The sequence below is a fragment of the Pseudarthrobacter sp. TAF60_1 genome (assembly GCF_052113505.1).
Classification (GTDB): Bacteria; Actinomycetota; Actinomycetes; order Actinomycetales; family Micrococcaceae; genus Arthrobacter.
The window spans coordinates 1-57671 of sequence record NZ_JBFRDI010000014.1; the positions used below are offsets into that span (position 1 = coordinate 1).

Annotated in this window: 45 protein-coding genes, 1 rRNA gene and 1 pseudogene (1 of these 47 running past the window's edge); 21 read left to right on the forward strand and 26 right to left on the reverse strand. The window is 66.0% G+C overall.

Translation table 11 applies throughout. The features are described 5' to 3' along the window. The 4 genes from rrf to AB4Y73_RS15490 all read left to right on the forward strand — a co-directional run. Positions 1-72 (forward strand): 5S ribosomal RNA (gene rrf / locus AB4Y73_RS15475); the annotation flags it as partial. 386 nt (positions 73-458) lie between these two features. Continuing rightward, complete coding sequence (locus AB4Y73_RS15480; protein WP_214961838.1) at positions 459-746, forward strand: HU family DNA-binding protein; 288 nt, start codon at positions 459-461, stop codon at positions 744-746. A gap of 108 nt (positions 747-854) precedes the next feature. Further along, entirely contained in the window at positions 855-3002 is a 2148-nt protein-coding gene (locus AB4Y73_RS15485; RefSeq protein WP_441872778.1) for a cytochrome c oxidase assembly protein, read from the forward strand. After that, a complete protein-coding gene (locus AB4Y73_RS15490; protein ID WP_441872779.1) occupies positions 3002-5005 on the forward strand; it encodes an NHL domain-containing thioredoxin family protein in 2004 nt (667 codons plus the stop codon). The genes AB4Y73_RS15485 and AB4Y73_RS15490 overlap by 1 nt, the downstream gene beginning before the upstream one ends. Positions 5006-5117: 112 nt before the next feature. Here the strand turns inward: AB4Y73_RS15490 and AB4Y73_RS15495 are convergent, their stop codons facing one another. From AB4Y73_RS15495 to catA, 4 genes are all read right to left on the reverse strand, one after another. Further along, complete coding sequence (locus AB4Y73_RS15495; protein WP_441872780.1) at positions 5118-6110, reverse strand: hypothetical protein; 993 nt, start codon at positions 6108-6110, stop codon at positions 5118-5120. A gap of 127 nt (positions 6111-6237) precedes the next feature. Continuing rightward, positions 6238-7944, reverse strand: coding sequence for a helicase HerA-like domain-containing protein (locus AB4Y73_RS15500; protein ID WP_441872781.1), 1707 nt, complete (start codon positions 7942-7944; stop codon positions 6238-6240). A 9-nt stretch (positions 7945-7953) separates the two neighbouring features. Continuing rightward, positions 7954-9270 carry a benzoate/H(+) symporter BenE family transporter gene (locus AB4Y73_RS15505; protein WP_441872782.1) on the reverse strand — a complete coding sequence of 439 codons (1317 nt, stop codon included), beginning with the start codon at positions 9268-9270 and terminating at the stop codon, positions 7954-7956. A gap of 108 nt (positions 9271-9378) precedes the next feature. Next, positions 9379-10275 (reverse strand): catechol 1,2-dioxygenase, encoded by an 897-nt coding sequence (gene catA, locus AB4Y73_RS15510; RefSeq protein WP_441872783.1) that lies wholly within the window; start codon positions 10273-10275, stop codon positions 9379-9381. A 322-nt stretch (positions 10276-10597) separates the two neighbouring features. On the opposite strand from catA, the gene benA reads away from it, so the two are divergent. The 5 genes from benA to AB4Y73_RS15535 all read left to right on the forward strand — a co-directional run bounded on the left by benA (position 10598) and on the right by AB4Y73_RS15535 (position 17966). Continuing rightward, a complete protein-coding gene (gene benA / locus AB4Y73_RS15515) occupies positions 10598-11980 on the forward strand; it encodes a benzoate 1,2-dioxygenase large subunit (protein WP_441872784.1) in 1383 nt (460 codons plus the stop codon). A 37-nt stretch (positions 11981-12017) separates the two neighbouring features. Further along, on the forward strand, positions 12018-12551 hold the full coding sequence (gene benB / locus AB4Y73_RS15520; RefSeq protein ID WP_441872785.1) for a benzoate 1,2-dioxygenase small subunit: 534 nt from the start codon (positions 12018-12020) through the stop codon (positions 12549-12551). Positions 12552-12674: 123 nt separating this feature from the next. Next, positions 12675-14249 carry a benzoate 1,2-dioxygenase electron transfer component BenC gene (benC, locus tag AB4Y73_RS15525; RefSeq protein ID WP_441872786.1) on the forward strand — a complete coding sequence of 525 codons (1575 nt, stop codon included), beginning with the start codon at positions 12675-12677 and terminating at the stop codon, positions 14247-14249. Beyond that, positions 14246-15073 carry a 1,6-dihydroxycyclohexa-2,4-diene-1-carboxylate dehydrogenase gene (locus AB4Y73_RS15530; protein ID WP_441872787.1) on the forward strand — a complete coding sequence of 276 codons (828 nt, stop codon included), beginning with the start codon at positions 14246-14248 and terminating at the stop codon, positions 15071-15073. Before benC ends, AB4Y73_RS15530 begins: the two co-directional genes overlap by 4 nt. A 61-nt stretch (positions 15074-15134) precedes the next feature. Next, positions 15135-17966, forward strand: a complete 2832-nt coding sequence (locus AB4Y73_RS15535) for an AAA family ATPase (protein ID WP_441872788.1) — start codon at positions 15135-15137, stop codon at positions 17964-17966. A 40-nt stretch (positions 17967-18006) separates the two neighbouring features. Here AB4Y73_RS15535 and catC read toward each other — a convergent pair whose 3' ends face one another. The 4 genes from catC to AB4Y73_RS15555 all read right to left on the reverse strand — a co-directional run bounded on the left by catC (position 18007) and on the right by AB4Y73_RS15555 (position 21879). Beyond that, on the reverse strand, positions 18007-18285 hold the full coding sequence (gene catC, locus AB4Y73_RS15540) for a muconolactone Delta-isomerase (RefSeq protein WP_441872789.1): 279 nt from the start codon (positions 18283-18285) through the stop codon (positions 18007-18009). Positions 18286-18311: 26 nt separating this feature from the next. Further along, positions 18312-19415 carry a mandelate racemase/muconate lactonizing enzyme family protein gene (locus tag AB4Y73_RS15545; RefSeq protein ID WP_441872790.1) on the reverse strand — a complete coding sequence of 368 codons (1104 nt, stop codon included), beginning with the start codon at positions 19413-19415 and terminating at the stop codon, positions 18312-18314. Further along, positions 19412-20350 (reverse strand): LysR substrate-binding domain-containing protein, encoded by a 939-nt coding sequence (locus tag AB4Y73_RS15550; protein ID WP_441872791.1) that lies wholly within the window; start codon positions 20348-20350, stop codon positions 19412-19414. The genes AB4Y73_RS15545 and AB4Y73_RS15550 overlap by 4 nt, the downstream gene beginning before the upstream one ends. Before the next feature lie 143 nt (positions 20351-20493). Beyond that, entirely contained in the window at positions 20494-21879 is a 1386-nt protein-coding gene (locus tag AB4Y73_RS15555) for an MFS transporter (RefSeq protein ID WP_441872792.1), read from the reverse strand. A 282-nt stretch (positions 21880-22161) separates the two neighbouring features. Here AB4Y73_RS15555 and AB4Y73_RS15560 point away from each other — a divergent pair, with 282 nt between their 5' ends. Then, positions 22162-22860, forward strand: coding sequence for a maleylpyruvate isomerase family mycothiol-dependent enzyme (locus AB4Y73_RS15560; RefSeq protein ID WP_441872793.1), 699 nt, complete (start codon positions 22162-22164; stop codon positions 22858-22860). Here AB4Y73_RS15560 and AB4Y73_RS15565 read toward each other — a convergent pair. Both AB4Y73_RS15565 and AB4Y73_RS15570 read right to left on the reverse strand, forming a co-directional pair. Then, entirely contained in the window at positions 22846-23322 is a 477-nt protein-coding gene (locus AB4Y73_RS15565) for a GNAT family N-acetyltransferase (RefSeq protein ID WP_441872889.1), read from the reverse strand. The genes AB4Y73_RS15560 and AB4Y73_RS15565 overlap by 15 nt on opposite strands. A 27-nt stretch (positions 23323-23349) precedes the next feature. Further along, positions 23350-25302 (reverse strand): annotated as a pseudogene (locus tag AB4Y73_RS15570) (FAD/NAD(P)-binding protein); the annotation flags it as partial. Positions 25303-25610: 308 nt separating this feature from the next. Here AB4Y73_RS15570 and AB4Y73_RS15575 point away from each other — a divergent pair. From AB4Y73_RS15575 to AB4Y73_RS15600, 6 genes are read left to right on the forward strand one after another with little or no spacing between them, the layout of a single operon-like run. Continuing rightward, positions 25611-26732 carry an ABC transporter permease subunit gene (locus AB4Y73_RS15575; protein ID WP_441872794.1) on the forward strand — a complete coding sequence of 374 codons (1122 nt, stop codon included), beginning with the start codon at positions 25611-25613 and terminating at the stop codon, positions 26730-26732. Next, complete coding sequence (locus AB4Y73_RS15580; protein ID WP_441872795.1) at positions 26729-27586, forward strand: amino acid ABC transporter ATP-binding protein; 858 nt, start codon at positions 26729-26731, stop codon at positions 27584-27586. Before AB4Y73_RS15575 ends, AB4Y73_RS15580 begins: the two co-directional genes overlap by 4 nt. 10 nt (positions 27587-27596) lie before the next feature. After that, positions 27597-28646, forward strand: coding sequence for a transporter substrate-binding domain-containing protein (locus tag AB4Y73_RS15585; protein WP_441872796.1), 1050 nt, complete (start codon positions 27597-27599; stop codon positions 28644-28646). Then, on the forward strand, positions 28643-29479 hold the full coding sequence (locus AB4Y73_RS15590; protein ID WP_441872797.1) for a DUF1684 domain-containing protein: 837 nt from the start codon (positions 28643-28645) through the stop codon (positions 29477-29479). The genes AB4Y73_RS15585 and AB4Y73_RS15590 overlap by 4 nt, the downstream gene beginning before the upstream one ends. Further along, positions 29476-30558 carry an LLM class flavin-dependent oxidoreductase gene (locus AB4Y73_RS15595; RefSeq protein ID WP_441872798.1) on the forward strand — a complete coding sequence of 361 codons (1083 nt, stop codon included), beginning with the start codon at positions 29476-29478 and terminating at the stop codon, positions 30556-30558. Before AB4Y73_RS15590 ends, AB4Y73_RS15595 begins: the two co-directional genes overlap by 4 nt. A gap of 10 nt (positions 30559-30568) precedes the next feature. Then, positions 30569-31942 (forward strand): NtaA/DmoA family FMN-dependent monooxygenase, encoded by a 1374-nt coding sequence (locus tag AB4Y73_RS15600; protein ID WP_441872799.1) that lies wholly within the window; start codon positions 30569-30571, stop codon positions 31940-31942. A 146-nt stretch (positions 31943-32088) separates the two neighbouring features. On the opposite strand, the gene AB4Y73_RS15605 is transcribed toward AB4Y73_RS15600, so the two are convergent. Further along, positions 32089-33330, reverse strand: a complete 1242-nt coding sequence (locus AB4Y73_RS15605; protein WP_441872800.1) for a multidrug effflux MFS transporter — start codon at positions 33328-33330, stop codon at positions 32089-32091. Between the two features lie 75 nt (positions 33331-33405). On the opposite strand from AB4Y73_RS15605, the gene AB4Y73_RS15610 reads away from it, so the two are divergent. After that, complete coding sequence (locus AB4Y73_RS15610) at positions 33406-33846, forward strand: MarR family winged helix-turn-helix transcriptional regulator (protein WP_441872801.1); 441 nt, start codon at positions 33406-33408, stop codon at positions 33844-33846. Positions 33847-33902: 56 nt separating this feature from the next. Here AB4Y73_RS15610 and AB4Y73_RS15615 read toward each other — a convergent pair whose 3' ends face one another. The 3 genes from AB4Y73_RS15615 to AB4Y73_RS15625 all read right to left on the reverse strand — a co-directional run bounded on the left by AB4Y73_RS15615 (position 33903) and on the right by AB4Y73_RS15625 (position 36706). Next, a complete protein-coding gene (locus tag AB4Y73_RS15615) occupies positions 33903-34886 on the reverse strand; it encodes an ABC transporter substrate-binding protein (RefSeq protein WP_441872802.1) in 984 nt (327 codons plus the stop codon). A gap of 174 nt (positions 34887-35060) precedes the next feature. Then, a complete protein-coding gene (locus AB4Y73_RS15620) occupies positions 35061-35762 on the reverse strand; it encodes a type 1 glutamine amidotransferase domain-containing protein (RefSeq protein ID WP_441872803.1) in 702 nt (233 codons plus the stop codon). Between the two features lie 59 nt (positions 35763-35821). After that, positions 35822-36706: an aldo/keto reductase gene (locus AB4Y73_RS15625; RefSeq protein ID WP_441872804.1), complete on the reverse strand. Its 885-nt coding sequence runs from the start codon at positions 36704-36706 to the stop codon at positions 35822-35824. Between the two features lie 141 nt (positions 36707-36847). Between AB4Y73_RS15625 and AB4Y73_RS15630 the strand changes: the two genes are divergently transcribed. Next, positions 36848-37837 (forward strand): LLM class flavin-dependent oxidoreductase, encoded by a 990-nt coding sequence (locus AB4Y73_RS15630; RefSeq protein WP_441872805.1) that lies wholly within the window; start codon positions 36848-36850, stop codon positions 37835-37837. 6 nt (positions 37838-37843) lie between these two features. Here AB4Y73_RS15630 and AB4Y73_RS15635 read toward each other — a convergent pair whose 3' ends face one another. From AB4Y73_RS15635 to AB4Y73_RS15670, 8 genes are all read right to left on the reverse strand, one after another. Further along, entirely contained in the window at positions 37844-38842 is a 999-nt protein-coding gene (locus AB4Y73_RS15635; protein ID WP_441872806.1) for a DUF808 domain-containing protein, read from the reverse strand. Between the two features lie 192 nt (positions 38843-39034). Continuing rightward, on the reverse strand, positions 39035-40168 hold the full coding sequence (gene galT / locus AB4Y73_RS15640; RefSeq protein WP_441872807.1) for a galactose-1-phosphate uridylyltransferase: 1134 nt from the start codon (positions 40166-40168) through the stop codon (positions 39035-39037). 1 nt (position 40169) lies between these two features. Further along, complete coding sequence (locus AB4Y73_RS15645) at positions 40170-42398, reverse strand: alpha-galactosidase (RefSeq protein WP_441872890.1); 2229 nt, start codon at positions 42396-42398, stop codon at positions 40170-40172. 103 nt (positions 42399-42501) lie between these two features. After that, entirely contained in the window at positions 42502-43299 is a 798-nt protein-coding gene (locus AB4Y73_RS15650; protein WP_441872808.1) for a DeoR/GlpR family DNA-binding transcription regulator, read from the reverse strand. Between the two features lie 9 nt (positions 43300-43308). Next, positions 43309-45414 carry a beta-galactosidase gene (locus tag AB4Y73_RS15655; protein ID WP_441872809.1) on the reverse strand — a complete coding sequence of 702 codons (2106 nt, stop codon included), beginning with the start codon at positions 45412-45414 and terminating at the stop codon, positions 43309-43311. 2 nt (positions 45415-45416) lie between these two features. Beyond that, on the reverse strand, positions 45417-46364 hold the full coding sequence (locus AB4Y73_RS15660; RefSeq protein WP_441872810.1) for a carbohydrate ABC transporter permease: 948 nt from the start codon (positions 46362-46364) through the stop codon (positions 45417-45419). After that, on the reverse strand, positions 46361-47314 hold the full coding sequence (locus AB4Y73_RS15665; protein ID WP_441872811.1) for a carbohydrate ABC transporter permease: 954 nt from the start codon (positions 47312-47314) through the stop codon (positions 46361-46363). The genes AB4Y73_RS15660 and AB4Y73_RS15665 overlap by 4 nt, the downstream gene beginning before the upstream one ends. Before the next feature lie 45 nt (positions 47315-47359). Next, the gene (locus AB4Y73_RS15670; protein ID WP_441872813.1) at positions 47360-48688 is read right to left on the reverse strand and encodes an ABC transporter substrate-binding protein; all 1329 of its coding nucleotides are present in this window, start codon (positions 48686-48688) and stop codon (positions 47360-47362) included. 238 nt (positions 48689-48926) lie between these two features. Between AB4Y73_RS15670 and AB4Y73_RS15675 the strand changes: the two genes are divergently transcribed. Beyond that, positions 48927-51566 carry a trehalase-like domain-containing protein gene (locus AB4Y73_RS15675; RefSeq protein ID WP_441872814.1) on the forward strand — a complete coding sequence of 880 codons (2640 nt, stop codon included), beginning with the start codon at positions 48927-48929 and terminating at the stop codon, positions 51564-51566. On the opposite strand, the gene AB4Y73_RS15680 is transcribed toward AB4Y73_RS15675, so the two are convergent. The 4 genes from AB4Y73_RS15680 to AB4Y73_RS15695 all read right to left on the reverse strand — a co-directional run bounded on the left by AB4Y73_RS15680 (position 51567) and on the right by AB4Y73_RS15695 (position 55255). Beyond that, on the reverse strand, positions 51567-52793 hold the full coding sequence (locus tag AB4Y73_RS15680) for an FAD-dependent oxidoreductase (RefSeq protein WP_441872816.1): 1227 nt from the start codon (positions 52791-52793) through the stop codon (positions 51567-51569). A gap of 52 nt (positions 52794-52845) precedes the next feature. After that, positions 52846-53772, reverse strand: a complete 927-nt coding sequence (locus AB4Y73_RS15685; RefSeq protein WP_441872817.1) for an AEC family transporter — start codon at positions 53770-53772, stop codon at positions 52846-52848. A 51-nt stretch (positions 53773-53823) separates the two neighbouring features. Then, complete coding sequence (gene panD, locus AB4Y73_RS15690; RefSeq protein ID WP_441872818.1) at positions 53824-54249, reverse strand: aspartate 1-decarboxylase; 426 nt, start codon at positions 54247-54249, stop codon at positions 53824-53826. Between the two features lie 91 nt (positions 54250-54340). Then, complete coding sequence (locus AB4Y73_RS15695; protein WP_441872819.1) at positions 54341-55255, reverse strand: LysR substrate-binding domain-containing protein; 915 nt, start codon at positions 55253-55255, stop codon at positions 54341-54343. Positions 55256-55410: 155 nt separating this feature from the next. Between AB4Y73_RS15695 and AB4Y73_RS15700 the strand changes: the two genes are divergently transcribed. Both AB4Y73_RS15700 and AB4Y73_RS15705 read left to right on the forward strand, forming a co-directional pair. Further along, a complete protein-coding gene (locus AB4Y73_RS15700) occupies positions 55411-56874 on the forward strand; it encodes an amino acid permease (protein WP_441872820.1) in 1464 nt (487 codons plus the stop codon). 281 nt (positions 56875-57155) lie between these two features. Continuing rightward, positions 57156-57671 carry the start of a bifunctional proline dehydrogenase/L-glutamate gamma-semialdehyde dehydrogenase gene (locus AB4Y73_RS15705; RefSeq protein ID WP_441872821.1) on the forward strand. The gene runs 2988 nt beyond the window's last position, so the window shows 516 of its 3504 coding nt (coding positions 1-516); it begins with the start codon at positions 57156-57158; its stop codon lies off the right edge, out of view.

The window sequence follows — 57671 nt, forward strand, 5'->3', positions numbered from 1 at the left end:
CCGGAAGCTAAGACCCACAGCGCCGATGGTACTGCACCCGGGAGGGTGTGGGAGAGTAGGTCACCGCCGGAACAACTATTAAATGGTTGAGAGCCTCCAAACACCGTTTGGAGGCTCTCCCACTTTAACCACCCCTTCAATAACCACCCACCCGCCGGCACACGGCACCCACCCCCGACCGGCCGCCGTCGAACCCTGCCCGCACCGCGGGAGCCTCCCGCCGGAAACCCACACCAACTGCGAGAGCGTTCACCGGAAACCACATCAAGTGAGAGACCGTCCGCTGTGGGCGCAATTCCCCGGGAAAAGTCCGGAAATCCGGTGATTTAAGTCAAAAAGTGGCGGAAACACGCGGAATTTGCGGACCTCGCGGTCCCAAGCTGGTAAGTTTTCGAACAGTGGCTTGCACGCATGCCGCGTTCAGGCTCCAGAAATCGTGACCGTCCAGGAGGACATCAATGGCTAAGAACCGTAGCGAACTTGTTTCAGAGGTAGCAGGCAAGGCCGGCACCAGCCAGGCAGCCGTCAACTCCGTCCTCGATGCACTGTTCGAAGTTTTCGAGACGTCCGTCGCCTCCGGCGAGAAGATCACCATCCCGGGCTGGCTCGCAGTCGAGCGCACCGACCGTGCAGCACGCACCGGCCGTAACCCGCAGACCGGCGAGACCATCCAGATCGCAGCAGGCCACAGCGTGAAGCTGACGGCCGGCTCCAAGCTGAAGGCTGCGGTCGCCAAGAAGAAGTAGTCTTCTTCAGCACCAGCCTAGGGGCGGCAACCTTCGGGTTGCCGCCCCTTGCTCTTTCCCCTCGAAGGCCGATTCGCCGCCACGGCGCGGGTAGCGGACAATGAATAGGTGCCTTCTGCTGCAAAGTCCCGTCCCACAGCACCCCAGCCGGCCCCCGGTGCGGGCGCTACAACGCTGAGTTCCGGTGCTGTGGGGGTTTCCCGGCCCTGGCAGCTTCTGGGGCTTGCAGCCCTGCTTCTGGGACTGGTTGCAGCGCTCCTTTTCTCCGGCGCTGCAGCAGCCCGTGTGGTATCTGACCCCGGGGCACTGGCCCGCTGGGGACTGCCGGTCAGCAAGGCCATCCATAACGTGTCTCTGGCGACGGTGATCGGCGGGCTGATCTTCGCCGTCGGCATCCTGCCCAGGACCTCCGGCCCACGTTCCCGGACCAACGATGGGGACGCCCCCGAACACCCGGCGTTTTCAAGGGCCTTGGCCATAGCCGCTGCGGCCGGCGCGGTCTGGACGCTGTCAGCTATCGCCGTGCTTGTCCTCACCTATTCGGACGTCGCAGGCCAGGGGCTTTCCGGGGACGCAGAGTTCACCCGCGCCCTGGTGTACTTCATGACGGACATTGACACCGGCCGGGCATGGCTGTCCGTCACCATCATCGGGGCCGTGGTGACCACCGCCCTGTTCGGTGTCAGATCCCTGGGCGGCCTCGCGCTCACGCTGGTCCTGGCACTGATCGGGCTGGTCCCTGCCGCCCTGATCGGACACTCGTCGAGTTCATCGGACCACTCTGCGGCCGTCAACTCCCTGGGCCTGCACCTTGTGGGTGTCAGCGTCTGGGTGGGCGGCATCATCCTGCTGGCGCTCCTGTCCGGCGTCTTGGCGGGACCGAAGCCGGGCGCCGGCACGGACATCACCGAACCGACCCTGCGGCGGTTTTCGGCCCTGGCCGGCTTCGCCTTTGTGCTGGTATTCGCCTCGGGCGTCATCAACGCAAGCATCCGGGTCACCAACTGGGCCGACCTCTTTGGATCGCCCTACGGCCAGCTCATCCTGGCAAAGGCTGCGGCCACAGTGGTCCTCGGCGGCATTGGCTTTATGCACCGGCAGTGGGTGATCCCGCAGCTGGGCCGAAAGGGCTCGGCGCTGTCCTCGCGCCGCGTGCTGTGGCAGCTGATCACCGTGGAACTCCTGATCATGGGAGCCACCTCGGGTGTCGCCGTCGCCTTGAGCCGGTCGGCGCCGCCCGAGCCCACCACCTTCGCCCCTGACGCGTCGCCGGCATTCATCCTCTCCGGCTACGAGCTGCCGCCGGAACTGACCCCGGAGCGCTGGCTGACGGAATGGCGCCTCGACTGGCTCTGGGTGGCGGTGGTGCTGTTCGCCTTGACCGCCTACTTCCTGGGCGTGGCCAAGGTCATGCGGCGCGGGGACGGATGGCCGTGGTTCCGCTCCGTCAACTGGGTGATCGGCCTCCTGTTCCTGACCTACATCACCTCCGGGCCGCCGACGGTCTACGGCATGGTGCTGTTCTCCACTCACATGGTGGGCCATATGGCACTGACCATGGTGGCGCCGCTGTTCCTGGTGCTGGGCGCCCCGGTGACCCTGGCCCTGCGTGCCCTGCCTGCCCGTGCTGACGGCTCCAGGGGACTGCGCGAGTGGGTGCTGGTTTTTGTCCACTCCAAGTTCTCGCAGCTGGTCACTCATCCCCTGTTTGCCGCGGCAAACTTCGCGGGGTCCATTGTGCTGTTCTACTTCTCGGACGCCTTCGGCTTCGCGATGCGGGAGCACGTGGGCCACGAGCTGATGAACCTGCACTTCCTGCTCACCGGCTACATTTTCGTGCTGAGCATGATCGGCACGGACCCGTTGCCCCGCCGCGCGCCCTACCCCATGCGCCTGCTCCTCCTGCTGGCCACCATGGCCTTCCACGCCTTCTTCGGCGTCACGATCATGGGCGGCACCAGCCTGTTGGCGGCCGACTACTTCGGCAACCTCGGCCGCCCCTGGGGGCCGTCCGCCCTCCTGGACCAGCAACTGGGTGGTGCGGCGACCTGGGGCATCGGCGAGGTCCCCACCCTGCTGGTGGCTATCGGCGTCGCCATCATGTGGTCCCGCTCCGACGAACGGGAGACGCGCCGCACCGATCGGGCGGCGGACAGGAATAACGACGCCGATCTCACCGCTTACAACGATATGTTTGCCAAATTGGCCGAACGCGACGCCAGATTGGCTGAACGCAACAAGCTGGAAGGACGCTGATGAGCGAAACCGTACGCACCCAACTCCGGGTCCGCGCCTCCGAACTGGTGGGCCGTAACTGGCTCAACACCGGCGGGAAGTCGCTGGACCTCGAAGCACTGCGCGGCAAGATCGTGCTCCTCGACTTCTGGACTTTCTGCTGCATTAACTGCCTGCACGTGCTCGATGAGCTGCGCCCGCTCGAAGAGAAGTACTCCGATGTCCTGGTCACCGTGGGTGTGCACTCGCCCAAGTTCGAGCACGAGGCAGACCCTGTAGCCCTCGCCGCTGCGGTTGAGCGCTACGAGATCCACCACCCCGTCCTGGACGACCCTGAGCTGGACACCTGGAAGGCCTATACCGCCCGTGCGTGGCCTACCCTGGTGGTCATCGATCCCGAAGGCTACATCGTGGCCCACCTGTCCGGCGAAGGCCACGCAGACGGCCTGGCCGTGCTCATCCCGGAACTGATCGCCGAGCACGAGGCCAAGGGCACCCTGCACCGGGGCTCAGGCCCCTACGTGGCGCCGGAAGCCACCTCCGGCACCCTGCGCTTCCCGGGCAAGGCGCTCTTCCTCCCTGCCGGCCGCGGCAGCTCCGAGGCAGGCGCCCCCGACGCCGAAACGTCCGACGACGGCACCTGGCTTGTGACGGATACCGGCCACCACCGTCTCGTGGAGCTGGGCACCGACTTCCAGACGGTGCTCCGCACTTACGGTTCGGGCACCAAGGGATACGCCGACGGCCCCGCCGCGGACGTCGACTCCATCACGCCGACCGCCTGGTTCAACGAACCCCAGGGCCTTGTGCTGCTTCCGGAAGACGTGGCAGCGAAGGCGGGCTACGACGTCGTCATTGCCGATTCCGTCAACCACCGCCTGCGCGGGCTGTCCCTCACGGACGGAACAGCAACCACGCTCGCTGGCAACGGCGTTCAGCGGCTGCTGGAGACGGGCCCGGCCCGCGTGGATGAGGACGCCGCCGGGTTCACGGGCCAGCTCAGCGGGCACCCGCTGGAGGTCTCGCTCAGCTCGCCTTGGGATGTTGTCTGGTCCACCAAGCTCAATGCCGTGGTGGTGGCCATGGCCGGTACCCACCAGATCTTCAGCTTCGACCCGCTGACGGGCGCTGTGGCCATCGTGGCCGGCAACGGACTGGAAGGGCTGCTTGACGGGAAAGCCCACGAAGCATGGTTCGCCCAGCCGTCCGGCCTTGCCGAAGACACCGACGGAAACATCTGGGTGGCGGACTCGGAAACGTCCGCCCTGCGTAAGCTGGCGATAGCCGACGACGGCACGGTCACCGTGGAAACCGCCGTCGGAAAGGGCTTGTTTGACTTCGGCTTCCGTGACGGCGCGGCGGGCGAGGCACGGCTGCAGCATCCGCTGGGCGTGACCGTCCTGCCGGACGGCTCCGTGGCCATCGCGGACACGTACAACGGTGCCGTGCGCCGCTACGACCCCGCGGCAGGAAAAGTGTCCACCCTCGCGCGGGGCCTCTCCGAGCCCTCCGACGTGATTGTGGACCACACGCAGGCGGCCGGGTCTGAACCGCTTCTGGTGGTGGTTGAGGCCAACAAGCACCAGCTGGTGTACGTGCCGATCCCCAAGGAGGCGCAGCAGGTGGACGAGGGCGCATCACAGACGCACCGGCCCAAGAGCCCGGTGGCGCCTGGCCTGATGGAGCTGACGGTCCGTTTCACCGCGCCCACCGGCCAGAAGCTCGACGACCGTTGGGGCGACCCCACCCAGTTGAAGATCTCCTCCACGCCGCCGGAGTTGCTCGTGGCCGGCGGGGGCACGTCCGTCGGTCTGCTCCGGACGCTGGAGCTGGCCTCGGGCATCCCGGAAGGCGTCCTGCACATCACCGCCCGTGCCGCGGCCTGCGACGGCCCGGAGAACGAGGACGGCGAGATTCCGGACCACGCCGCCTGCCACCTGTACCAGCAGGACTGGGGCATTCCCGTCCTGCTGACGGACGACGGCGACACCGAGCTGGTCCTGGACCTGCGCGGCATGGACTGACCACCGCCGTCGTACTGACCGGAAGGCTGCCTCACGGGACATTGCGTCACGGGAGGCAGCCTTTTGCGTCTCCGGACCTGCGGCGCCCGCGGAAATCCGAGGCTTGCTCCGGCTAGTAGGTCAGGAGCGGGGTGACCTTGATGGTGTCGCCCTCGACGTCCAGGCGGGTGGTGAAGCTGAAGTCCACCTCTTCGTTCAACGGGAACCAGGCGCCGGTAAAGGAGCTCTGCTGGACAGCCTCCACCTTGGCTTTGCCGTCCAGGGGAGCAACCATCCAGCGGCCGCCGAAGGGCTCGATGGAGATTTCCGGGTACTTCGTGATGGTCCATTTGATGGTGCCATCGTCCACATTGTTGGTGCTGGAGAAGTAGAAGGGGCAGTCGGGCTGCAGCCGCTGCTGTTTCACGGCTTCGGCGGCGCAGCCGTCCAGGAACTCCTTCACCCTTTGGCCCACATCGTTCCGGAGCTGGTCTGTGGCCTCGGTCAGGAGGTTCAGCGGGGCTGCGGGAGCATCGCGGGAGGTGATGGTGGCGCGGGTGGCCGGGGCGGCGAAGTACGCACCGTTGAGGGAAGCCTCGTATTCGCCGGGGTATAGGACGGCAAAGGAGTTCCGTCCGGCCGGCATGTTCACCGGGACACCGTTGAGGTTGGCTTCGCTGGAGTTCACCACCGTGACGCCCAAAGTGGGCAGCCGCGACGGCACAAAGGCCCAGGTCCTGAAGAACAGCCATTCCGTGCCCGTCTCCTCCAGCAGGAACTCGGTGCGCAGGCGGCTGCCATCGATCGTGTACTGCACCGGAACCATGACCTGGCGCCCCGCGCGGTTCTCAGGCTCGCCGATGGTGATGTTCGCGAGGCGCGAGGCAGCCGTCTTCAGGGCCGTCCCGTCAAGCATTGCGGCGTTGCTGGGGGGCACGCTGGCCCGCAGGAGCCCCAGAGCCTTGCCGCCGTTGCCTTGCTGCAGCGCGTCCAGGTATTCGCGGACCGGCTGCTGCGGGCTTGCCACGGTATTGTTCACCACGTTGACGGCAACGATGGAAGCAGCCACGGCAAGCATGAGGCCCAGCAGCCACCCGGCCGCGATCCTCACCAACGCTTGACTCATCTGCACGCCCCTTACGTTACCTGCAAGCCCGCTGAACACTGGAGCAGGGCGGCCGGCGCTGGGGAGGGCAGGGGCTTTGTTAACGTCCGACGGCGGGAGTACGGCGCGCGGCATCGTCCGGTTTTGCCTACCGGCGGCGCCGGGACGAGGTGCCGAACACTCCTCGGAGCAGCTCGCGGCCGAGCTGGGTTCCCATGGACCGGACCATGCTCTTGAGGCCGCCGCCCAAAGCGCCACCGAGGGCGCCGGCGAGCTCGCCTGCGATCCCGCCGCCTGCCGGTGCCGGTTCGGGGGCTTGACGTGTCCGGGATGGTGCGGGCTCCGAAGCACGTTCCGGAGCCGGGCGGCTGCTGGGCCGGCCCAGGATTTCCTCTTCGATCCGGCGGGCCTCGGCGTCGACGTCGGCCTGGCTGGTACCTGCCTGGCCGGCAGCACTCGGAGCCGGCGGCTCACCCGGCGCGGCGTCGCCGGTGGACGCGGCACCCTTACCCGTGAGTTTTTCGTAGGCGGAGATGTTGTCCACGGCGGTCCCGTACTTGGCGAGCAGCGCCGATCCGGCCACGGTGCTCTTGACGAGGTCGTCGGCGCTGGGGCCCATGACCGATTCCGGGGCGCGCAGCCGGGTGAGGGCAACCGGCGTCGGGGCGCCCTTTTCGTTCATGACGGTGATGACCGCTTCGCCGATCCCCGCGGACGTGAGGGTCTCCTCGAGGTCGTAGTCGCTGACCGGGAACGTGGAGACGGTGGCTTTCAGGGCCTTGGCATCTTCCGGGGTGAACGCGCGGAGGGCGTGCTGGATCCGGTTGGCCAACTGGCCCAGGACGTCCGCGGGCACGTCCTTGGGGGTCTGGGTGACGAAGAAGATCCCCACGCCCTTGGACCGGATCAGCCGGATGGTGGTGGTGATGGCGCTCAGGAAGGCCTTGGACGCGCCGTTGAAGAGCAGGTGGGCCTCGTCCAGGAAGAACACCAGCTTGGGCTTATCCAAGTCGCCGGCTTCAGGCAGGTCCTCGAACAGGTCCGCCAGCAGCCACATCAGGAAGGTGGAGAACAGCATCGGCTTGGTCTGCAGCGTGGGAAGTTCCAGGCAGGTAACCACGCCGCGGCCGTCCGGGGCGGTCCGGAGCAGCTCGGCGGTATCGAACTCCGGCTCGCCGAAGAACTTCTCCAGGCCCTGCGCCTCAAGGTTCACCAGTTCACGCAGGATGACGCCCGCTGTGGCCTTGGACAGGCCGCCCAGCTCCTCCAGCTCGTCCTTGCCTTCGTCCGAGGTGAGGAACTGGATGACCGCCCGGAGGTCCTTCAGGTCGACCAGTTCAAGGTTTTTCTGGTCCGCAAAGTGGAAGACCAGCTGCAGGCTGGACTCCTGGGTGTCGTTGAGTTCCATGACGCGGGAAAGCAGGATGGGGCCAAAGGACGTGACAGTGGCGCGCACCGGAATGCCGTTGCCGTCGCCTCCGAGGGCCAGGAACTCCACCGGATACGTTTTTCCGGCCCAGGGCTGGCCGATGCTGTCCGTGCGTGCCTTCAGTTTGTCGCTGCCGGCCGCCGCCGTCGCCAGCCCGGAGAGGTCGCCCTTAATGTCGGCGAGGACGACGGGAACGCCGGCCGCGGACAGCTGCTCTGCCATCATGTGCAGCGTGACGGTCTTGCCGGTGCCGGTGGCGCCGGCCACCAGGCCGTGCCTGTTCATCATGGACAGCGGCAGCCGGACCTGGGCTTCCTTGTGAAGTTCGCCGTCGACAATGGCGGCACCCAGCTCGATGGTGGCACCTTCCAGGGTGTAGCCCTTCTGGATGGTGGCAAGCTTTTCTGCAGTGGTTTTGTTGGCCATGCCGCTAGCTTAGTTGGCCGATGCCTTCAGATGTGGTGCAGACGTGCCGCTTTTCAGCTTGGCCTCAGGGCCGGCATGGTCCGCGTGCTCAAGCACCCGGGACACCGCGTAGCCGATGACCAGGCCCCAGAACGCCGGATGGATGTTGAAAAGGCTTATGCCGGACATGGTCACCACGAACGTCACCAGGGACCCCAGCGTGAACGTCGTGGCGAACGCGGTCACAAAGGCCTGCTGGAGGGCCCGCAGCATGGCAATGCCGCCGAGGGCGAGGATGAATTCCGTGGGCGTGGCCAGCATGAGCCGGGTGAGTGCGGGAGCCAGGAGGGCGCAGGCGATGGCCAGGGTGCCAAACACCACGGCAGCAGTGTACTGACGCTGCCTGGTTCCCGAGGACGTCATGAGGGCGTTGGTAGGGCCGGTCACGCACGCTGAGACAGCGCCGCAGCCGGCATTGAGCAACGAAAACGCGCCTGAAACGATGGCGAAGACGTTGACCGGCGGATTGTGGCCGGCGGCGCGGAGAACGGCGATGCCTTGGCCATTTTGCACAAACAACACGGTGAGGGCCAGGGGAACAACGAGCTCGAGCTGGGCAGCCCACGTGAACTCAGGGAGGGTGAAGACCGGGGTTGCCAGAATCGGTCCGCGCGCATGAAGGGAGAATTGATGGCTTGCCGCCACGGCGAGGCACCCTACGGCAAGGGTGCCGAGCACCGGTGGAAGAAACCGGCCCAGGGCAGGCACCGCCGTGAGGACCAGGTACGCGACCACCATGGGGGCAGCCACGACGGGGTTCGCCTGTGTTGAGGACACGATGTCCGTGCCGAATTTGAGGAATACGGCCGCCACCATGGACATCACAATGGGCATCGGAACCGCTGCCATGATCCGCCGTACCACTCCGGTGGCGCCCAGCGCGAGGACGAGCACACCGGACGTGAAGAAGGCCCCCACCACTTCCGCAAAGGACAGATGCTGAAGGGAGGGACCCAGGAGCACCGTCCCGGGAATGGACCAGGCGAAGCCCAGAGGCTGCCGATAGAGGAGAGACATGACCAACGTGGCCGCCCCGCCCGAAAAAAGGATGCCAAACACCCACGACGCGAGTTGGGCCTCGGTGAGTCCTCCCGCCGCTCCCACGGCCAGGGTCACGGCGATGGGGCCGGAGGCGGAGAAGATGAGGCCAATCACCCCGTTGGAAACATAGGGCAGCCCCATGTCACGGAAGAGCTGGCGCATGCCTGCGGGACGGACGCCCGGGCGCTCCAGCAGGGGCTGGCGTGCGTGCGGGTTGGCGGGTTGGTCCTGACGGGATGGCAGCATTCGGGCTCCTGGCAACGACGGCAAAAAATACAGGCGCCCCTGAGTTTGCACTCCGGGGCGCCTTTGGTGCCGGGCCGAGGCGCCGGCACCGATTCTGGGCGGTGGTTCTTACTTGTGCTGGCCTTCCTTGGCGAGGACGTAGTCATAGACCACTTCTTCGCCGGTGCCGCCATCCGTGCGCGGCCTGGGGTCGAGCATCAGTTCAGGCTTGACTGCCGAGGCGATGTCGTCAGCGTTGTGCGGGTCGCCGGGGAAGTACAGCTGCTGGGTTACGGGCTGGAAGCCGGGCGCGGAAACCTTGATGTGGATGTGTGCCGGGCGCCAGGCGTGCCAGCCTGCCGCGCTGATCAGCTGCCCGCAGGCTCCGTCCGTGGGAATCTGGTAGGGCGCCGGGCGCATCGTGTTGATTTCGAAGCGGCCGTCTTCGCCTGCCTTGACCGTGGCCCGGAAGAGCCAGTCGGGCAGGCCCGGTGCGTACTGGGAGTAAAACCCGGCGCTGTCGGCATGCCAAATTTCCACCTGGGCGTTCTGGATCGGGTTGCCGTCCGTGTCGGTGAACTGGCCGCTGAAGTGCAGTGGGGTGCCCTCCTCGTCCTCACGCATTTCGACGGTGCCGGGGGTCTGGAGCGCCGGGGAGCCCGGCACGTAGTAGGGTCCCTCGATGGTTCCCACGGTGCCCGGGCGGTCCTGGGCGTTGACGTCCTCCACGCTGTGCTCCAGCCACACGTCCAGGAAGAGGGGCCACTCTCCGTCAGTGCCTACCTTGATGAGCCAGGCTTTGAGTGCGTTGTACTCCTCATAAGTGACCTGGTGTTCTACGACGATGTCGTTGGCGGCCTTGATGAGTGCCCCGGCCAGCAGGCTCACTCTTTCCTTCGGCACATCCAGGTGGGAGAGCTTGCCTGAGGCGGTGAAGCGTTCGGTGGCTTTGGAGCCGGCTTCAACTGCAGTGCCCTCGTCCTCTTTGCGGGTGTCTGCCTGGGTCTCGGTCATGGTGATGTCCATACTCCTCTTTGAATAGGGGGCGGCAGGCTCTGGTCCTGAACCCGGTGCGAACCGGTGCTGCAGGATCCAAACCTGTCACGACGCAGATCGCGTGATGTCCGTCTCATCGTAGGCCCGAAATAATGACGCTACAAATATCGATTTGGCCTGTTTTCTGTCATGAAGCAGACATAAAGACACCCTTGGCCGAACCTAGGTGTTTGCCTGATGTGAGGGCGGTCACGACAGGCAAGACTTACGTGACAACGTTCCCACTGGGCACCGCGGGATGGCCCGGACCTCCCGCTCATCCGTCCAGCACCCTCCAATGAAGGAGCACGCCATGACCGAGAACCTGGCCCATGTCCGCGAGGTCCTTGCCGACGCCGTGATCGACGACCGTGAGAACGGCGTCATCCGTGCCAAGCGCGAAATTTTCACCGATGAAGAGATCTTCGAGCTGGAGATGAAGCACATCTTCGAAGGCAACTGGGTTTATCTCGCCCATGAATCCCAGATCCCCAACGTAGGGGACTACTTCACCACCAACATCGGCCGCACTCCCGTGATGATCACCCGCGACAAGGACGAAAACCTTAACTGCATCGTCAACGCCTGTTCGCACCGAGGCGCCATGCTGTGCCGCCGCAAGACGGATAACCGCACCACGTTCACCTGCCCGTTCCACGGCTGGACGTTCAAGAACTCCGGTGAGCTGCTGAAGGTCAAGGACTCCCGTAACGCGGGCTACCCGGAGACTTTCAACAAAGAGGGCTCCCACGACCTCACCAAGGTGGCCCGCTTCGAGTCCTACCGCGGCTTCCTCTTTGGTTCCCTGAAGGCAGACGTGCTCCCCCTCGAAGAACACCTCGGTGATGCCACCAAGGTGATCGACTCAATCGTGGACCAGTCCCCGGAGGGACTCGAAGTGCTGCGCGGCTCGTCCACCTATACCTACGACGGCAACTGGAAAGTGCAGGCCGAGAACGGTGCAGACGGCTACCACGTCACTGCCGTGCACTGGAACTATGCGGCCACCACGGCCCGCCGCAGCGCCGGCGACTCCGCCAACACCACCAAGGCCATGGACGCCGGCAAGTGGGGCAAGGTCAAGGGCGGTTTCTATTCCTACGACCACGGACATCTGCTGCTGTGGCAGGAATGGACCAACCCCGAGGACCGCCCGCTGTGGGACCGCCGCGAAGAGCTCGTTGCCAAGTATGGCGAGGAGATGGCCAACTTCATGATCAACATCTCGCGGAACCTCTGCCTGTACCCGAATGTCTACATCATGGACCAGTTCTCCTCGCAGATCCGCCACTTCCGGCCCATCTCCGCGGACCAGACCGAGGTGACCATCTACTGCATCGCACCCAAGGGCGAGTCACAGGAGAACCGGTCCAAGCGGATCCGCCAGTACGAGGACTTCTTCAACGCCACCGGCATGGCCACTCCGGATGACCTCGAGGAGTTCCGGTCCTGCAACAAGACGTACTGGGCCACCTCGGCCCCGTGGAACGACATGACCCGCGGATCCACCCATGAGATCGCAGGCCCCGACGAGCAGGCCCAGGCGCTGGGCATGACCAAGGTCATCGCCTCCGGGGTGCGCACCGAGGACGAGGGGCTCTACCCCATTCAGCACGGGTACTGGAAGGAAGTCATGGACCGGGCCCTGGCTGAAGCGGAGATCTCCGCACTGGACTCTGTTCCAGTCACAGCCTGACCCCCGTCCACGTGGAACCAGAGAGAGTGCAGAACCCATGACCAACCTGACAATGCCCGCCGCGGCGCTCAAGAGTGCCGAGGAGATCGCCACGCTCGAAACCGTCCGTGCCTTCCTGTACAAGGAGGCCCGCCTGCTCGATGACCGCCAGTTCGATGAGTGGCTTCAGTGCTATCACCCTGACTCCGAGTTCTGGATGCCCGCCTGGGACGTCGATGACCGGCTGACAGAGGACCCGCAGAACGAGATCTCGCTCATCTACTACGACAACCGCGGCGGCATCGAGGACCGCGTGTTCCGGATCAAGACGGACCGGTCCTCGGCCACGTCCCTGCCGGAGCCCCGCACCGGGCATAACATCACCGACGTCGAGATCATGGAGCACGACGGCGACCAGGTGAAGGTGCGCTTCAACTGGTTCACGCTGTACTTCCGCTACAACACCACGGACACGTACTTCGGGACCAGCTACTACACCATCGACCTCACCGGTGAGCCGGTCATCCGGAAAAAGAAGGTTGTCCTCAAGAACGACTACATCCACCACGTCGTGGACGTCTACATGATCTGACGGCCCCCGTGCCGGTGCCCGGCATTAGCCCGGCACCGGCCTTGGCCGTTTCAAAATCCGTGCCCGTCGGGCACATCCGCACTACCCGGGCCGCATCGACGCGGCCCCAGCCAGGAGGAAACCATGGGCCATAAAGTAGCCCTCAGCTTCGAGGACGGCGTCACCAAGGTCATCAAGGTCGGCGACTATGAGACCGTGATGGACGCCGCGTACAAGGCACGCATCAATATCCCCTCGGACTGCCGGGACGGCGCGTGCGGCACCTGCAAGGCCTTTTGCGATTCCGGCTCCTTCGATCCGGGCGACTACATTGATGACGCGATGACAGAGGATGAACTCGAAAAGGGGTACCTGCTCACCTGCCAGGCGGTTCCGGAGTCCGACCTGACCATTCAGATCCCGGCCACGTCGGAATCCGCGAAAACCTCAGCCACCACCTTCACCTCCACCGTGAAGGAGCTCAACAAGCATTCGGAAACGACGGTTTCCTTCACCCTGGAGACGGAAAACCGGGACGCCCTGGCCTTCCTCCCGGGCCAGTACGTCAACATCAAGGTCCCCGGAACGGACGCCGAGCGCTCCTATTCGTTCAGCAGCGGCCCCGAGGTGCAGGACGCATCGTTTATGGTCCGGGTGACACCCCAGGGCGCGATGTCCGAGTACCTGCGTGACAGGGCGGCCGTGGGTGACACCATCGAGTTCACGGGTCCTTACGGTTCGTTCTTCCTGCGTGAGCCCAAGCGTCCCCTGCTGCTCCTGGCCGGCGGAACGGGGCTGGCCCCGCTCCTGTCCATCCTCGAGAAGCTTTCCGAGAACCCGCCGTCGGTACCGGTCCATCTGATTTATGGCCTGACCAGGGAAGCGGACATCGTTGGCCTGGACTGGCTGCGCGAGTATGAGGCCAAGCTGCCCGAGTTCACGTGGGACTACATTGCCTCTGAACCGGGCACCTCCGCTCCCCACACGGGCTACGTCACCCAGATCATCGAGCCAAAGCACCTGAACGACGGCGACGTCGACATCTACCTGTGCGGGCCGCCTCCCATGGTCAACGCCGTGTCGAAGTGGCTGGATTCCGAGGGCATCAAACCTGCCAACTTCTACTTCGAGCGTTTTGCCCCCAAGGAAACCACCGGTGGCGACGCCGAAACAGGCGCACCGGCACCCGCAGAGAAGATCGAGGCCGAAGGCGACACGATGAGCCGCAGCGAGGCGGTCTCTTCCCTGGAGACCGGCCGGCTGGACTTCCGCAAGGAGGACAGCTTTGCCCAGCTGGACGCGCGCATGGGCCTGGAGCTCGCGGTGAGCGAGCTGATGCTCGGCCGCCTCAGCGAGGAGCAGCTGCACCAGTTCCGGCGGCTCGCCGAGGCCACCGCCCGCTCCGTAACTGACGGCACCATCCAGGACCCGGACGAGTTCGCACGCACCAACGAGGAATTCCACGAATACCTCTTCGTGGTCTGCGACAACCCCATGCTGCTTGAGTCCTACCGCCGGCTCGACGTGCACGCGCAGATGGCTGCGGCCCTCGAGGCGGGAACCCCCATTTTCGCGCGGGTCACCCAGGACCATCTCGATGTGGTCCACGCGTTTGAACGCCAGGACAAGGCGCGGGTGCGGGAGGTCATCATGGCCCATGCACGCGATGCGAAAGACACCATGGCCGGAGCGATCGACGCCAAGGCTGGAAGCCGATGACGCGGCCGTACGCTGGGAAGTTCGTTACCCCCGGCCGGTACGCCGGCAAGGTGGCCGTGGTGACCGGTTCCGCCCAGGGCATCGGCCGGAAGGTGGCCGAGCGCATCGGAGCCGAGGGTGGCGCCGTCGTCCTCGTAGACCGCGCCGAGCTGGTCCATGAGGTGGCGCAAGGGATCCAGGAAACCGCGCGCGCTTCCGGTTCAGGAGGTTCGGCCACCGCGGTGACCGCAGACCTTGAGACCTTTGCAGGAGCGCAGCAGGCCGTGGCGGCGGCGCTCGCCGCCCACGGCCGGGTGGACGTCCTGGTCAACAACGTCGGCGGCACCATCTGGGCCCGCCCGTATGAAGAGTACGACGAGGAGAAGATCGAGAAGGAGATCCGCCGCTCGCTCTTCCCCACTCTCTGGACCTGCCGCGCTGTGCTGCCGGCCATGCTGGAGCAGGGTTCAGGCACCATCGTCAACGTTTCCTCGGTGGCCACCCGCGGCATGCATCGCGTGCCGTACGCGGCTGCGAAGGGCGGGGTCAACGCCCTGACCCAGTCGCTGGCAATGGAAGTGGGCGGACGCGGCATCCGCGTGGTTGCGGCAGCCCCGGGCGGCACCGAGGCGCCGCCCCGCCAGGTCAAGCGCGGTCCCGAAGCCGAATCCGCCACGGAAAAGGCCTGGTACCAGGTGATCGTTGACCAGACCGTGGACTCGTCCTTTCTGAAGCGCTACGGGACATTGGACGAACAGGCCGCACCCATCGTGTTCCTGGCATCTGATGAAGCGTCCTATGTAACCGGCAGCATCCTCCCGGTCGCCGGCGGGGACCTGGGCTGAGGACACCGTGATGGACGGCCGCCGCCGGGTCCGGCAGGGGGGCTCCGGTAGAGTTGCGGCCATGACGGCGGCCTCCATACACGGTGAAGTGGGGGAGGACTTACCGCTCGTTGGCCGGTCCGGAGTCTTTGAGGAGCTGCTGGAGATTTTCCGGACCGTCCGCAAGGGCAAAGTGGGCGCCGTGGTGATTTCCGGCCCATCCGGGTCCGGGAAGACCGCGGTTCTGGAGTTCTTTCTCGAGCACTGCCGTACCGGGGCACGTGGCGTCCGGGTATTGTCCGCCATGGGCGATGAGTGGGAGGCACAGTTTCCCCTCGCCGGCTACTCCCAGCTCATGCTCACCTTGCCGCTGCGTTCGGCCAAGGATTACGACGCCGGCCCTGGCCTGCCCGCGGGGCCTGTCGCGGCACTTACGCCCGCCCAGGTTGTGAATTACGCTTCCACCCTCAGCACCCACCTGGAAGGACTGCAGTCCCACGGCAGCGTGGTTGTCGCCGTGGATGACGTCCACAAACTCGACGTCGAGAGCCTGCGCATCCTCACCTTCGTCATGCGGCGGCTGCACGGGAAACGGATTCTGTTCGTGCTCACCCTCAACCCCGATGACGCTTTACGCGTCCCCGCCGGCGCGCTGGACTTCCTGACGGGACATCAGGTGGCAACCATCCCGCTGGATCCGCTTACCCCGCAGCAGGTGCAGGATCTCGCCAGGCGGATACTCGGCGTGGATTTGAGTGCGACGGCGGCCCACGGCCTGGTCCGGCACACCGGCGGCCTTGCACAACCGATCGTGGAGCTGCTCCAAGAGCTTCCGGCCGAAACCTGGCTGACCTGGTTTCCCTCCCTTCCTCCAACGTCCCGCGTGCGCGCCCGGGTGCGCAGCGTCCTGGCCGCGGCGTCTCCGGGCCTGGTTGGTGTCGCGGAGGCCGTGTCAGTACTCGGGAGCGCCGCAGGCATGGCGGAGGTTTCCGAGGTCAGCGGGGTGGTGTCAGTCATGGACGCCCTCGATGAGGGACACCGTGCCGGGCTGCTGGGGTTGACCGTTGACCAGGCCCGCTCCGCCGTCGTCTTCTCCGGAGCAGGCACCGCGGAGGCCATCTACGAACAGATTGTTCCCAGCCGGCGCATTGCGCTTCATCGGCTGGCTGCTGAGGCCGTGCAGCCCGAGGGCGAACGGCTGGGCCACCGCGTCGCGGCCACCCCCGGCGCGGACGAGGCCCTGGCGGAGGAGCTGGAGGAATTCGCCCGGCGCCAGGCCGGGGTAGGCGCGTGGCAGGACGCCTCAACAGCGCTGTTCTCCGCGTCCCGGCTTTCCCTGGACATCCGTTCCCGGAACGACAGGCTCCTTCGGGCAGTGGATGCCCTGGTGGGTTCCGGCAACATTGCCCAGGCCCAGATGTGGACTGCGGCAGTGGACGCCCTGCCGCCGTCGCCGCTGCGCTCCTCCGTGCTGGGCTACCTCTCCACCGCGTCGGGACAAAACGACAGCGCGCAGACGCAGTTGGAGATGGCCTGGCGCACCTCCAACCCGCAGCGTGACCCGTCTGCCGCCGCGCAGGTGGCGCAGCGCTTCGTCCTGCACGGGGTAGCGTCCTGGGACGGCCCGATGATCACCACCTGGGCAGAGCGGGCCATGGACCTTACCGGGCCGGGAACCCCCGCCCACATTGAATCGGAGGCCATCTACGGCCTGGGCCTGTACGCACAGGGCCGCGTGTCGGAGGCGGAGGCTTCCTATGACCGGGCTTTTGAACATGCTGCCGAGAACGCCCAGAAACAGCGCGTCCAGATGGGCGCCGGCTGGCTGGCGCTGCGCCTGGACAACGTTGAAACGGCGCTGGTGAACTTTGAGTCCGCAGCTCCCACTGAATACCGCGGCGGCTCGATGCGGATTTCCCTTTGGGCTGAGGCGTGGCTCGCACGCACCCATCTGGTGCTCGGCAACTGGGATGCGGCGGCCGCCACCGTGGCGCGCGCATCTGTGCGCCTCGAGACTTCGCGGATGCCGTTGATCCGCCCGCTGCTTTACTGGACTGCGGCGGAGCTATGGTCCATGCGGGGGGACTGGGAGCGGGCACGGTATTACGTTTCCCAGGCCGCAGTGCAGCCCGGAACATACTGCGCCATGCAAGTGCCGGCGAGCCTCGCCCGTGCCCGCTTCCACGAGGCGAGGGCGGACTATGAGGGCGCTTTGGCTGTCCTGCAGCCGCTGACGGAGCTGGACCCCTGGACCGAGCATCGGGTCTCCTTCTGGCCCTGGCAGGACACCTACGTCAACGCCCTTGTGATGACCGATCAGCTCGACGCCGCCGACTCGTTCCTCACGTCGTTCGAACGGGTGCCGCGCGAGCGCGAAATACCCTCGGATATGGCCCGGATGGCGTGGGCGAGGGGCCGGCTCGTGGCCGCGCAGGGAGACCCGGACACCGCCAGGGAACATTTTGAGGCTTCCCTGGGCCACCTCAGGGGGCTCAACCGGCCGTATCTGCGCGCACGGATTAGTTTTGCCTTCGGCCAGAGCATGCGCCGGGCCGGCAAGCGGCGCCTGGCCTCGACCGTCCTGCGCGCGGCCCGCGACTTATACGACTCCTTGGGGGCGGCCACCTACGTGGAACGGTGCGACCGGGAGCTCAAGGCAACAGGGCTTGACGTCGGGAACGTGCCGGACCCTGCCGACCCGGTGCTCACCGCGGTCAGCGACCACCACCTCCAGCTCACGGCGCAGGAACGGGCTGTGGCCGAACTGGTGGCGGGCGGCGCCACCAACAAGGAGGCGGCCCGGGCGCTGTTCCTGGCGGAGAAAACCGTGCAGTACCACCTGACCCGGCTGTATCGGAAAATGGGAATCCGCTCCCGCAGCGAGCTCGCGGCCGTGTTCCGGGTCCAGGACTGACCCAGGACACGGCCGGGCTAGGGCCGATTTGTGCGGGCGCTTACTTCACGTCCGAGGGGTGCTTCGCGAGCGGCACCACCGAGATGTCCATGTAGGGGAACAGCGGCAGGTTCTGCAGGATCTCGTGGAGTTCGTCGTTCGAATCGACGTCGAAGATGGAGTAGTTGGCGTATTCTCCCACCACCCGCCATATTTCCGGCCACTTGCCGGAGCGCTGCAACTCCTGCGAGTAGGCCTTCTCTGTGGCCTTGATTTGCGCGGCCTCGTCGGCGGGCAGGTCGGCGGGCAGGTTGACGTCCATGTGGACCAGGTACTTCATGAAAGTCCTTTCGGTAGAGGGGGCTGTTATCGGTCTGAGCGGTAGCGGGAGAGCTTGTCTTCGTCGACGGCGGTGCCCACCCCGGGGCCTTCGGGAACACGGATGCGTCCGCCGGTGATGGCCAGAGGCTCGGCCAACAGGTCGTCGGCCATGTCCAGATAGTTGGACAGTTCAGCTGCACGTTTGGCCGTGTGGGCGAACGCGGCGCCGAAGGTCACGGAGGCGGCCGTACCGACCTGGGTGTCGATCTGGTTGCCGATGTAAACGTCGACGCCCATCCCCTCGGCCATCCCGACGATCTTGGCGGCCTCGGTAAAGCCGGACCGGGCCGTCTTCACAGCCAGGAGGTTGGCGCCGCCGGTGAGGATTTCGCGTGCGGCCTCGCCGAGGTTGGCGGCGGATTCGTCTGCGGCGATGGGGATCGGGGAGTTCTCCACGAGGCGGCGGCGGCCCAGGACTTCGCGGGCGTCGTCGGGCTCTTCAAGGAACTGCAGGCCCAGATCCGCCGTGCGGCGCAGGACCTCCGCCGCCTCGTTGGCTGACCAGCCGCGGTTGGCGTCCATGTAGAGCTCCGCATCCTCACCCAGCCCCTCCCGCAATACCCGGGCAGCCTCCACGTCGAGGTGGAGGGGCCGGCGGCCGGTCTTGAGTTTGAACGTGTTGATGCCGTAGGTCTCGCGGAACTCCAGGGCCAATGCCAGCAATTCCTGGGCGGGCTTGAAGCCGAGCATGTGGGAGACGCGCAGCGAGTCCGTGTACCCGCCCAGCAGCTTTGTCACCGGCTGACCGAGGGTTTTGCCGATGACGTCCCAGAGCGCGATGTCCACAGCCCCCTTGGCGGTCTGGTTGTGCACCGTCCGGTACAGGATGGCCTGGACCTTCTCGCGGTCAAAAATGTCGACGCCGATCAGCTGCGGAGCAAAGATGTCCTCCACCACCGCAACAATCGACTTCTGCGTCTCGCCGTAGGTGTAGGGGCGCGGCGGGGTGTCAGCGGTGCCCACCACGCCGTCATCCGTGCGAAGCCTGATGAGCACGTGGTCTGCCTCGTGCACGGAACCGGACGCGAAGTGCAGTGGATGAAGGTAGGGGATCGAGTAGGGAATCGCCTCAATGGCTGCGATCTTCATGCGTGGGTAAGCCTTTCATCAGTGGGAAACGGCGCAGGGCCGGGAGCAGGCGCCGCCGCGTCCGCAGTTGCGGTCACCACGACGTCGAGGAAATTGTGCAGCAGCGCCGAATGATGCCCGCGCATCCAGGCGACAGCGAGCTCCACGTCGGGGACGTTTTCTATTTCGCGGTAGGCGACGCCTTCAAGCTGGAAGGCCTGCACGCTGGACGGCATGACCGCCACCCCGCCGCCCGCTGCAACGAACGCCAGCATCGTGGAGGTCTCCCCAACCACCTGGGTGATGCGTGGCTGGAAACCCGCCTGCCGGCACAGGTCTGCGGTGGTGCGGTACAGCACAGACTCGGGTCCGTAGGCGATGAAGTCCTGGTCCTGAAGCTCGTGCATTGCCACAGGCCGGTCCACGGCCAGGGCGCTGAACGAGGGAAGCGCGACAACGAGCGGCTCCCGGGTCACCGTCCTGTAGTCGATGTCCTCCGACGCGACCGGTGGACGCAGCAAGGCTGCGTCCAGGGTGCCGTCCCGAAGCCCCGCCTCCATGGTCGGCGTGAGCATTTCGCCGTGCAGCGCCAGGGACAGGCCTGGCAGGACCTGTTTCGCAAGGCGGGCGATCCGGGGCATGACGCCGTAGGTTGCAGACCCCGAGAAGCCCACCCGCAGGACGCCGGTTGCGCCCCGCCCCACCTGGTAGACATCGGCCTGAAGCGTCGCGACGTCGTTGACGATCTGCCGGCCGCGGTCCAGCAGGAGCTGACCCGCCGCCGTGAGGTCAACCCTGCGGGTGGTCCGGTTGAGCAGCTTGACTCCAAGCTGATCCTCCAACTGGCGGATCTGCTGCGAGAGAGGTGGCTGCGCCATGTGCAGGCGCTTGGCGGCCCGGCCGAAGTGCCTCTCCTCAGCAACCGCGATGAAATAGTTCAGTTGGCGGATGTCCAAGGTGGTCCCGTCCTTCCGCTGGTCGGCCCGATGCCCAGGCTTTTGATTTATTCAGAGAATAACCATAATAGGCCCTAATAGGATATTTAGGCGACGTAATGCTGCCCGGGGCAACGGGCCGGTGGAGCACGGCAGGCGTTGGATTATTTGAACTGCTCGGCAGGGATGCTGTCCTCTGTCCGGCCTTCTGCGATCTCCTCGACCTTGTGCTCGGCTTCCTCCAGCCTGCGCTGGCGAGGCACCAGGACGGTGACGAGTGCACCGACCAGGGCCACGGCCCCGTAGATGTAGAAGGCCGTGGATCCGCCGATGCCGGCGGCAGCCAGCCAGCCGCCGATGATCGGACCGAGCACTCCGCCCAGCCTTCCCACGCTTGCGCACCATGCAACGCCGGCGGCCCGGGCATTGGTGGTGAAGTAGTTGGACTGGAACCCGTAGATCAGCACCTGGGTTCCCAGGGTTCCCACGCCGGCGAGGGCGATAAAAGCAAAAAGCAGCGGCAGCGGAAAGCTGAAGGTCATGAGTGCCAGGGAAATGGTGGCCAGTGCGAACGTGGCCGCGATGACCCGCTGGGGACCGCTCTTGTCCGCCAGGCGGGAGGCAAGCAAGCCGCCGGCCACCGCGCCGAGGTTCAGTGCCAGCGGGAAGAACAGGGAGTACGTCCGCCCGTAGCCGTAGCCCTCCATGATTTTGGGCAGCCACGTGTTGAGCCCGTATGTCAGCAGCAGACCGCAGAAGGACATCATGCCCAGCAGGATGGCTGCCACCGCGAACTGGCGTGAAAATACGGCGGCAAAGCCTGATTTCTGCGGCGCGGCGCCGACCTGCTGGATGATCTGCTCTTCGATGAGCGGGACGCCGGTGCGTTCTGCGGCCGCCAGGGCCTCCTGTTCGCGGCCCCGTGACAGCAGCCACCGAGGTGATTCGGGCAGCTTGCGCCAGGCGATGGGCAGGAGAATGACCAGCGGCAGGGAGCCGATGATGAAAAGCCCGCGCCAGCCGATGCTGTCGAGGAACAGGATGCCCAGGATGGAGGCCAGGACCCCGCCCGCCGGGATGCCCGAATACACAATGGCGTTGTAGAACTGCCGCCGTCCCGCGGGTGCGAATTCAGCCATGGTGGCGCCGGCGCTGGCGATAACAATGCCCAGGCCGAGACCGGTCGCAAACCGCAGCGCACCGAACGCAGGGACGCTGGTGGCAAAGGCTGTGGCGAACATGCCAATGGAGAACCAGGCTATGCCCAGGAGCAACAGCCGGCGTCGGCCGAAAAAGTCACCCACAGCGCCGCAAGCCAGTGAGCCTACCAGTACCCCGATGAGGGCCCAGGAGCCGAGGAGGCCGGCGGTGACTGCGTCAAACGCTCCGATCTGGCCCGGGTCTGCCAGTAGCCCCGGCAGGACGGTGCCGTAAATGACGAGATCGTAGCCGTCAAACAGGAGCGCAGTGCAAATAATGAAGGCGACCCAATTGGCGGTCCGCGCCTCCTTTTGTGGATTTTCGGCTATGACGGCGTGCGGTTGTGACATGGTCCCCAAGTCCTCTCTGACTGAGTGGAGGCCTGCGGCACCGGGAGAATCCGAGGGGCCGTCCTCCGAGTGCTTTCAGCCTGACAGAGGTGTGACGCGCCCCATATGAGGGAAATACCGGGCTTTCCGCCCGGGGGGTATTCATATGCTGTTGATCTCAAACTGCCGGTTGGCGGCGGTAAGCCCTGGGCAATGCTGATCGTCTCAGTCGAGACGATCTGGGTATGGAACGGCTTGCCAGGAACGGTGGTCTGCAAACCGGCCCGTGGGTAGGCTGGCAAAATGATCAACCCCGCACGCCTTTACTCGGACCTGTCCCGCCTCGGCAGGGAAACGGACATGTTCCTGGCCACTGTTGAGTCCCTTGCCGACGACGAGATGACCGTTCAGTCGCTGTGCGAGGGATGGAGCCGGGCTGACGTCATTGCCCACGTTGCATCCAGCGGACGTGCCCTGGTGAATCTCATCGAATGGGCAACCTCCGGGGAGGAACGCCCCCTGTACGCCTCACCCGAGGCCCGCTCCCTGGAGATCGCTGCCCTGGCGGCCCTGCCGCGGGAGGAACTCATTGCCGAAGTGCGGGAGTCCGCCCGGAACTTTGCCGAGCAGGCGCAGCGGCTGAGCGGGGATCTCGCGGCGACGGAGGTGCAGGCGGGTGGCAAGGCGGTCCCCGCCACGTCCATCGTGGCGCTCCGGATTGCCGAGGTGGTGGTGCACCACCATGATCTGGACACCGCCTGGACCATCGAGGAGGCCGACCCGGATTCGCTGCTGAACGCGCTCGAAGCCGTGGTGCGGTCCCTGCGTGCCAAGGGTGCTCCCGGCATGACGCTGGTGACCGAAGAACGCGACGAATGGGTGATCGGCGACGGCGGATTGCGCGTTGCGTCCGACCGCGAGGGCCTGCTCCAGTGGCTGGCGCGTGGCGACGCCGAACATGTTGACGTTGACGGCCCGGTGCCGGCACTACCGTCCTGGTGATACCTGCGCCGGCAGATCCTTGGTGAAGGCGAGGGACCCGATTAGTTCGGGGTCCTGCTCCAGGTCGAACTGCGCCTCATAGCCCGTGGTGAGGTACAGGTGTTTGGCTTCGGGCTGGCGGGGACCGGTGGTGAGGTAGACGCGCCGGTAGCCCCGCTGGGCGGCCAGTGACTCCAGTTCGGTCAGCACCAGGCGGGCCAGCCCGCGGCGGCGGTGTGCGGAATGGGTCCAGATCCGTTTGAACTCCGCGGTGTCCGCGTCATACCGGCGGAAGGCGCCGCCGGCCACGGACTCGCCGTTCTCCTGGACCACCAGCAGCGCACCACCCTGCCCCTCGAATTCCGACGCCGGGTAGCGGTTGAGTTCCTCGGCGGCGGCACCGCGGCCAAAACGGTCGCCGTAGCGGGAGTCGTACTCCACGGCCAGCTCGTCCAGGAGGGGGCGGACCCGCGGATCGTGCATGGGGAGCAGCAGGACCTCCGGTGCCGCGGGGTTAAGCTGCGCCGAGGAGGCGGACACCAGTTCCGCTGCCACCCCCAGGACAGTCCTGGCCAGGGCGTCGTTCTCACGGAACGGGGCCGCATTGGTGCCCGGCCTGGCAAAGGCGCCGGCACCCCAACCCGACGTTACCGGGCCAACGCCGAAGAGCCGGCCGTTCGCCCTGCCGTCTCCATTCAGGAGCTCGTGCCGGTCCGAGACGACCAGCTTTCCGGTCGAATGGATCCCGTCGGCCGTGAGCAGCAGCTGTTCGCTTCCCAGTCCCGAGGAGTGGAGCGAGGCCAGCAGCGGGTTGAGCGAGCGTGCCACGGAGGTTGCCGGCAGCCGCGCTTCGATGAACGCCTTGGCCCGGACGCTGAATCCGGCCTTCGTTGAGCCGGCCACAAATTCCCCGGTGGACTCGTCCGCCGCAATGTCCAGGCCCGGGCCCAGGAAGCGCAGCAGACCGGCCCGGTGCAGGGCCAGCATTTCGCGCAGCCGGCGCGGGGGCGGCCCGGAATCCACGAAGCTGAAGAATCCGTGCCACCAGCCGTGGACGGTCTGCTGGGAGCGGGCGTTGAGGCGCTCGGCCGGGACCAGCCTGCCAAGATCCATGTAGACCTTCAGGAGTGCCACAAAGAGGGCCATCGTCTCGGGGTGGTCCGCGCTGTCGCGAAGTTCCAGATCGTGTTCGATGTAGCGCGCCACTGCCGCCTGGACGTCAACCAAACCTCCGAACGACTCCCCGGCGAATGGCCGGTCCAGGGCTTCGAGGTCCAGGCGCAGGGCAGGCTCGGGGACCACTGATGACACCAGCTCCTCCCGCTCAGCGCTGTACCAGTTCAGCCCTGCGAAGCGGGCGGAAAATTCCGCCCAGTCAGTGCTGACCCGGTCCGGGCTGCCCGTGAACAGCTCCCGGTAATACCCGTACCCGGCCTCCTTGGCAATGAGCGGCCACAAGTGCGCCTCGAAATCCAACTCGGCATGGCGTTTCAGCAGCGCACCCACAGCCTCGGCGGTAAAGAAGCGCAGCTCGCCGGGAGCCGCACCGCGCAGCGAAGCGGAAATCTTGGCGTGGTAGGGCACGCCGCGGCGCGATCCAGCCCAGAGTCGAGGCTCCCTGCCGGACGCCTGGTACCGCAGGCCGCCGTCGGCCGTTTCCTCGAAGCGGCCGCCGCGTCCCTCCATCAGCAGCACCAGCAGGTCCACGAATGCCAGCCCCATCCCGGCAACGATCACGTCCTGGCCGGGGGCAAGGGCGGAATAGTCGACGTCGGTGGTGTAGCTGGGTGCCGCGTGGAACGCGCCGTGGCGGGCGGCGAAGCCGGACCAAGCCGCGGATGCGGCGTCCGGCCGCGAGTCCGTGTGGCCGATGGCGGTGATGACGACGTCGGCGGGCAGCGTCCCGCCGTTTGCCAGCCGCACGAGGTGCGTGCCGGCGTCGTGCTTCCGATCGTTGGAACCAGGTGCCGCAGTGTCTCCGGCAGACTCCACCGCGATGGCAGTGGTGCGGTGGACCGTTACGTTCCCGCCGAGTTTGGCAACGGTGCGGCGGAAGAACCACTCAAGGTACTGGCTCTGCAGCTGCCGGGAGGGAAAGGTTGCCCCGGTCAGGGAACGCAGCTGCGCCCGAAGGGCGAGGGGGAACTCCGGGACGTCCGTGATGGACCCGTCCAGCACGCCCGCGGCCCACTTGGCGAGCCCGGGTCCGTCCACGACGGGACCGCTGCACGCCACGGAGGTGTCGGTGAACATGGTGACGTCCGCGGCGGTGGAGTTGAGCATCAGGCCGGGGTGCTGGTCGTAACGCCAGATCCGGCCAGAGCCCGGCTCGTAGGGTTCCACCACGTGGATATCCAGCGGGCCCGGGAACAGCGCGGCCCGGTTGGCGGCAAGGCGTTCCAGCACCCCGGCAGTCCGCGGACCGCCGCCGATGAAGACAACGGAAGGTACATGCGCTGACATGGGGGCTCCTGATCGGGATGGTCCGGGCGTGGGCCACTGCCTTGCGTGGCTGGCTGACGGACGGCGGCTGAGTGCCCATGCTAGGCAGCACGCCCGACGCCGGTCGAGGGCTCGGTCACGCCCGTTAACTCCGCGTCACAGCACGTCAAACGGCGCAAGAAACCGACTCATGACGCTGCGCGAAGCCCGGTGAAGTTATGCAACCTGGCGCCTTGCTGACGCTTTCGCGGCGGCCCTAGATTTGCAGCCAGCACTCGGGAGCTTCCCGCTCCGCACCGATAACAGACAGACGAAACGAGGTGGCGCGCATGAGTTCAGCAGGAACCAGGGTGGCCCAGCCGGCAGAGCCGGCAGAACTGGCCACAGCGGAGTCAGTACAAGCACAGCCGGCTCCCGGACCCGCGCCCACCGGCGCCGAAACGTCCGGTCCGTCCGGAACCCAGCCCGGTCCCGGCTACCCCGGTCCCACCAGCCCGGGGACCCCTAACCCGGAACACCGCGGCCCGGCCACCGACTATTCCGGCTATCCCCTGGTGGCTTCGAAACATCCATGGCGCTGGGTGGGAACGGCGGCAGTAGCGCTCGGCGTTGCGGCTGTCGCCTGGTCACTGGCAACCAACCCGCGCTGGGAATGGGGTGTGGTGGCGCAGTGGTTCACCGCCCAGTCCGTGGTCAACGGGCTCCTGGAGACGCTCAAACTCACGGCCATTTCCGGCATTCTTGGGTTTGTCCTGGGCTTCATCCTGGCACTGATGCGGCTGTCCGCCTCACCGCTGCTGGTCTCCGTTTCGTGGACCTTCTCCTGGATCTTCCGCTCCACGCCGCTCCTGGTCCAGATGTTGCTTTGGTACAACCTGGGCTACCTCTACGAGAAGATCAGCCTCGGCATCCCTTTCACCGACGTCCGCTTCTTCGAGGTGCAGACCACCACACTGATCAGCCAGTTTGCGGCAGCAGTGCTAGGGCTGACCCTGAACCAGGCCGCGTACTCGGCGGAGATCATCCGCGGCGGCATCCTGTCCGTGGACCAGGGGCAGCTTGAAGCCGCGGCCGCACTGGGGATCCCGGCATGGCGCAGGTCCACCCGGATTGTCCTGCCGCAGGCCATGCGGGCCATCCTGCCCACGGCGTTCAACGAGATCATTGGCCTGGTCAAGGGCACGTCCATTGTTTACGTGCTGGCGTACTCGGAGCTGTTCTACACCGTGCAGGTCATCTACAACCGAACGCAGCAGGTCTTGCCGTTGCTGCTGGTGGCCACCCTCTGGTACGTGGTGATCACCTCCGTGCTCAGCGTGTTCCAGTACTACATCGAACGGCACTACTCCAAGGGGGCCGTGCGGACGTTGCCGCTCACGCCCCTGCAGAAAGCCCGCAAATTCTTCGCCACCCACGCCGTGGCCCCCAGCCGAGCAAGGAGCCCGCGATGAGCACCGCCACCGCCGCCCAGAACTCCGCCGTAACTGCCACACTGGCTGTGCCGGGATCCACCCGCGGACTCGTGGAGATCACCAAGGTCCGTAAGTCATTCGGCGCCACCGAAGTCCTGAAGGGCATCACGCTCACGGTCGAACCGGGCGGAGTGGCCGTGATCGTGGGCCCGTCCGGCTCGGGCAAGTCCACCCTGCTGCGCACCATCAACCACCTCGAAAAAGTCGACGCCGGCCACATCGCCATCGACGGGACGCTGGTGGGGTACGAGGTCCGGGGCAAGCGGCTGCATGAGCTGCGCGAGAAGGACATCCTGAAGCAGCGCACCGAGATCGGCATGGTGTTCCAGAGCTTCAACCTCTTCCCGCACCTCACGGCGTTGGAGAACGTGGCCGAAGCGCCCGTGGTGGCACCCCAGCCCGGCAAAGCGCGCCGCTCCAAGGAGGACGCCCGGCGCCGTGGCCTCGAGCTGCTGGACCGGGTTGGCCTGAAGGACCGTGCGGGCGCCTACCCCCGCCAGCTGTCCGGCGGCCAGCAGCAGCGCGTGGCCATAGCCCGCGCCCTTGCCCTGAACCCCAAGATCCTGCTGTTCGACGAGCCCACCTCAGCTCTTGACCCCGAGCTGGTCAACGAGGTGCTGGACGTCATCCGCGAACTGGCAAAGTCCGGCACCACCCTGATCATCGTCACGCACGAGATGGGCTTCGCCCGCGACGTGGCGGACACCGTGGTGTTTATGGACGAGGGCCAGATCGTGGAACAGGGCAGCCCGGAACAGATTTTCGCCAACCCGCAGGAATCCCGCACCCGGAGCTTCTTCTCCAAAGTGCTTGAACCGGCCTTCAACATCTAAAGGATCCACCATGGCATTTTTCACTGGTCCCAACCGCCGCCCAGGCCGCGTGCGCTCCCTCGCGGCGCTCCCCGCCATCGTACTTCTTGGAACTGCGGCACTCGCCGGGTGCTCAGACCCCGGCGCTTCCGCCGCCTCGGGATCGGGCGCGTCCGCGACGGCGGCACGCAACGGCGTGGTCTACAACACCGCTCCTGACCAGCATCGGATCCGGGCGGACAAAGACGCTGCGCTCGCCGCGACGGTCCCGGAGCTGATTGGCAAGGACGGCAAGCTGACCGTGGCCACCACGGCAGGATCCATCCCGCTGAGCTTCCACGCCACGGACGACAAGACGCCGATTGGTGTTGAACTGGACCTCGCCCAGCTCGTGGCGGACAAACTGGGGCTGGAACTCGACGTCCAGGTCACCTCCTGGGAGAACTGGCCCCTGAAGACCCAGTCAGGTGATTTCGAAGCCGTGTTCTCCAACGTGGGCGTCAACAAGGACCGCGTGAAGCTGTTCGACTTCGCCACCTACCGGGCGGCGTTCATGGGCTTCGAAGCCAAGAAATCGGCCATCTACGACATCAAGGGCGCGGACGACATCTCCGGCCTGAAGGTCTCCGTGGGTTCGGGCACCAACCAGGAGAAGATCCTGCTCGCCTGGAACAAGGAGTTGGAGGAAAAAGGGAAGGCTCCGGCCCTCCTGCAGTACTACTCCACCGACGCCGACACCATCCTGGCGCTCTCCTCCGGCCGGACCGACCTCAATATCGCACCCTACCCGTCCACCGTGTACCGCGAAAACACCCGGGACGATCTGAAGGTGGTGGGCAAGGTCAACGCCGGCTGGCCCTCCGAAACACTGGTGGCAGCCACCACCCTCCGCGGCAACGGCCTCGCTCCCGTACTCACTTCAGCGCTCAACTCCGCCATCCAGGACGGTTCCTACGCCAAGGTCCTGGAACGCTGGGGCCTCTCGGAGGAAGCCCTGCCCGAATCCAAGACGGTCACCCAGGAAAGTTTCGCTGCCGCCCAGGCAACGGCCACTACGGCACCTTCAGGAAAGGCATCATGAACGCAACATCCACTGAGACCGCCCTTGAGTCGTTCGACGCCGACTGGCAGGACTGGCACGACGCCCACGAACGCAAGCGCGCCCAACCGCACGGCTTCCTCGCGGTCACTCACCTGCACTGGCTGGGCGCCGAAGCCACCCCGCTGGAAGGTGCTCCCGGCACCTGGAGCGTGGATAACGACGTCGTCCGCGTAGTCCTCGAACCGGGCGAGAGCCTGCAGCAGGACGGCAAGGAACTGAACGCCGCGTCCGGCGCCGCAGTGACGTTCGGCCCCATAGAGGAGCGCGGCGGGATCAACCTGGCCTCGGGCGACACCGTGATCGAGGTTGCCAAACGCGGCGGCGAGTACATTGTCCGGCCCCGGAACCCCGGCAACCCGCTACTGCAGGAATACCAGGGCACGCCCGCCTATACGCCGAACGCGGCATTCGCAGTGGCCGGAACGTACGTGCCGTTCGAGGTTCCGCGGTCAACCACGGTGGGCGCCGCCGTCGAAGGCATCCAGCACGTCTACGAGGCGCCGGGCGAGATCCGCTTCAAACTGGCCGGCCAGGAGCTGGCGCTGACTGCGTTCAACGGCCACGTGCCGGGCACGCTGTCCGTGCTGTTCACGGACCAGACGTCAGGCATCACCACCTACGAGGCGAACCGATCGCTCTCGGTGGTTCCCGCAGCGGACGGGTCCGTGCACCTGGACTTCAACCGGGCCGTGAACCTGCCCTGCGCCTACACCGACCTGGCCACCTGCCCGCTGCCGCCCGCCGAAAACCGGCTGCCGGTGGCCATCGAAGCGGGCGAAAAGATTCCCTACGAACGTCAGGACCAGAGGTGAGCACTACGGAAAAGCGCACGGCGAAGCCGGGCAACGACGGCTTCCTGGCCATCGAACTCGGCGGTGCGGGCTGGGACGGCGGGGACTTCGCCAGCCTCGCCGAAGCAGTCCTCGCCGCCGAATCCGCAGGGTTCCACGTGGCCACCTTCGCGGACGCCCCGGAACCCGGCCGGGCCAATGCGCTGCAGCGGGCCGCTTACGCAGGGCCGCTGACCCGGACCATCGCGCTGGTTCCCGAGGTGGACACGGTCTACACCGAGCCGTTCCACGTCTCCACCCAGCTCGCCAGCCTCGACTATGTGGCCGGCGGCCGCGCCGGGTGGATCGCAACTGCAGCGGACTCGCCCGAGGCCGCCGCCGCCGTCGGACGCACCAACGTGACCGGCGCAGCGCTGGCGCAGGAAGCGGCAGCCTCCATTGAGGTGTCCCGCCGGCTGTGGGACTCGTGGGAGGACGACGCCGTGATCCGCGACGTCGCCACCGGCCGGTACGTCGACGTGGACAAGCTGCACTACGTTGATTTCAAAACCCCGGCAGACTTTGCCGGCCCCGCCTACTCGGTCAAGGGCCCGTCCATCATTCCCAGGCCACTGCAGGGGCAGCTGCCCGTGCTTGCGGCCGCATCCGTAGTGGGTGCGGGGCAGGTTGCGGCGGATGCCGTGGACGCCGTCCTCGTCACGGCGCCCACACCCGAACTGCTCGTCGCGGAAATCAGGGAGGTTCGAAACCGCGTGGGAGCGGCCGTGGCTGTTATCGCCGAGCTCGATGTCGTTTTGGACTCGCGCGGGCAGGCCGCGGTTGACCGGGTGGCGGGCCCTGAAACCGGCCGACCACGTTATGCCGGCACTGCTGCCGGGCTCACGGACCTCCTCGAGCCGCTGTTGACGGAGGCCGACGGCGTCCGTCTCCACCCGGCGTCGCTCGCCCTGGAACTGGACGAACTTTCACGGCTGGTCCTGCCGGAGCTTCGGCGCCGCGGCGTCCTTCAGGCGCCAGTGCAGGACGGCACCTTCCGCGACCTGCTGGGACTTACACGTCCGGCCAGCCGCTACTCATCCACGGCCGCTGCCGGAAACTAAGGGGAAAACCATGACACAGCACAGCCGTGCTAAATCCGACGTCTTCACTCCGGCAGGCAAGCTGCAGTTCGGCATCTTCTTCCAAGGGGTCAACTCCGGCACCATCTGGAAGGCGGCCGAATCGGGATCGCAGACCGACTTCGAATCGTTCCGCCGCATCATCCAGACCGCCGAGCGCGGGCTGTTCGCCGCGTTCTTCCTGGGCGAAGGACTCCGCCTGCGCGAACACCTCGGCAGGCCGCACGCGCTGGACGTGGTGGGCCGCCCGGACGCGCAGACCATGCTGGCCGCCCTTGCTTCCGTGACCAAAAACATCGGGCTGGTGGCTACCCAGAACACCACGTACAACGACCCCGCGGACCTGGCGGACCGGCTCTCTTCGCTTGACCTGATCTCCGGTGGCCGCGCCGCGTGGAACATCGTCACCACGGACAACGCCTGGACCGGCGCGAACTTCCGCCGCGGCGGGTACCTGGACCACGCAGACCGCTACAAGCACGCCGAAGCCTTCGTCGAGACGGCCAAGCGCATCTGGGACTCCTGGGACAGCCCGGCCGGCCCCGCCCGCCGGGTGCTGCACGAAGGCCAGCACTACACCGTGGACGTGACCCCGCGCCTGCCGCGAAGCGCGCAGTACCGGCCCGTGCTCTTCCAGGCAGGCGACTCGCCGGAGGGCAGGGACTTTGCGGCCCGCCAGGCGGACGTCATCTTCTCGGCCCACCCCAAGTTTGAGGCAGCCCTGAAGTTCCGCAAGGACCTTGTGGCCCGGTCGATTGCCGCCGGCCGCGGGGCCAACGCTGTGCAGATCATGCCGGCCAGCGAATTCATCCTTGCCCCCACCGCTGAAGAGGCGGCAGAGAAGAAGGAATGGGTGCGCAGCCTCCAGATCGGACCGCAGCAGGCGGTGGCCTACCTGGAGCAGTTCTGGGGCCGCGAGCTCTCCGAGTACGATCCGGACGGGCCGCTTCCGGAGATCGATCCCGTAGTGGAGGAGACTTCCGAGACCCGCGGCAGCGGCTTCCATGGCGCCAAGGCGCGGCAGTTGGCCGACCAGTGGCGGGCCGAGGCGAAGGACAAGGGCCTCTCCATCCGGCAGTTCGTCACCTCCCGCACAGCACGGGTGGACGCCACCTTCACCGGTTCCTACACCGGCGTGGCAGACCAGCTGGCCGAGTACGCACGGGTGGGCGCGGTGGACGGGTTCAACATCTCGCCGTGGCTGATCCCCACGGGCCTGGATGACATCGTGAACCACCTGGTGCCGGAACTTCAGGAGCGCGGCGTCTACCCCACGGAGTACGCGGGCAACACGCTGCGCGAAATCCTGGGCCTGGAAACGCCGGTGCGCACCGCGGATGAGGCTTCGACGGCGGTCCGGGCCTGATGCACGTGGCTGGTTTCGGGAGAAGGGCCGACGACGGCGGCGGGGAGAGCGCCGTCGTCGACCGTTCCGTAGACGGTGACGGTACCCGCGGGACTGTCACGCTGCAGCTGACGGTGTGGGAGCAGCTAATGTAGCGCGGTGGCAGCTCAGCGGGCTGCGGTTTCCAACTGCCGTTCCGCTTGCTCGGGTTCCGGCGCGGCCACGGCCCCGCGGGTAAGGGTCACGAGGCTCAGGAGGGCAATGATGCCGGCCACGAGCATCACGATCGCCATCGGCACCGCACTGCCTTCTCCGGCAAGGCCCACCAGCGGTGAGGCGATGGCGGCCAGCGTGAACTGGAGCGCGCCCATGATCGCAGACCCGGTACCCGCGTACTTTTTGACCTGGTCGGTCGCCAACGCCGCGGCATTGCCAAAAATAAAGCCCAGCGAGGATATCGCCAGGAAGATCAGCACCAACGTCGGGAACAGCGGCGTGTTCCCTGCCGTGACGACTGCGAGCAGGCCGGCACTGAAGACCACCAGGCCCGAGACTCCGATGTACGTCATGCGGAGCGGACCGAGGGTGCCGACCAGTTTGACGCCGACGATGCTGGTGATGGTGATTCCCAACGCGTTGAGCGCGAAGATCAGCGAGAACGCCGTGGGGTTGAGGCCAAGAATGTTTTGGTAGACAAACGGCGAGGCCGAGATGTAGCCGAACATGGCGGCCATGGCGAAGGCGAACCCAAAGGTGAAACCAAGGTAACGCCGGTTGCCCAGCACCCGGCCGGTGGTTGCGAACAATTCCTTCACCCCGCCCTTGTTGCGACGTTCCCGCGGCAGGCTTTCCTTCACGATGATGATGGAACCGATGACCATCAGCAGGTTCAGGACGGCCAGTGCCCAGAACACCCCGCGCCAGCCGGCAAAGCCAATTACGCCGCCGCCAGCCAGCGGCGAGAGAACCGGGGCGATGCCGCCAACGGCCATCAGGATGCCGAACTGCTTGGCGGCGTGCACGCCACGGGCTGAATCAGAAACGATGGCACGGGCCAGAACCACGCCGGCCGCGCCCGCGAAGCCCTGGATGAAGCGCATTCCAATCAGGGTCTCGATATTTGGTGCCACAGCACAGAGCACGCTCGCGACCAGGCAGACGAAGGCGCCGATCAGCAGCGGCTTGCGGCGGCCGAATTGGTCCGACAGCGGGCCGATGACCAACTGGCCGACTGCCATGCCGAGCATGAACGTGGTGAGCGTCAGTTGAATGGTGGCTGCGGTGGTGTTCAGGTCCTGCATCATTTGCGGGAATGCGGGCAAGTACATGTCGATGGCAAAGGGCCCGAGGGCGCTGAGCAATGCCAGCATGGTCATCAGGGATGCTGATGCTTTTGACGAGTGGGTCATGGGGTGGATCGGTTCACTTTCGTTCGACGGCTTCATTATGTTGACATATGTATACGCGCATAACAAAATTGTGGAATGGAAAAAGTGCATGAGGCAGCGAAGGCGCTGCTGGACCTTGCCTGGTGGGTCCAACGCAAAGGCCCGATGCGTGCCGGCTTCGAACCCCTGCCTGTCACCGAGCGGGTCATCCTCGGATACCTGGAAGGTCATGATGGCTCCAGCGTCACCGAAGTGGGGGCCGCGCTGGACATCAAGTCGTCGAACGTTTCCGCTGCCGTTCGTGAACTGGCTGGGCGTGGCCTGGTGGAAAAGGTCGCGGATCCGGACGACAAAAGGAAGTCGTTGCTCTCCTTGACGGAAGAGGCCCGGCGGAACAAGAGCAGCATTGATGCGGCGGTGACAGGGACACTGGAGGAGGTGCTGGAACAGCTTTCGCCCGAACATCGGGACTCGCTCTTCGCCTCTCTCGGTGCCCTCGATGACGTCGTTTTTAGACTGCGCACCACGGACAGATAGCCAACACAAGAATACCCGCCTCGCTGGAGCGAGGCGGGGATTCATTCGTCGGCAGGCTACTTCTTGGGAAGGCCTGCCGGGTTCAGTTCGGACTTCTGGACGGCCTCCGATGACAGGCCCCAGCGGTCCAGGATCTTGGTGTAGGTGCCGTCCTCGATGAGCTGGTTCAGGGCCGCCTGGGCGGCAACTGCCAGTCCATTGCCCTTCTGCGTAGTGAACGCGATCTCAGCGGTCAGGGGCCAGCCGCCGTTCAGCGTGCCCACTTCCTTGGTCTTGCCGTCCTTGGCGGCTTTGTAGGCAGCGGACGCGTTCGGGCCGAACGTCAAGTCCGCACGGCCTGACTGCAGCGCCAGCGTTGAGGCGGAGTCGTCGTCGTAATACTGGAACGCGACCGGCTCGAGACCTTTGGCCTTGTTCTCCTCGTCCCAGCGCACCAGGATCGCTTCCTGGTTGGTGCCGGAGCCCACGATGATGCGCTTGCCCGCGACGTCCTTGGCTTCCTTGATGTCGCCGATGGACGAGTCGGCCTTGGCATAGAAGCCCAGGAGGTCGTTGCGGTAGGTGGCGAAGTCGAATTTCTCCTTCCGTGCCTCGGTGACGGTCACGTTGGACAGGACTGCCTCGTACTTCCCGGACTCGACGCCCAGCGGCCAGTCGGCCCACGCAACGGGAAGCACTTCGACCTCCAGCCCCAGCGCCCCGCCCACCGCGTAGGCGATGTCCACTTCACTGCCGATGAGCGTCTTGTTGTCCGTGGCGAACAGTGTCAGCGGGGCTGAACCTCCCGTGGTGACCACCGTGAGTTTGCCGTCCGCCTTGATGGCTTCCGGAACCAGAGCTGCGGCCTTGGCATCCACGTTTACTTTGAAGCGGTTCTGCTCCGGGGTCAGGTTGAACGTCTTTCCCGCAGCGGTTGTTGTGGCGCCCGACGCCGGCGCTGCCGCCGCGGTTGCCCCCGGGTCCGAGCAGGCTGCCAATGCCAGGAGTGAGATGAGTGCGAGTGCTGCCCCGGCAGCCTTTTTGGTCTTGAACCTGATCATGGGTGCCCCTTTGAAAGTTGGTGATGATGCGGCGGAATTCCGCTGTGATGCAGCAACTATCCGGGAGCGTGGGGCCATGATCAAAGGCTGCCGAAACGGGGCGAGACGAGGGGTAACTGCGGTTCACCGGGCGTCAGGGACCGTCACAAACCACACGGCCACTGAAGACCCGCTTCAGCCGGCCAGGGCCTTAACCACTTCCTTGGCCACGTCCTCGCTGGACTGCGGGTTCTGGCCGGTGATGAGGTTGCGGTCGCGGACCACGTTGGAGCTCCATGCGGCTGCATTCTCAATGACGGCGCCCTTGTCCTTCAGCGCGTCCTCCACCAGCCACGGGGTGTTCTCGCCGGTCCCGCCATTCAGTTCCTCTTCGTTGGTGAAGACGGTGAGGCGGCGGCCCGCAAAGGCGAAGGAGCCGTCGTCGAGCGTTGCGCTAAGCAGCCCGGCGGGGCCATGGCAGAAGGGTGCAATCACCTTTCCGGCACTGTCGGCGGCGACGAGCAGGCGGCCCAGATCGGCGTCCTTGTACAGATCGGTCATGGGACCGTGCCCGCCGGGCATCACCACGGCGTCGTAGTTGCTGATGTCGACGTCGGCCAGCACCAAGGGAGCCGAGAGTTCGGCGTCGATGTTGGCAAGGTACTCGCGGAAACCGTCCGCCCGGTCCTTACCGCCCGCCGACTCGGGGGCCAGGCTGACCTGGTCAACCGTGGGCTTTACTCCGCCCGGTGTGGCGATGTGAACTGTGTGGCCGGCGTCCCGCAACACGCGGTGCGAGACCACGAGTTCCTCGGCCCAGTAGCCGGTGGGGTGTTCGCTGCCGTCCTTCATGGTCAGCGAGTCGGCGGCCGATACGACCATCAGGATGTTTGCCATGTTGTATCTCCTGTCTGTGCCGGACTTCTCCGGCGGGTAGGGTACGGGATTCGCAGTGCTCAGGCGTCGGTCAATGACTCGGAAGCCGCTTCAAGCTCAGCGTAAGTTGCGTCGTCGATCCGGACCGCAGCCGCGGCCAGGTTTTCTTCCAGGTGCTTCACTGATCCGGTGCCCGGAATCGGCATCATCACCGGGGAGCGGCGGAGCAGCCAGGCGAGGGCCACCTGCGAGGTGGTGGCACCCAAGCGCTTGGCCGCCTCATCCAGCGGGCCGCCGGGCTGCGCGAGTTCGCCGGCCGAGATGGGGGCCCACGGGATGAAGCCGATGCCGTTTGCCGCCGCGTACTCGAGCACATCCTCCGAGCTGCGGTCCGTTAGGTTGTAGCGATTTTGGACCGTGGAGACGGTGAAGTGTTTTCCGGCCGCCTCCAGTTCGGCCACGCCCACCTGGGACAGGCCCAGCGCCCTGACCTTGCCTTCATCCTGCAGCTCGCGGAGCACGCCGAATTGCTCCTCCGCGTCCACCTTCGGATCGATCCGGTGCAGCTGGAGCAGGTCCAGGGTATCCACCTTCAGCTTGCGCAGGCTCAGTTCGGTCTGCTGGCGCAGGTATTCCGGCCGGCCCACCGGGATCCACTTGTTGGGGCCGGTCCGGGTGAAGCCCACCTTCGTGGCGATCTTCAGCCCATCCACATAGGGGTGGAGGGCCTCCGCGATGATCTCTTCGCTGATGTTGGGCCCGTAAGAATCGGCGGTGTCAATGAAGTCCACGCCGAGTTCGACGGCGCGGCGCACCACTGCGAGGGCAGCCTTGCGGTCTGCGGGTTCACCCCACACGCCGTCGCCTACGATGCGCATGGCACCGAAGCCGAGGCGCCGCACTGTTCCGAGGTCCTTGAGGTTGATGGTTGCGGACAGTTCCGTCTGGTTCATGTCTTGGCTCATAGGGGCGGCAACTCCCTCAGCATGCTGAGTATTCCGATCATGATGAAATATCCCGCCCACCGCCGTCGTTGTCCACAGTGTGCCCGCCGTGACCCGGCGCGCCCACTCCTACGCAACGCATCTGAAAGGCCGGCACCGCTCGTGACGCTTCCCCTCTCCATCCTTGACCTGGCAACCATTGGCAAAGGCCAGACGGCGGCGGAAAGTTTCGCAGGGAGCGTGGCGATGGCGCAGCGGGCGGAGGAGCTCGGATACCGGCGGATCTGGTACGCCGAGCACCACAACATGTCCTCCATCGCGTCCTCCGCCACCAGCGTCCTGATCGCCCACGTGGCCGCACACACCAAAACCATCCGGCTCGGCGCAGGCGGCATCATGCTGCCCAACCACTCACCGCTCACCATCGCCGAGCAGTTCGGCACCCTGGAGACGCTGCACCCCGGCCGGATCGACCTTGGCCTCGGCCGAGCCCCTGGCAGCGACCAGAACACCCTCCGGGCGCTGCGCCGGGACCCGATGTCCGCCGACAGCTTCCCGCAGGACGTCCTGGAACTGCAGGGCTACCTCACCGGGCCCACCCGCATCCAAGGCGTCGAGGCCACCCCCGGCAAGGGCACCAATGTGCCGCTCTACATCCTGGGCTCCTCGCTTTTCGGCGCGCGGCTCGCTGCCCAGCTGGGGCTGCCCTACGCGTTCGCATCACACTTCGCTCCGAATGCGCTGCAGGATGCCGTGGCGCTCTATCGCCGCGAATTCAAGCCGTCGGCCCAGCTGGACGCGCCGCACGTCATCGCCGGCGTGAACGTGATAGCCGCGGATTCCGCTGGCGAAGCCCAGGAGGCGTTCCGGGCCACCCTGCGCGCCCGCGTCGGGCTCTTCTTCGGCGGCGGACGCGAGTTCACTGACGACGAAGCGGACATGATCCTGGACTCCCCGCAGGGCCAGCATGTCTCGCAGATGATGAAGTACTCGGCTATCGGCACCCCGGACGCGGTGATCGATTACCTGGACGGTTTCGCGAAGCACTCCGACGCCGACGAACTGATCGTGGCGCACCAGAACAGCGGCACCAACGCGCGGATCCGCTCCGTTGAGCTGCTCGCGGAGGTCGCGGGACTGGCCCGGGTCTAGGCGCGGCTATTCCTCCCGGCGGGCGGTGTCGGCGTGGAGGTTTTCCTCGTCATGGCCGCCCGTCTTTTTGCCGAACGGCAGTGCTTTGAGCAGCGGACCCACGACCGCCATCACGGCGAGGCCCCAGGCGACGCCCAGAACGGCCGAGCACAGGGTGTTGACGAGCCAGGCCAGGAAGCCGCCCACCACCGCGATGCCTGCGAAAGGGTGCTCGAGGGCATGGACCAGGTCATACGGGGCGTGCCAGCCGAGATCGTAGGCCCCCTGCAGCATGATGTGGCCACCCACCCACAACATGGCGACGGTCCCGATCAGGGTGATCGCGGCCAGCACGGCGGGCATCCCCTTGACGAGCAACTCGCCGAACCGCTGGGAGCGCTCGGAGTCCTTGGTGGTCAGGTGCAGGCCGACGTCGTCCATCTTGACGATAAGTGCGACAGCCCCGTACACGAGCACGGTGATCACCAGGGCCACGATGACCAGGATGAACGCCCGGACCCAGATGGACTCGGTGGCCACCTCGTTCATGGAAATGACCATGATCTCGCAGGACAGGATGAAGTCAGTGGTGATGGCACCCTTGACGACCTTGGCCTCGGCGTCCGGGCCCCGTTCGACCGCCGGTGCGTCTTCGTCGGCCTCGTGGTGGCCGCTCAGCTTGTGCCAGACCTTCTCGGCACCCTCGTAGCACAGGTAGGTGCCGCCCAGCATGAGGATGAACGGAATGGCCCACGGGACGAAGGCGCTGACGAGCAACAGTGCCGGCAGGATGAACAACAGCTTGTTCCGGAGCGAACCCCAGAAGATCCGTTTGATCATCGGCAGTTCGCGGGAGGGATCCGCCCCGGACACGTACTGCGGGGTAACGGCGGCGTCATCAATCACCACGCCGGCGGCTTTGGCCCCCGCCTTGGCGGCTCCGGCGGCGACGTCGTCCACGGAGGCGGCCGCTATGCGGGCCAGGGCAGCGACGTCGTCCAGCAGGGCTACGAGACCGCCGCTCACAGCTCGCCCCCGCGCGGCTCAAGATCGGATGGCTGGGCGTTGATTGCTCGCTCGAGTCGCGTGGAATGCATGCTCGGAGTATATGGGCGCGGGCAGCTTGCCGAAAAATGCCCTCTAAGACCGGGCTCCGGGGACCTCAGGCACCAGGGCGGGTCCGCCGTCGCGCTTTACCCGACCGCAACATAAGCGCGGCTAGGCCACTGCCGCAGCCCTGTCGATCGCGTCCCGTAGCCGGACCGCGGCGGTCTCGGGCGGGATGTCGGCGATGAACGCCCCCATCGCCGCTTCGGATCCGGCCAGGTACTTGAGCTTGTTCTCTTCCCGCCGGGGAGATGTCAGTTGCAGCATCAGCCGGACGTCTTCCCGGTGGGTGTTGACGGGGGCCTGGTGCCACGCGGAGATGTAGGGGGTCGGCGTCGAGTAGAGGGCGTCAACACCGCGCAGGAGCCGGCCGTACAGCCGGGAGAACTCGTCGCGTTCCGCATCGGTCGTCGCCGCCAGGTCCGGGACTTGCCGGTGGGGAAGGATGTGCACTTCCAGCGGCCAGCGCGCGGCGAACGGGACGAACGCCGTCCAGTGCTCGCCGCGGAGCAGCACCCGCTCGGATTTCTGCTCGAAGCTGAGGACGTCCTCGAACAGGGTGCCGCCGTAGTTCCCGATCGTGCGGATCAGTTGGGCGGTGCGCGGGGTGATGTACGGGTAGGCGTAGATCTGGCCGTGCGGGTGGTGCAGCGTCACGCCGATCGCCTCGCCGCGGTTCTCAAAGGGAAAGACCTGCTCGACGCCGGGCAGCGCGGACAGTGCCGCCGTCCGGTCGGCCCAGGCCTCCACGACTGTCCGCATTCGGGACAGCGATACTCCGGCGAGGGATCCGGTGTGTTCGGGGGAGAAGCACACCACTTCGCAGCGGCCCACTGATTGCCGGCTGCGTCCCAGGCCGGTCCTGGCCAGGTCTTCGAGGCCTTCCGGCGCTTCGGTGCCTTCCGGCGCTTCCGGGCCGGCCAGCCCGGGGCCGAAGGACGGTGACTTGTTTTCGAAAACGGCCACGTCATAGAGGCTGGGGATCTCGGAGGGGTTGTCCGGAGATGCCGGGGCCAACGGGTCCAGATGGGAGGGCGGGAGGACCACCCGGTTCTGCCGGGCGGCCGCGATCGAGATCCATTCGCCGGTCAGGACATCCTGGCGCATGGTGGCGGTGGGCGGCCGGACGGACGGTTCGCGGAGGTCCGGTCCGCGGTCCGGCGGGAGCGCCGTGTCCGCGTCGTCGAAGTAGATGAGGTCCCGTCCGTCGGAGAGCTTGTAGGCACGCTTGGTGATCTGGTCCATGCTAGGAGTTCCTTACGGGGCGGCCGAGCGGGCTGGTAGCGGCTTCATGTACCCGGCGGACGGCCAGGAGCACGCCGTGCTCGGGGTTGAGGACAGGCATGGGGAGGCCGGACGCTGCCAGGAAACGGCCGGTGGCCTCGACGCCGGTGCTGAGCCACTCCGGTGCGATGGTCTGCATAAAAGCGTGTTTGTCGCTGGCCGCCGGGTAGACGGCCTCCACCTGGTAACGGGCTTCGGGGTCCAGCGCCGGAAGGCAGACCCGCCCGGGGACTTCGGCGAATGACGTTGCCACGGACACCAGCGCGTAGAGGGCTTCGCTGCCATCGTGTGCCACGACACCCTGCAGCCGCAGGGCGGGATCGGGCTCGTCGGCGCGCACCATGTGGCCGCTGTGCAGCAGGGCCCGGTATTCCTTGTACAGCGCGATCGCCCGCCCGAGCTCTTCACGCTCAGCGGGGGTGAGTTGCCGGAGGTCCCATTCAAGGCCGAAGTGGCCAAACATCGCAGTGATCGCCCGGAACGAGAGATCGTGGGTCCGCGCCGTGGTGTGGCTCGTGGTGGGCCCGATGTGTGATCCGACGAGTTCCGGCGGCACCACCATTCCGGTCCAGCGCTGGATAGTCTGCCGTTCCAGGGCATCGTTGCAGTCCGACCCCCAGACCCGGTCCGTGCGTTCCAGGATGCCGAGATCCACGCGGGCGCCCCCCGATGAGCAGCTTTCAATTTCGACGCCGGGGTGTGCTCTGCGCAGTTCGTCCAGGAGCCGGTAGACAGCCCGGGTCTGGGCATGGACCGAAGGCCGGCCGGCGTGGCCCATCTCGGTCAGGTCCCGGTTTTGATCCCATTTGAGGTAGCTGATCCGGTTCTCGCGGAGCAGGGCATCGAGCCGGTCGAAGATGTACTGCCAAGCGTCGGGGTTGACCAGGTCCAGGACCTGCTGGTGCCGCCACCGTTCCGGCAGGCGGCCGTCCAAGCTGCCCGCGCCGTCTGAGCCCGCTGTGCCGACCGCGCCGTCTGAGCGGGGTGCGGCGGGCCCGGCGATCCAGTCCGGGTGCGCCCGGGCGAGGTCCGAGTCCTCGTTGATCATCTCCGGTTCCACCCACAGGCCGAACTCCATCCCGTGGCCGGTCACCGCGTCGATCAGCGGGGTGAGGCCGTCGGGCCAGAGCTGCTCATCGACATACCAGTCGCCAAGGCCCGCGGTATCGTTGCGCCGGCCTCGGAACCAGCCGTCGTCGAGCACGTAGCGTTCAACGCCCAGACTGGCGGCGGACTGGGCAAGCTCCAGCAGGGCCGGCAGCCGGTGGTCGAAATAGACGGCCTCCCAGACGTTGAGAACCACCGGGCGGGGCTTGCCGGACGCCGCACCCGGGTGGTGCGGCCGGCCGCGGAACCAGGCGTAGAAAGCTTGCGTGATGCCGTCCAGGCCGGCGTCGGAGTAGGCGGCAAACAACCACGGGGTCTCATAGCGGGCCTGAGGTGCCAGGCTGATTTCCGCCGACCCGAGCAATTCCGCCGCGCCCATGACAGTTCGGCCGTCGCCGGCAGTATCGACGAAACTCTCGTGGTTGCCGCTCCAGCCCAGGTGGACAGCCCACACCTGCCCGTGGCGGAACCCGAACCCGGCCGTGCCGGCGGCCAGCAGGAGTGAGGCATCATGGCCGGTCCGGCCGTGCCGGCCGGACCGGACCCAGGTGCCCTGGTGCAGCGGAAGGCGCTGGGGGTGGGACTCCCGGCACCATCGCCCGGTCAGGTCAAGAATTTCCGTGGCGGCCCGGCCCACCGGCAGCACCGCCGCCAGTTCCTCGACGAAGTAGGTGTCCGGCCCATCGTTCGTCAGGGAGTGGCGGAGCTGGAGCAGGCCGCCGTCGTTGATCCGGACCTCGGTCCGGACCGTGATGCCGGCGTCGGGATCGGCCTGGGTGATGACGGCGGTACCGGGGCCGCCCTCGGCAACGGCTACCAGCCGGAGCCTGGCGGAGAACGCCCCGCCGTTTCGGTGGCCGCGGAGTCCGGGACGGCCACGCCAGCCGGAGGACGCCTGCGGGATCAGGCCCAGGGTCACCGGGGTGTCCAGTGCGGAATGTGGCACCGGGTCACGCAGCAGCGAAAGGTCCGGCAGGTCCGGGCCGAGGTCGGCGCCGAAGTGCACCAAGGCCGGCTCGCCGGTGCTGAAATCAATCAGCAGCGCCGTCCCCGAGTGCCGCAAGTACAGCGATGCCGGGGGCAGGCCGGTTCCCTCGGTAACGGGTTCCGGGGCAAGGTTCAGGTCCGGGTTGTTCACTGCAGCTCCAGGCGTTGTGGGGTCAGGGTGGGGTGGTGGGTGCCAGCGGTCAACCGGATGTGGCGCCGGCCGGGGCGCCGAGCGCGGCAAGCCGTAGCCGGCCCACGCGTTCGCCCAGGATGCGCCGGGCTTCGCCGCCCAGCAGGTCGTCGCTGATGAGTTCATCGGCGTCCTCGAGGGCGGCGATCGTGCTGATGCCCAGCGTGCCCCACTTCGTGTGGTCGGCCAGGACCACCACCCGCCGCGCCGCCGCCACGAACGCCCGGTCGGTTTCGGCCTCAAGCACGTTCGGCGTGGTAAATCCGGCGTCGGCGTCCACGCCGTGGACGCCGAGGAACAGCACGTCCAGGTGCAACTGCTTGAGGGAGGACGTGGCCAAGGGACCCACCAGCGCGTCGGAGGGAGTGCGCTCGCCGCCGGTCAGGATCACGGTGGACGGCGACGAACTCTGGTGGAAAACGTTGGCAATCCGCACCGAGTTGGTGACCACCGTGATCCGCGGCCCGGCGGACAACAGCTGGGCCAGCGCCCAGGTGGTGGTGCCCGCGCTGAGCCCCACCGCCATTCCCTCGCGCACCTGGGCGGCAGCCTCCTGCGCAATAGCCATCTTTTCGTCCTTGAGCTGGGTCACCTTCAGCTCAAAACCGGGCTCGTGCGTGCTGGCTCCGCCCGGCAGTTTGGCCCCGCCGTGGATTTTCTCCACGGCGCCTGCCGTATCGAGGGCGTCGATGTCCCGCCGCACCGTCATCAGGGAGACACCCAGCATCTTGGCCAGGTCCGCCACACGGACGATCCGCTCACGCTGGACCTCTGCGAGGATGGCTGAGTGGCGGGCTGCGGCGAGCATGTGGAGTCCCTACAGGCTGGAGTGGGTTGACTGGTTTGCCGACGTGCCGACCAGCTGGGCGGCAGGCGAACGGACGACGGCGACTGCACCGGCCGCGAGCCCGAGCCCACCGTTGAGGTCCGCGCCGGTAATGAGGTCGACGCCTTCCAGCGGTAGCCGCACCTCGCGGGATCCGTGGTTGATGCAGAACGTCCAGTCGGTTCCGTCCTTGCTGCGCCGGGCAACTTCGACGTCCTCCGGCAGGTCCGGAACGAGCGGCTGCACTCCTGCGTCGGCACAAACGCTGCTGAGCAGTTCGCCCAGGCCCTCCGGCGCGAGCGTGGTGGCCACGTAGTAGGAGCGGCCCCTTCCGGCGCTGTTGCGGGTCACGGCTGGAGAACCTGCAGCCGGTCCCTCGGCCACGGTCGCTAGGACCTCGGCGGTGGTGGCCCTGCCCAGTTCGTTCCAGCAGCTGCCGGCACCGAAGCCGCTGAGCCGGACACTTTCACCTGCGCGCAGCGGAAAGAACTCTTCCATCTGCACGCCGAGGAGTCCGCTGAAGGCACCGGGGTAGCTGCCGAGCCTGATGTGGTCATTTTCGTCGACAATTCCGGAGAAGTACGACACCACAAGGTGGCCGCCGGTGCGCACGTATCCCTCCAGGTTTGCCACGCCCGCATCGGTGAGCAGGTACTGCATGGGGGCAATGACCAACCGGTAGCCGGAGAGGTCGTCGGTGCTCCGGGCGAAGTCCGTGGGGATGCCGGCGCGGTAGAACGCATCGTGCCAGCGCCGGGTCTCGGCAATGTTCGAGGCATCCACGCTCGGGTGCGAGTCCAGCTCGGAAGCCCAGCGGGCATCGGTGTCGTGCAGGATGGCGACGTCCACGCGGCCGGAAGCCCCGGTGACCACCGAGCCGCTGATTTCGGCCAAGCTGCGCAGCGCCTGGCCAAGTTGCACCACTTCACGCCACACCTTGGTCTCAGTGCCTGCATGGGGCAGCAGCCCGGAGTGGAACTTCTCGGCGCCGGCGCGCGAGGCCCGCCACTGAAAGAACAGTGCCCCGTCCGCCCCGCGGGCCACGTGCTGCAGGGAATTGCGCAGCATCTCGCCGGGAGCTTTGGCGATGTTGCGGGGCTGCCAGTTCACGGCCGACGTCGAATGCTCCATGAGCAGCCACGGCTTGCCCTTGGCCCAGCCGCGGGTGAGGTCCGCGGTGGCCGCCAGCTCCTGGAAGTTCCGCAGGTCCTCGGCAATGAGGTAGTGGTCGTTGGAGACAACATCCATCTCCTCGGACCAGCGCCAGTAGTCCACCGGCTGGTGCAGGCCCATGTTGAAGCCCATGAAGTTGGTGGTGACCGGGTGCCCGGAGTGCGAGCGGATGATGGCCGCTTCGGCCTTGTAGCATTCGAGCAACTCGTCAGAGGAGTAGCGGGCGAAGTCCAGCTGCTGGGTCGGGTTGACCCAGGTCCCGGACGTGCGCGGGGGAAGGATTTCCTCCCAGTCCGAGTAACGCTGGGACCAGAACGCGGTGCCCCAGGCGGCATTGAGGGCCTCGAGGCTCCCGTAGCGGCGTTCGAGCCAGCGCCGGAAGCCGGCGGCGGCGCCGTCGGAGAAGTCCGGCTGGTTGTGGCAGCCATACTCGTTGTGGACGTGCCACATGACGACGGCGGGATGGTCCTTGTAGCGCGCGGCGATCTGCTCGGTGAGCGCCGCGGCTGCCCGGCGGTAGTCGGCGCTTGAGGCAGCGAAGGCCTGCCGGGAACCGTAACTGTGCCTCACGCCGTCGGCCGTTACCGGCAGCGACTCAGGGTACTTGTGGCTGAACCACGGCGGCGGCGAGGCGGTAGCGTTCGCCAGGTCAACCCTCACACCGTTGGCATGGAGCAGGTCAAGGATCCGGTCCAGCCAGCCGAACTCGTAGACGCCCTCGGATGGTTCCAGGAGTGACCAGCTGAAGATGCCCACGCTGACCAGGTTGACGCCGGCCTCGCGCATCAGCCGGACGTCTTCTTCCCACGTCTCCTCGGGCCACTGCTCGGGGTTGTAGTCGCCGCCGAAGGCGAGCATCGGGGACCCTTCGGCGCCGAGGTGGGCGGTGATGTAGTCCATGGAAGCGTTGTTGCTGTTGTCCACGTTTATCCTTTGCTGGAGCCGAGCGTCAAACCGGCTACGAAGTGTCGCTGGAGCAGGAGGTAGATCACCAGGGCCGGGATCGCTGTGATCATGGCGCCGGCGGCGATGAGGTTGTAGTTGGAAAGGAACTGGCCCTGGAGGTTGTTGACGGCCGTGGTCAGCGGGAGGCGGTCGCCGCTCTGCAGGAAGAGCAGCGGCCAGAAGAAGTCGTTGTAGATGAAGATGACCTCGAGGGTGCCCATGGCGGCCAGGGCCGGCCGGCACAGCGGCAGAATAATGCTCCAGTACTGGCGCCAGATCCCGGCCCCGTCCACCAGTGCGGCCTCTGTGAGCTCAGGGGAAAGCGCCTTCATGTAGTTGGAGAGGACGAAGGTCACGAAGCCGATCTGGAAGGCCGTGTCCACGGCGATCACACTGATGTACGTGTTGAGCAGGCTCCCGGAATCGCTGATGCTGTACGGCAGCTGCAGCAGCTTGAACATTTCGAACAGGGGAGCGGCCAGGACCTGTGGCGGCAGGAGGTTGCCGGCGGTGAACATGATCAGGAGCGTGACGTTGAACTTCCAGTTCACCCGGCTCACGGCGAACGCCATCATCGACGCAAAGAACAGCACCAGGATGACGGACGGGACGGTGATCAGGGCGGAGTTCCAGGCGTATTGGGCGAAACCGCCCTGGGTCCACGCCTGGCTGAAGTTGTCGAAGTTGAAAGACCCTCCGAAGCTGAAATAGCCGTACTTGTCCGTGTCTGCCTTGGGCCGCAGCGCGGTGAAGATGGTCCAGACCAGGGGGATGAGCCACATAACGGCGAGCACTATGAGGAATACGTGGATGCCGTAGTGGGGCTTGCCGCGCTTGGTGTTGGCCGGCTGGCCGGACCTGATGCCGGCGCTCCGCCCGGTGGGCGAACTGCCCGCAGCGGGGGCATCCGTGGGCTGTGCGATGCTCATGCCTCTTTGTCCTTTCCGAAGGCCCGGGACAGGTAGAACGTGATGGGTACCAGCGAAATGACAAGGAGGATGACAGCCAAGGCGGACCCGACGCCGATCACCTGACCCTCGCCGACCAGGTTTTGGATGACCAGGGCGCTGATGAGTTCCAGGCCGTTGGTGCCGCGGTTGATCACGTAGACGATGTCGAAGGCCCGGAGGGACTCGATCACGGTGATCACAATGATGATGACGTTGACCGGGCGCATGGCCGGAAAGATCACCCGGAAGAAGGTCTGCACCGCGTTGGCGCCGTCGATCTGCGCGGCCTCGCGAAGCGTGGGGTCCACGCCCTTGAGCCCGGCCAGGTAAAGGATCATGACGTAGCCTGCGTGCCGCCATGTCGCGGCGATGAGCGCGGCCCAGATGTTGACGCCGGAATCGCCGAACCAGTCCACCGCCTGCGGCGTTCCCGCCGTGCCCAGCAGGAAGTTCAGGAGCCCGCTGTCGCGGTTGTAGAAGAGCTGCCAGATGACGCCGATCAGTGCCAGGGAAAGCATCACGGGAGTGAAGAAAATGCTCTGATAGATCTTGGTGCCCCGGATGTTCTGGTCCAACAAGATGGCGAGCAGGAGCCCCAGGGGTGTCGCGATAACGGCGAGGAAAACCAGCCAGAGCACGTTGTGTTGCACGGCCGGCCAGAACGGAGGGTAGTTCTGGGCGATGAACTCGTAGTTGCTGAGCCCTGCAGGCTTGATGTCGTCCAGACTCAGGCCATTCCACCGGGTAAAGGACAGCGCCGCCGATAGCAGCGTCGGGATCCAGACCAGGACCAGTTGGATCAGGGTGGGCAGGCCCACCATGAAACTCAGGACCCACTTATCGCGGCGGGAGAGCCGCCGGACCCGCCCCGTGCGGGGGGCGGCTGTGCGCCGCGCCCCGCCGGGGCTCGTTTTGGAAAGTGTACTCACGGGAAGATATTCCTTAGTGCCGGATCGTGGTGGCCTGAGTGTCCGCTATTGGGCGGCGTAGAGCGACTTGGCCTGGGCTTCCAGGTTCTTGACATCAACGTTGCCGTCCTTGATGAACGACTGCAGCGCCGGGATCATGACGTTGTTCGCCATGGCCGGCAGGGCGTCCCGGTCGAAGAACTGGCTGATGCTCTTGGCGTTGGCGATGACGTCCGCCATCTTCTTGCTCAGGGGCGAGAACTTGGACGTATCTGCCCCCTTGGCGGCGGCAATGTTTGAGCTGTCCACGGAGGCATACACGTCCTGGCCTTCGGGGGTGCCGAGGTACGCCAGGAAGTCCCTTGCGGACTGGTTCTCGCCGCCCTTCTTTGACAGCAGCAAACCGTCGATAGGCGCCTCGACGGCGTCCCGGCCTTCCATTGCGAGTTCCGGGAACGGGAAGAAATCGATGTCGTCGGCGACAGCCTTGTCCGTGTACTGCTGGGTGAGGAAGGACCCGAGCAGGTACATCCCGGACTTCTTGTCGCCGAGGTTCTTCGCAGAGTCTTGCCAGGTCATGCCGAGGGCATTCGGGTTCTGGAAGGGCAGGAGCGCCTTCCAGGTGTCGAAGACATCGCTGACCTTCTTTTGGTCCCAGGATTCCTTGTGCGCAGTGAGGTCCATGTGGAACTGGTACCCGTTCAGGCGCATGTTCAGGTAGTCAAAGGTGCCCATTGCCGGCCAGCCGTCCTTGTCGGCGAACTCGATCGGGATGAGGCCGTCGGCCTGCATTTTCTTGGCCAGAGCGGTCAGCGCGTCGAAGGTGGTGGGAACCTCGTAGCCCTTCTCGGCCCAGAGGCTCTTCCGGTAGAAGAAACCCCAGGGATAGTTGTAGTTCGGGACAAAGTACATTTTGCCGTCGGCACCGGTGGACGCCTTCTTCATGGCGTCGGAGTAGTTGCCGCCGATTTTTTCCCACACGTCGTCAATCGGGGCGAGGAGGCCCTTGCCGGCGTAGTACTGCATGCGATAGCCGGCGAACCACGTGAAGGTGTCATCCGGGCTGCCTTGGAGGTAGGTGTTGATCTTGTTCTGGAAGTCGTTGTGGGGCACCACGTTGGTGTTCACCGTGATGCCGGACTTCTTCGTGAAGGCATCCGTGACGGCCTTGTAGGCGTTCTTGGGTACTTCATCCGATGAACCCGACCCGAAAGAGACTGTCTTGCTGCCCGCGCTGCCGGCACCGCCTGCGGGGCCGCTGCCGCCGGTGCACGCCGCCAGCAGGGGAGCGCTTGCAATGGCAAAGGCGCCCGCACCAAACGTCTTAAGCAGCGTCCGCCTGTCCCACCCGCCCTCGCTGGAAGCCCGGCGCAATGCGTCTTCGTGCATGGTCATGATTTCTCCTTTGAAACAGTGCGGGTGGTGTGAAGCATTTCACAGTGATATCTATCATAAACGCACAATAAAGAACGTCAAGGGGCAAAGACGCACATTGTGGAAAGTGGGGCCTGCGGCCGCGGTTGCGGATTTACACGGCCGCAACGATGGGGACATTTGGGGGAAACCGCCGCCCCGGAGAATTAGGGGGAGCGGCAGGAGTACCGGGCCGTTTTCTGCTCGAAGGGTTATGCAAATGCCTACTCCGCTCAACAAGAGCGTGGCGGATTCCGCGCTCCTGACCAGGTCACTCCCACTGGGCCTGCTGCAGGCATTCGTCCAGTCGGACGCCGTAGATGACGGGTTCACGCCCACGCTGCTGGCGGAACTCAAAGTCCTGGCCCGCGTCCCCGGGCTGTTGGTGGCCTGCAACTACGGCGGCACCCTGTGCGCCGCCGAAGGAATCTCCACCGAAACGCTGCCCCTGGGCAGTGCCGCGATCGCACTGCGCGCCCTGGCGGCCCTGCCCAACACCCACGCCGCCGTCATTTCCGGACGGTCGCTGCGCGATCTCGCCGCCGTCTCCCGCCTGCCGGCGGAAGTCCATCTGATCGGCTCGCACGGCGCCGAAGCCGACATGCAGTTCGCCCACGTGCAGCCACTGGCCACCGAAGTGACCCTCCAGAAAGTCAGCACCGCACTCTCCGAGGCGGTGGGCTTCCAGGAAGGCATCTGGATTGAGCGCAAGCCCGTGGCCGTCTCCGTGCACACCCGTCCGGCGGCGCCGGATGTTGTGGAGTCCGTGACGGAAACGGCGCGGGAAATCGCCAGGGACCACGGCCTGTTCTTTATTGTGGATGGTTCGGTACTGGACCTCTCGGTGGTGGAACCGTCCAAGGCCGATGCCCTGGAAAGCCTCCGGTCCCGGCTTGGTGCCAGCGCCGCACTCTACGCCGGCGATGCGTACAGCGATGAGCTGGCCATCGCCACGCTCCGTGGCCCGGACCTGGGGCTGCACGTCGGGCCGGGGGATACGCGCGCCGAACAGCGGCTCCGGGACCCGGAATCGTTTGCCCGGGTCCTGGCCATCCTGTTTGAGCTCCGGCGCGCGTGGCTGTTCGGCGAAGATGCTGTGGGGCTCGAACGGCACACGATGATCGGTAATGGGTCCTCCACCGCCCTGCTCACCCCGGACGCCAAACTTTGCTGGATGAGCCACCCGCTGCCCGACTCAGGTTCGCTGTTTGCCCACATTCTCGGCGGCGATGCGGCCGGGCACTTCTCCGTGGAGCCGGTCAAAGCATCTCAAGTGCTGGGCCAGCGGTACGTGGACAGCACCATGATTGTGGAAACCCGGTGGGCCGACGTGACCGTCACGGACTACCTGGAACCGGCCCCTGAAGGGATCACCAGCCTGGTCCGGGTGCTCTCCGGCACCGGCGCAGCGAGGATCGTTTTTGCACCCCGCCCGGACTATGCCAACGCCCCGTTCAGCATGGAGGCCCGCGGTGACGAGCTGCATATCGTGGGCACGGCGGATCCCATCGTCCTCTCGGCGCCGGGCACCAAGTTCGTGATCACGTCCGACGGCCGGCACGCTACGGCGACGGGCACGGTGAACCTGCAGGACGGCCCGGTGGTCCTGAATTTGCGCTGCGGGGACACTGAACCTGGCCCCGCGGACCCGGACGGCGAGGTGGACCGGCGTGCCGGTGTGGCCCTGCATTCACGCCGCTGGGTCCAGGATCTGGAGCTGCCGGCCGTGAAACCGTCACTGGTCCGCCGCTCTGCCCTGGTGTTGCGCGCCTTGGTTCATGAGCCAACCGGAGCCGTGCTGGCTGCCCCCACCACATCGCTGCCCGAGGGGATTGGCGGGACAAGGAACTGGGACTACCGGTACTGCTGGCTGCGGGACGGTTCCATGACGGTGAATGCACTGGTGGACCTGGGCTCCACTGCCGAGGCTGTAGGGTTTTTGGCGTGGCTGGGGCGGATCCTGGAGCATGCCCCGGGCCCGGAATGGCTGCATCCGCTGTATTCGGTCACGGGGGCACAGCTGTCCACGGAAGCCATCATCGACACCCTGCCCGGATACGCCGGCTCCCGTCCGGTCCGGATCGGAAATGCCGCCGACCACCAGGTGCAGCTGGATGTCTTTGGGCCCGTGGCCGAACTTATCGCCGCGCTGAGCGAGCGGAACGGCTCCCTGGCGGACGGCCACTGGGACCTGATGGTGAAGATGGCCTCCGCCGTGCTGGCCCGTTGGCATGAGGCGGACCACGGCATCTGGGAAGCCCGGCGTCCGCCCCGGCACCACGTGTACAGCAAGGTGATGTGCTGGGTCACGCTGGACCGGGCACTCCGGACCGCCGCCCGGCACGGCAGGACCCCGGAGCCCGCGTGGGAACCAACGGCACAGGCCATCCGCGAGGAGGTGCTGCGGGAGGGCTGGGATGATTCGGCGCGCTCCTACACCGTTGCCTACGACAGCCCCGACCTGGACGCGGCCGTCCTGCACGTCGGGTTGTCCGGCCTGTTGGATGTCACCGACCGGCGCTTCCTGGCCACGGTCACGGCCGTGGAACGCGAACTCCGGGTGGGGCCCACCGTGTTCCGGTACAGGTACGACGACGGCCTGCCGGGTTTGGAGGGCGGCTTCCACATCTGCACCACCTGGCTCATTGAGGCGTACGTTGCGGTAGGCAGGATCGAAGAGGCCTGGGATTTGTTCGACCAACTGGTGAACCTTTTCGGCCCCACCGGACTGCTTCCCGAGGAATACGACCCCAGCACGGAAACGCATCTGGGGAACCACCCGCAGGCGTACTCACACCTGGGCTTCATTCGCTGCGCCAGGCTCCTGGACCGGCACAGGCCTGAAGTCAGGACGCGGTAGCTAGCGGGACGCCGGCGCGTGGCGCGACGCGGAGAAGATCTGCGGAGCGGGCCGGGTACCGGTGGCCAGATCCGCGAGGATCCGCCCCACCACCGGGGTGAACTTGAAGCCGTGGCCGGAGAAGCCCGCACCGATAACTATGGGGCCGATCCGGTCAAGGACGAAGTCTTCGTCCGGTGTGGTGGTGTACGTGCAGCTGATGGCCTCGAAGGAATCAGCGTCGACGCCGGGAAGCCAGGCCCGGGCATAGTCCTGCAGCGCCGCGAGCTGGACCGGTTCCGGGAGGAAGGAACGCCTGTCCGGGTCCACCACCGGGCCCACGCCGTGCCAGCCGGCCTTGATGCCTTCGCCCGGCGTCTGCATCCCGTAAACGGGTGAATACCAGTCCTTGTAGTCCGGCCCGGGTCCGGGAGTGTGGTTGAAGCCGGGCCACACAGCGCCGTCGTCGGAAACGCGGAAATGCGCCGGTTGTTCTTGCGTGACCCTCAACCGGGGGATGCGGAGCTTCCCGCTGCCGGCCGCCCGGGCCAGCAGTTTCGCCGTCCAGGCGCCGGCGGTCACCACTGCCTGCCCCGCGGTGACCACCTCGGTGGTGCCGGCAGCGCGGGGTTCGCCGCCCGCGCTCCCGCCAGTCCCGCTCCCGCCGGTCCCGCTCCCGCCGGTCCCGCCGTCGGCGTTTTCCAAGGTGAGCCGGACGCCGTCGTCCATGATTTCCAAGTCCACCACCCTGGTGTGATGCCGGATCTCGGCGCCGCGGGCAGCGGCGAGCCGCTGGAAGGCAGGGAGCGCAGCCTCCGGGTTCAGCTGACCGCCGTCGGGCATGTAGAGCACCTGCTGGTCGAAACGGATGCCCCGCCACCGCTCGGCGGCCTCCTCCGGGCGGAGCGGCTCAGCCCGGATCCCCGCCTCGGTGAGTGCGGCCTGAACCAGGGGAAGCCGCGGATCAGGACCATGGTTGACGATCCCCGTCCGGGTGAGCAGCCGCTCGCCGCTGTCCTGCTCCAGCTCATCCCAGAGGGCCAGCGCCTCGGCCAGCATGGCCACGTACTCCGGCCGGTAGTAGCCCGGGTTCAGGTTCCTGGTGCTGCCGTGCGAAGCACCGTTGTGGTGGCCCGGTCCGAACTGCTCCAGCAGGGTGACCTGCCGGCCGCGGCGCGCCAACGCCCAGGCGGCGGCGGAGCCCATTGCTCCGCCGCCGATCACAACGGTGTCGAGTAGTGTTCCCACGTGGCTCCTCAGGGTCCGGTCAGTTCAGCAGTTCAGCAGTTCAGCAGCAGAGTCAGTTCAACAGCAGGGCGACGCCGATCATGGCGGGTACCGCCACCACCGTGGTGATCAGGACGGTGTCCTTGGCCACGGTGAGGCCGGTGGAGTAGCGGCTGGCGGCAACAAAGACATTTTGCGCCGTGGGGAGGGATGAAACCACCACTACGGCGAACAGGGCCTGGCCTTCGAGCCCCAGCACAAAGCGGGCAAAGAGGTAGGCAACGGCGGGCTGGACCACCAGCTTGAAGGTGCTGGCCAGGATGGTGTCCAGCCGTCGCTCGGTGGCGGCCTGCAAGGGGCGGCTGCCGTGGAGGCTCATGCCGAACGCGATCAGCATGGCCGGGATGGCCGCGCCGCCGATCAGGTGGATGGGCTCCAGGACCAGGGCAGGCACCTGCCATTTCATGCCGGCCACCAGCAGGCCCAGCGCGGACCCCACAATCATCGGGTTCCGGAGGATCATGAGGATAAAACCCGCCGGGGTGGTGCGGTGTGCGCTGGTGCTGGCATCCAGCAGCATCAGGAAAACCGGGGTGAAGAATACCAGCTGGAAGATCAGCAGCGGCGCCACGTAGCTGGCGTCACCCAGCACATAGACCGCGATGGGGATGCCCAGGTTGGCGGAGTTCGCCAGGGACGCCGCCATCGAGGACATCAGGGCCTCCGGCAAGGCACGTTTCCGGATGAACTTCACGATGCTGAAGAAGACCAGGGCGCTGGAGATGGCCGCCACCGCGGTAACCAGAAGGGGTTCGGCGAAGACCTCCCGCAGTTCCGCCTTGCTCAGGGTCTCGAACAGGAGGGCCGGGCTGGCTACAAAAAACGTGAGGGCGCTGAGGACCTGGCGGGCGTTCTCACCCAGGATCCGCTGCCGGCCCACGAACCAGCCCACCATGATGATGAACCAGACGACAAAAAAGCCCTGCAGCACGCCTACCACGAGCAGTCTCCGTGGGTGCGGTAGCGGGGTGTGCCGGGACTCACGCTCCGGCTAGGCGGTGGCGTTATGGAGCGCGAACGGCGGGCGCATCAGGCCCGGGGTGTGGCCCTCGGCAGGATCGTTTCCGATCTGGACGATCTTGTTGTCCCTGTCCACGTGGACAACCTTCGGATCGTAGGCCTTGGCCTCTTCCGTGGTCATCTGGGCATAGGTAATCAGGATGACGATGTCGTTCTCGTGCATCAGGTGCGCGGCGGCGCCGTTGATGCCGATCACGCCCGACCCGCGCTCGCCGGCGATGGTGTAGGTCTCCAGGCGCGCACCGTTGGTCACGTCCACGATGGCCACAAGCTCGCCGGGAAGAATATCGGCAGCATCGAGGAGGTCCAGGTCAACGGTGACCGACCCTACATAGTGGAGGTCGGCGTGCGTGACTGTGGCCCGGTGGATTTTGGACTTGAAGATTGTGCGATTCATAAGGCCTCCAGTCTATCGCTGGCCTCCCGGGTTCCGCTGTGACGTACCAAACAGGGACGCACGACGGCGGCTGCCGCACCGCCGTCGTGCGTTACCGCCCCGGCGGTCCGCTGACGGACGCGGCCGTGGCGGCGAGCGTCTCCCGGGCGGCGAGGATGGCAGGCCGGGACGCGCTGGAGCGGCGCACCGACGTGAACACGGTCCGGTGCGGGTCGCCGGGCAGTTCCAGCAGCTTTGCGGTGGTGCCGCGGCCGGTCCAGACGAGGTCCGGCATCAGGGCCACGGCATTGCCGGACTCAATCAGCCTGATCTGGGCCTGCAGGTCCGCTGTTTCGAAGCGCACATCGGGCTCGAACCCGGCGCTCCTGCACGCCTGCTCCGCCCAATGCCGCGACGCGGCACCACGGGGTTCCATGACCCACGGCAGGGCCGCGGTGTCTTCGAGCGAACGGATGGCCGCCCCGCCGTCGGATGCGGGCGGAACTGCGAGCCGAATGGCGTCCGTGGTCAGTTTGACGCGGTCCAGCTCCGGGTACCTTGGCGCGGCGTGGCCCGGATACTGTTCGGCGATCACCAGGTCGAAGTCGCGCGCCCAGGTCTCGTGCAGCGCCGTTTCCGGCTCACGCTGGGTCATTTCGATCCGCACCTCAGGGTACTCCGCCGTCATCCGCGTCAGGGTACCGGGCATCAGGGCCAGCGCCGCGGACTGGAAGACGGCGATCCGCACAGTCCCGGTGACGGTGGTCAGCGACGCAGCCAGATCCGCTTCGGCCTGTTCCAGGGTCTCTAGAAGCTGGGCGGTATGCGCCACCAGGACTTCGGCCTGCGGTGTCAGCTGGACCCGGCGTCCGGTCTTCCGGAGCAGCTCCACGCCCACTTCCTTTTCGAGCAAAGCCAGTTGCTGCGAGACCGACGACGGGCTGTACTGCAGTGCCTCCGCGACCTCCGCCAGTGTCCCCCGGATCTTCAGTTCGCGGAGAAGCCTGAGACGCCGGACATCGAGCATGGCCACATTCCTTGACGAATCTAATGGATATTGGTTAGAAAGATTCACTTTATCTAACGCAAAGACTGCTTGCATACTGGTGTACCTGAGTTACCCCCATCACAGCCCACAACGGGGTCCCCGTCATGGGGCCGCACCCCACGCAGGAGTTCCTGATGAGCACTAAAGACATGAGCCAGTCGATTATGCGGCGCAAGCCCATCGACGACATCGAAGAAGAAAACAAGCACAGCGGGCTGTTCAAATCCCTCGGGCTTTGGCAGCTGACTGCCATCGGCGTCGGCGGCATTATCGGCGTCGGCATCTTTTCCCTCGCCGGGCTGGTGGCCGCCGGCAGCAAGGATACGCCCGGTGTGGGGCCGGCGGTGCTGATTTCTTTCCTTATCGCCGGCTTGGCATCGGCTGCGGCAGCCCTGTCCTATGCGGAATTCGCCGGCATGATACCCCGGGCCGGTTCGGCCTACACCTACGGCTACGTGGCGCTGGGCGAAGTGATCGGATGGTTCATCGGCTGGGACCTGCTGCTGGAATACATAGCCATCGTGGCCGTTGTGGCGATCGGCATCTCCGGGTACCTGGAGGCGTTCCTGTCCGGAATTGGTATCCACATGCCGGTATGGATGACCTCGACGCCGGACGAGGGTAAGGGCGGCATTGTCAACATTCCCGCCATCCTGGTGTGCCTTTTGGTGACCTGGATCCTGTCCCGCGGAACCAAGGCTTTCGGCCGCTTTGAGCTGGTAGCCGTTGCGATCAAGGTCATCCTGATTCTGTTCATCATCGGCCTGGGCATCTTCTATATCGATACGAACAACTACAACCCGTTTATGCCCAGCGGGTTCGGGCCGGTCCTCGCGGGATCTGCAACCGTGTTCTTCGCGGTGTTCGGCTACGACGCCATGAGTACCGCAGCCGAAGAGGCCAAGGACGGCAAGAAGCACATGCCGAAGGCCATCATCCTCTCCCTGATAGTCGCCATGCTGCTCTACGTTGCGGCCACGCTGGTCCTGACCGGCATGCAGAACTATAAGGACATCGACCCGAAGGCCGGCTTTGCATCGGCGTTCACCGGCGTGGGGCTGCCCGTTATCGCCACGATCATCTCGGTGTTCGCCGTCCTGTCCATCCTCACCGTAATGCTGACGTTCCTCCTCGGCGTTACCCGCGTCTGGTTCTCCATGAGCCGTGATGGTCTCCTCCCCGGCTGGTTCGCCAAGACCGACCGGCATGGCACCCCGCAGCGCGTCACCTGGATTGCCGGCGTCGCCTCTGCTCTGCTGGCCGGAGTTTTCCCCATCAAGGCTGTTGCCGACCTCACGAACATCGGCATCCTGGCCGCGTTCGTCGTAGTCTGCCTCTCCGTGATCATCTTCCGCTACAAGAAGCCCGATGCCCCGCGAACGTTCCGCCTGCCGCTGATGCCCGTCATCCCGGCCTTCGGTGTCCTGGCGTCGGCCTTCCTGATGCTCCAACTGCACTGGGAGACCTGGCTGCGTTTCGTCGTCTGGCTGGTGGTGGGCCTCATCATCTACTTCTTCTACGGCCGCAAGCACTCGCTGATGAATCCCAACAGCCCCCGGCACGAGGAAGCCGTAGAGATGCACCGCCCCCTCGCCTAACCTCCAATTTTTACAGGACGCTCTCTCACTTAACGTCGGCTTTCACCGGACGCTCTCTCACTTTCTTGAAGAAAGTGAGAGAGCGTTTCCGGTTTTCCTGCGTTAAGTGAGAGAGCGTTGCCAAAAAACCTACATCAAGTGAGAGAGCGTCCTGGGGGAGGGGGCGGAAGGGTTGGGTTTTCTAACCTGTATTGCTTAGAAAACATCGCTTTATCTTATGTGATCTCAAGCTCATACTGGTGAATGAGACTCCCTCCAGACCAAGGAAAGAACGAGCGATCATGACTCACACTGCAACGGAAACCTCCGGGCGAACAGACGTCCCGCAGGCGCGTGCCCTCGCCGCAGAGACCATTACCCTGGTCCGCCGGTGGCTCACCGAAGCGTCAAAGGTCCCGGTGGATGCGTCCGCCCAGCAGCTCGCTGGTGTGTTGAAGGACCCGAACGGCCTGGACTTCACGGTCGGATTCGTCGACGGCGTGGTCCGCCCCGAGGACCTGCACGTCGCCGCCCGCAACCTTGCCGCCCTCGCTCCCAAGGTGCCGGCGTTCCTGCCCTGGTACATGCGCCGCGCAGTGCAGTTCGGCGGCACCATGGCCCCGGCCCTGCCGCAGGTTGTCATCCCGATCGCCCGCAGGGTCCTCCGCGAAATGGTGGGCCACCTGATCGTGGACGCCACCGACGCCAAGCTGGGCCCGGCCATCGCCAAGATCCGCAAGGACGGCATCAAGCTCAACGTCAACCTCCTGGGCGAAGCTGTCCTCGGTGAGCATGAGGCTTCCCGCCGGCTCGAAGGG

Bases quoted from the DNA above. Each gene is read 5' to 3' on its own strand.
- AB4Y73_RS15590 (WP_441872797.1), top strand. From the start codon at position 28,643: ATGAACGCAACATCCACTGAGACCGCCCTTGAGTCGTTCGACGCCGAC.
- AB4Y73_RS15555 (WP_441872792.1), bottom strand. From the start codon at position 21,879: ATGTCACAACCGCACGCCGTCATAGCCGAAAATCCACAAAAGGAGGCG.
- AB4Y73_RS15610 (WP_441872801.1), top strand. From the start codon at position 33,406: ATGGAAAAAGTGCATGAGGCAGCGAAGGCGCTGCTGGACCTTGCCTGG.
- AB4Y73_RS15575 (WP_441872794.1), top strand. From the start codon at position 25,611: ATGAGTTCAGCAGGAACCAGGGTGGCCCAGCCGGCAGAGCCGGCAGAA.
- AB4Y73_RS15660 (WP_441872810.1), bottom strand. From the start codon at position 46,364: ATGAGCATCGCACAGCCCACGGATGCCCCCGCTGCGGGCAGTTCGCCC.
- AB4Y73_RS15505 (WP_441872782.1), bottom strand. From the start codon at position 9,270: ATGCTGCCATCCCGTCAGGACCAACCCGCCAACCCGCACGCACGCCAG.
- galT (WP_441872807.1), bottom strand. From the start codon at position 40,168: ATGGACCAGATCACCAAGCGTGCCTACAAGCTCTCCGACGGACGGGAC.
- AB4Y73_RS15565 (WP_441872889.1), bottom strand. From the start codon at position 23,322: ATGCACGATCCGCGGGTCCGCCCCCTCCTGGACGAGCTGGCCGTGGAG.
- benB (WP_441872785.1), top strand. From the start codon at position 12,018: ATGACCAACCTGACAATGCCCGCCGCGGCGCTCAAGAGTGCCGAGGAG.
- AB4Y73_RS15605 (WP_441872800.1), bottom strand. From the start codon at position 33,330: ATGACCCACTCGTCAAAAGCATCAGCATCCCTGATGACCATGCTGGCA.
- AB4Y73_RS15615 (WP_441872802.1), bottom strand. From the start codon at position 34,886: ATGATCAGGTTCAAGACCAAAAAGGCTGCCGGGGCAGCACTCGCACTC.
- AB4Y73_RS15700 (WP_441872820.1), top strand. From the start codon at position 55,411: ATGAGCACTAAAGACATGAGCCAGTCGATTATGCGGCGCAAGCCCATC.
- AB4Y73_RS15600 (WP_441872799.1), top strand. From the start codon at position 30,569: ATGACACAGCACAGCCGTGCTAAATCCGACGTCTTCACTCCGGCAGGC.
- AB4Y73_RS15545 (WP_441872790.1), bottom strand. From the start codon at position 19,415: ATGAAGATCGCAGCCATTGAGGCGATTCCCTACTCGATCCCCTACCTT.
- AB4Y73_RS15585 (WP_441872796.1), top strand. From the start codon at position 27,597: ATGGCATTTTTCACTGGTCCCAACCGCCGCCCAGGCCGCGTGCGCTCC.
- AB4Y73_RS15535 (WP_441872788.1), top strand. From the start codon at position 15,135: ATGACGGCGGCCTCCATACACGGTGAAGTGGGGGAGGACTTACCGCTC.
- AB4Y73_RS15500 (WP_441872781.1), bottom strand. From the start codon at position 7,944: ATGGCCAACAAAACCACTGCAGAAAAGCTTGCCACCATCCAGAAGGGC.
- AB4Y73_RS15580 (WP_441872795.1), top strand. From the start codon at position 26,729: ATGAGCACCGCCACCGCCGCCCAGAACTCCGCCGTAACTGCCACACTG.
- catA (WP_441872783.1), bottom strand. From the start codon at position 10,275: ATGGACATCACCATGACCGAGACCCAGGCAGACACCCGCAAAGAGGAC.
- AB4Y73_RS15495 (WP_441872780.1), bottom strand. From the start codon at position 6,110: ATGAGTCAAGCGTTGGTGAGGATCGCGGCCGGGTGGCTGCTGGGCCTC.
- benA (WP_441872784.1), top strand. From the start codon at position 10,598: ATGACCGAGAACCTGGCCCATGTCCGCGAGGTCCTTGCCGACGCCGTG.
- AB4Y73_RS15695 (WP_441872819.1), bottom strand. From the start codon at position 55,255: ATGCTCGATGTCCGGCGTCTCAGGCTTCTCCGCGAACTGAAGATCCGG.
- AB4Y73_RS15490 (WP_441872779.1), top strand. From the start codon at position 3,002: ATGAGCGAAACCGTACGCACCCAACTCCGGGTCCGCGCCTCCGAACTG.
- AB4Y73_RS15560 (WP_441872793.1), top strand. From the start codon at position 22,162: ATGATCAACCCCGCACGCCTTTACTCGGACCTGTCCCGCCTCGGCAGG.
- AB4Y73_RS15625 (WP_441872804.1), bottom strand. From the start codon at position 36,706: ATGAGCCAAGACATGAACCAGACGGAACTGTCCGCAACCATCAACCTC.
- AB4Y73_RS15480 (WP_214961838.1), top strand. From the start codon at position 459: ATGGCTAAGAACCGTAGCGAACTTGTTTCAGAGGTAGCAGGCAAGGCC.
- AB4Y73_RS15530 (WP_441872787.1), top strand. From the start codon at position 14,246: ATGACGCGGCCGTACGCTGGGAAGTTCGTTACCCCCGGCCGGTACGCC.
- panD (WP_441872818.1), bottom strand. From the start codon at position 54,249: ATGAATCGCACAATCTTCAAGTCCAAAATCCACCGGGCCACAGTCACG.
- benC (WP_441872786.1), top strand. From the start codon at position 12,675: ATGGGCCATAAAGTAGCCCTCAGCTTCGAGGACGGCGTCACCAAGGTC.
- AB4Y73_RS15650 (WP_441872808.1), bottom strand. From the start codon at position 43,299: ATGCTCGCCGCAGCCCGCCACTCAGCCATCCTCGCAGAGGTCCAGCGT.
- AB4Y73_RS15670 (WP_441872813.1), bottom strand. From the start codon at position 48,688: ATGACCATGCACGAAGACGCATTGCGCCGGGCTTCCAGCGAGGGCGGG.
- catC (WP_441872789.1), bottom strand. From the start codon at position 18,285: ATGAAGTACCTGGTCCACATGGACGTCAACCTGCCCGCCGACCTGCCC.
- AB4Y73_RS15675 (WP_441872814.1), top strand. From the start codon at position 48,927: ATGCCTACTCCGCTCAACAAGAGCGTGGCGGATTCCGCGCTCCTGACC.
- AB4Y73_RS15620 (WP_441872803.1), bottom strand. From the start codon at position 35,762: ATGGCAAACATCCTGATGGTCGTATCGGCCGCCGACTCGCTGACCATG.